Source organism: Pseudomonas sp. GW823-FHT02F05 (genome assembly GCF_058797315.1).
The window spans coordinates 1-57052 of sequence record NZ_JBXAJM010000030.1; the positions used below are offsets into that span (position 1 = coordinate 1).

A 57052-nucleotide genomic window follows, 5' to 3' on the forward strand; every position below is an offset into this window, starting at 1 on the left:
CCTTCCATACCTCCCCTCCCCCCCTCCCCCCCCCCCCCCCCCCCCCCCCCCCCCAGCTCCCACATTGGATTCTGACGCGGCTGTATGCATTCCAGCGAACGGTCCACCATCACGTTGGCCATTTCCCTGCACTTGCCAAACCCCTCCGATTCTGGGAAAACCCCAGCCTTTGACCCTTCAATGAGAACCCCATGAGCAACGACGAACTGCAGGTCACCGACATCCGCCTGGGCGACGGCAAAGCCGTGGTCAAGGGCGCGCTGATCACCACCCAATACACCGGCACCCTGGAAGATGGCACGGTGTTCGATTCCTCCTGGGAGCGGGGCAAACCGTTCCAGTGCGTGATCGGCACTGGCCGCGTGATCAAGGGGTGGGACCAGGGCTTGATGGGCATGCAGGTTGGCGGTGTACGCTCGTTGTATGTACCGGCGCACCTGGCCTATGGCGAGCGCTCGATGGGCGCGCATATCAAACCCAACAGTAATCTGCGCTTCGAAATTGAATTGCTGGAAGTGCTGACACGGGATGATTGAAGAGGTTGAACATGGACGTTGATCCACAGGTGTTGCCTGGCAGTTTCCTCGAAGGCATTCGGGTGGTTGAGCTGCTTGGCTGCGATGAAGCTGAGCTGCAGCAGTTTTTTGAACAGGCGCCGGCTTACTTCATCGCGGTGAATGGCGAACCGGCTACCCCGTCCGAAGCACGGGAAGAATTACGCGGCCAATTACCCGCCGGCTGGCATTGCAGCCGCCTGTACTGGCTGGGTTACCGAGATGCGCAGGGCCACCTGGTCGCCGTGGTGAATATCGCCGCGGATTTGCTCGCCACCGGGGTGTGGCACATCGGGTTGCTGCTGGTGCATGCGCGCTGGCACGGCAGCGGGCTGGCGCAGCGCTTGCACGCGGACCTTGAGGCCTGGGCGGTGGCGAAGGGCGCCCAGTGGCTGCGGCTGACGGTAGTGGTGGGCAATACCAGGGCCGAGCGTTTTTGGCCCAGACTTGGCTATGTACAGGTGCGTACCCGCGAGGGCATCACGATGGGTCGGCAGGTGAATAAGGTGTCTATCCAGGTAAAGGGTGTTGCCAGCGTGAGCATTGAAGACTACGTGGCGTTGGTTGAAAGGGATCGACCTGATACGCCATAGCCAGGGATGTACATCAATCCCAGGTAGACGCTGATCGAGCTGACGCACCGCGATCCAAATGTGGGAGCTGGCTTGCCTGCGAAGACGGCCTGACAGTCAACACAGTTGGACCGTGTACATATCCATTCCTGCGGTAACGGCTACTCAGGGTTCCGCTTTTATAGCGGCTCACTTTTGAAAAGCCGGACTGCCGGCCCAGACAAAAGTAAGCAAAACGCTCTTTCCTGAACCCATCCTGAAGAATCTTCTTATTCACCAAGCTGGCACTTTCCTACGGTTTACTCCGCCAACATCGGGGCGTAAGCTTCGCGCGTTTTCATCAATAGCGGAGACCCTCAGTGGGTACTTGTTCGAGTGACAGTCGTCGGCCGGTTTCGGTAACCGGCCTCTACTTGGCAAGGTAACGCGCATTTTCCAGATGCCGTTGTCTCGCCTCATAAAGCGAGAAGCGGCATCCCGGCGGTGGCCACTCCTGGCAACTGCCTGATTCCCTCTCATCGACGCTGACCAGCACCTGGGTAACGCCTGGATGCTACGGACGCGCCTGCCTGTTACGGCGGGCGGGCCAGGTTCGGCTGTGCCTGTGTGACGGGCGCGGTGTGGACGGGCAGTACCTGCACGACGGTTTTTCCTCGCGCAGGAGTTACACCATGAACCTCACTTTGCTCAAAGAGTTCTTCGCCGGTTTCCTGCGGACCCGGCATATCGCCCGGCATTTTCGCCGCCTGGCGATGCTGGAAACCGTGACCGATGCCAGCGTCAGCCGCGAAGTACCGCCCAGCCTGGCGCAGACACTGGTGGCCTCTGCCAACCGCAGCACTGTGCAATTGCTGGGCGTGCTGGGCAGCCACGCCGAGGGCTTGAGCACTCAGGAAGCCGACGCCCTGCGCGTGCAATACGGCCTTAACGAAGTCGAGCACGAACAGCCGCTGCCGTGGTGGGTGCACCTGTGGCATTGCTACAAGAATCCGTTCAACCTGCTGCTGACCCTGTTGGCGGTGATCTCTTGGCTGACCGAAGACATGAAGGCCGCCACGGTGATTTTCTCCATGGTGGTGCTCTCGACCCTGTTGCGCTTCTGGCAGGAGGCCAAGTCTAACAAGGCCGCCGACGCCTTGAAGGCCATGGTGAGCAATACCGCGACGGTGCTGCGCCGCGAGTCTGCCAAGCGCATTGAACTGCCGATCAAGCAACTGGTGCCAGGCGATCTGATTGTATTGTCGGCCGGCGACATGATCCCCGCGGACTGCCGCGTGCTCAGCGCCAAGGACTTGTTCGTCAGCCAGGCGGCGATGACCGGCGAATCCATGCCGGTGGAAAAGTTCGCCCACCAGCAGGACGCCCACACGCGCAACCCGCTGGAGCTGGAGAACATTCTGTTTATGGGCACCAACGTCGTGTCCGGCGCCGCCACGACGGTCATCCTCGCCACCGGCAACAGCACGTATTTTGGTGCCTTGGCGCAACGCGTCACGGCGACGGACCGTGCGACCACCTCGTTCCAGCAGGGGGTCAACAAGGTCAGTTGGTTGCTGATTCGCTTTATGTTCGTGATGGCGCCGCTGGTGCTGTTCATCAACGGCTTCACCAAGGGCGACTGGACCGAGGCGTTGCTGTTCGCGCTGTCGATTGCGGTAGGCTTGACCCCGGAAATGCTGCCCATGATAGTCACCTCGACCTTGGCCAAGGGCGCGGTGTTTCTGTCGCGCAAGAAGGTCATCGTCAAGCGCCTGGACGCGATCCAGAACTTCGGCGCCATGGACGTGCTGTGCACCGACAAGACCGGCACGCTCACTCAGGACAAGATTTTCCTGGCGCGCCATGTGGACGTGTGGGGCCAGGAGTCGGACGACGTGCTGGAAATGGCCTATCTCAACAGCTACTACCAGACCGGCCTGAAAAACCTGTTGGATGTGGCCGTGCTCGAGCATGTGGACATCCATCGTGAGCTGAAAGTCGGTACCGCGTTCCACAAGGTCGACGAGATCCCATTCGACTTCAACCGCCGCCGCATGTCGGTGGTGGTGGCCGAGGAGCACCAACCGCACCTGTTGATCTGCAAAGGGGCGGTGGAGGAAATTTTGTCGGTATGCAATCGCGTGCGTCATGGTGACGTCGATGAGGCACTGACCGACGAACTGCTGGCGCGCATTCGCCAGGTGACCGCGGCCTTTAACGAAGAAGGGCTGCGGGTGGTGGCGGTAGCGGCGCAGCCGATGCCGGCAGGACGTGACACCTACACCCTGGCCGATGAAAACAACCTGACGCTGATCGGCTACGTGGCGTTTCTCGACCCGCCCAAGGAAAGCACCGCGCCCGCCCTCAAGGCCCTGAAGGCCCACGGCGTGGCGGTGAAAGTGTTGACCGGCGACAACGAACTGGTCACGGCGAAGATCTGCCGCGAAGTGGGCCTGGAGCAACAAGGCTTGCTGATGGGCAACGACATCGAGTCGATGAGCGACGCCGAACTGGCCCTGGCCGTGGAAACCACCAATGTGTTTGCCAAGCTCACGCCCAGCCACAAGGAACGCATCGTGCGGCTGCTCAAGGCCAACGGACATGTGGTCGGCTTTATGGGCGATGGCATCAACGATGCTCCGGCGCTGCGCACGGCGGATATCGGGATTTCGGTGGACAGTGCGGTGGACATCGCCAAGGAAGCGGCTGACATCATCCTGCTGGAGAAGAGCCTGATGATCCTGGAGGAGGGCGTGCTGGAAGGCCGGCGCACCTTCGCCAACATGCTCAAATACATCAAGATGACCGCCAGTTCGAACTTCGGCAACGTGTTCTCGGTGTTGGTGGCCAGTGCCTTTATCCCGTTTTTGCCGATGCTGCCGATGCACCTGCTGGTGCAAAACCTGCTGTATGACATCTCGCAGATTGCGATTCCGTTCGACAACGTCGATGACGAGATGCTTGCCACGCCGCAACGCTGGCAGCCGGGGGAAGTGGGGCGCTTCATGTTGTTTTTCGGGCCGATCAGTTCGATCTTCGACATCACCACGTTCGCACTCATGTGGTATGTGTTTGATGCCAACACTCCAGACCACCAAACGCTATTTCAATCCGGCTGGTTTGTGGTGGGGCTGCTGACCCAGACCCTGATCGTGCACATGATCCGCACGCCAAAAATCCCATTCCTGCAAAGCCGCGCAGCGCTGCCGTTGATGTTGATGACCGGCGTGATCATGGCCGTGGGGATATTCCTGCCGATGGGGCCTTTGGCGCACTACTTCAAATTGCAGGCGCTGCCGTCGCTGTACTTCGTGTTCCTGCCGGTGATTTTGCTGGCTTACATGGCGCTGACTCAGGCAGTGAAGGGCTACTACATTCGCAGGTTTGGCTGGCAGTAACAGGTTCCATGCAACATCGCAAATCCTGTGGGAGCCGGGCTTGCCCGCGATGACGGTGTATCAGTCGCCAGATTCATTGGTGGTGTACCGCTATCGCAGGCAAGCCAGCTCCTACAGGGGCCTGCGAGTTACCAATGTGCCGCTGCATTCATGGAGATTTCTTATGCAGGCAATCAACAACATCAACCTCAACTCCCTGGTCGACACCGTGGTCAGCCTCAGCGCTGCGTTTATTCTCGGCGGCCTCATCGGGTTCGAGCGCCAGTACCGCCAGCGCACCGCCGGCTTACGTACCAATGTGCTGGTGGCGGTGGGCGCGGCGATCTTTGTGGACATGGCCAACCGACTGGGCGGTGCGGAAGGCGCGGTGCGCGTGGTCGCTTACGTGGTGTCGGGCATCGGCTTCCTGGGGGCGGGTGTGATCATGCGGGAGGAGGGCAATGTGCGCGGGCTCAATACGGCCGCCACCCTCTGGGCTTCGGCCGCGGTGGGTGCCTGCGCTGGCGCCGACCTGATCCTCGAGGCGTTGCTGGGCACGCTGTTTGTGCTGGCGGCCAACACCTTGCTGCGGCCGATCGTCAACAACATCAATCGTCAGCCCTTGGACGTGGTGTCGGCAGAGGTCACCAATATCCTCTATGTCATTGCGCGCCGCAGTCAGCAACAGGCCGTGATGGTGTTACTGGAAGCCGAGTTGGCACGCTGCAACTACCCTGCCAGCGACGTCGACGTGCGACCGTTCGGCAGTGACGAAGTGGAAATCGAGGCCATCCTGGCCGCCACGTCGGTGGATGGCGACGAACTGGACGCGCTGGTGGCGCGCCTCTCAACGTCAACCCTGGTGGTGCAGGCCTTCTGGAGTCCGAGCACCACCGACTGATCCTTATGGGCTGGCCAGGATTGGCTAAGCTTGCATGTGGAAAAATCCTACATGTTGTCCGGATTATCCCTTCGGTTGAAACATCATTGCATTGCTAAAGTTGGGTACTTGCGGCTGTTGCGCCGTTGAGGCCCGGCGTCCGTCGCTCTGTTGAGTTAATTGAAGAGGCCAGACACTGCTTGGTTACCGCTCCAAGGAAGCAGTGCCGCTTGTCGGAACTGTCATTTCTCACAGGTACCCAGGTCCGGCGTGATGTGTAAGGGTATTTTGTCCACATAAGGAAGTTTTATGAGCAAAGCATTAATTGTGGATGACCATCCGTTTATCCGGGCAACGGTCAAACACCTCCTGCAATTGGAGGGGTTTGATGAGATTTTTCAGGCGGGGGATGGCGCTGACGCCATGCAGTTGGCGAGGGAGCAACGTCCCGAGCTGATTATCCTCGACCTGGCGATGCCTAAATTAGGCGGGTTGGAGGTTATCAGCCGCATCAAGGCGTTGGGCTTGCCGTGCAAGATTCTGGTACTGACCTCCTACCTGGCGGTATTTTTTTCTACCCGTTGCATGCGTTCCGGCGCGATGGGGTTCGTCGCCAAGACCGGTGAGCTGGATGAGCTGCAAAAGGCTATCAAAGCGATCATGTCGGGCTACAGCTGCTTCCCCAGTTTGCCGACCAGTTCGGTGCGCCGCGATGATCTGCAAGAAACGGAACGGCAGATGATCGAGTGCTTATCGGACCGTGAGTTAACCGTATTGCAAATGTTGGCCCTGGGGCTGGGCAACAAGGAAATTGCCGAACAGATGCTGCTGAGCCACAAGACCATCAGCACTTACAAGACTCGACTCAAGGAGAAGTTACGCATGTCTTCGGTAGTGCACTTATCCAAGTTTGCCCAGCGCAACCATCTGATCTGAATTGAGATGATCACCACCGCGTTTATAAGGTTCGCCATGATCTTCTGGATGAGCCTGTTACCTCAGATCGCGGTGGCCCTGGATGAGCCCCATGCTTTGCGGCTGTTGGGGCACTCACGTATTGACACCCCGCAGGTAGCACTGGACGAGTCTGATTGGCGCTGGCTGCGCGAGCGGCGCACATTGTTGATGGGGGTTTCTGCTCCCGATTACGCGCCTTTTGACTTGACCAATAACAACGACGAGCTCGAAGGTATCACCGCCGATTTTGCCGCACTGGTGGGTCAGGCCCTGCATATCTCCATAGAGGTACGGCGTTACGATACCCGCGATGAAGTGATCGAAGCCTTGAAGCAGGGGGGCGTGGATTTTCTCGGTTCCGCCAATGGCTACGAAGCGGCCGACCCGCAACTGCTTTTGTCTCGCTCCTACGCCAACGATCAACCGATCCTGGTGACCCGCAGCGGTGACAGCCAGGTATTGAAAGACGACTTGGCGGGCAAGCGCGTAGCGATGCTGTATCACTATATGCAGCCCGACGCCGTTCGGGCGTTTTATCCCCAGGCCCAATTGGAGTTGTTTGCCTCGACTTTCGAAGCCATTGGTGCCGTAGCGTTTGGTCGCGCCGACGTCTATCTGGGGGATGCTATCAGCAGCAACTACCTGATCAATCGCAATCACCTCAACAATGTACGTATGGCGGATTTTTCCGGCTTGGAAGTCAACCCGTTTGCGTTTGCCGTCGCCCGCGAAAATACACGTTTACTGCCCATTCTCAATGCCGCGCTGGAGGCGATTCCCGCCAGCGAGCAGATGGAAATCCTGCGCCGCTGGAGCGGAGGTAACCTGGGGATAATCGGCGTTGACCGGTTGCATTTGAGTGCCAGCGAACAACGCTGGGTGCAAAAGAATCCAAGGGTCAGAGTCGCGGTACTCAATGACTTTCTACCGTTATCTTTTATTGGTGATCAAGGCCAGTTCGAAGGGTTGAGTGCCGAGGTACTATCGCGTATCAGCTTGCGTACCGGCTTGAAGTTCGATGTGGTCCCGGGCGGCTCATTGCCGCGCCAGATCAATATCGTCAGTGCGGGTACGGCGGACATGCTGGCGGTCGTCACGCCTAGCGCGGAGCGTGCTGAAAAAGTGCGCTTTACCCGGCCCTACCTGACCAATCCCTTTGTGCTGGTAACCCGTAACGGTCCCCACAGCCCGCTCACGCTGGAGGACATGGTCGGCAAACGCCTGGCCATGGTGGTCGGCAATGGCCTGCATGAGGACATAGCGAAAAATTTTCCAGGTGTGATGTTTGTCGACGTGGAGAACCCCCAGCAAGCCATGGCGCTGGTGGCCAATGGTGACGCCGACGGCGCGGTCAACTCGTTGATCAGCGCACGTTATCTGATCACCCGGTATTACCGCGACCGCTTGCGTGTCAGCAGCACGGTTGGCATTGAGCCTGCACGCGTGACCTTTGGGGTAAATCGCAGTCAGTTGGAGCTGTATTCGATCCTCGACAAGGCGCTGCTGAGCATCACCCCTCAGGAAATGGACGAACTGATTGGCCAGTGGCGTAGCGAGGTCATCATCGAGGACAGCTATTGGTTGCGTTATCGTAATGTGATTCTTCAGGGCTTTGGGTTGGCGGCGTTGTTGTTGGCCATCACGCTGGGCTGGGCGATTTACCTGCGCAGCCTGATTCGCAAGCGCCTGCAGGCCGAGCGAGCGCTGAGCGATCAGATGCGGTTCATGAGCGTATTGATCGACGGCACGCCGCACCCGATTTACGTGCGTGATCGCCAAGGGCGATTGATGGCCTGCAATAACGCCTACCTCGACGTGTTTGGCTACAAACTTGAAGACGTGATCGGCAGGACCGTAGTGGAAACCGACATCGAAAACCCGCCACAGGCCCGGTCGTTTCATGACGATTACCTGCGCTTGATGGCCGGCGGCGAGCCGCAGATTCATGATCGAATCCTCAAGGTGCCCAACGGCGATGTGCTGACCATTTACCAGTGGATGCTGCCGTATCGCGACGGCGACGAGAAGGTGGTGGGCATGATTGCCGGTTGGGTAGACGTAAGCGAACGGCACCGGCTGCTCGGCCAGCTACAGGAAGCCAAGGACGATGCCGACGCCGCCAATCGCGCCAAGACGACCTTCCTGGCGACCATGAGCCACGAGATCCGCACGCCGATGAACGCCGTGATCGGCATGATCGAACTGGCCTTGAAAAATGCCGAGCAGGGACGGGTCGACCGCGATGCTCTGGAGGTGGCCTCGGTGGCTTCGCGGGGTATGTTGGAGCTGATCGGCGATATTCTCGATATAGCGCGGATCGAGTCCGGGCATTTGTCACTGACCCTGGAGCCCGCCAACCTGCATGAGTTGTTGGCGTCGGTCGCACGCGTATTCGAGGGGCTGGCCCGAGCCAAGGGGTTGGCACTGCAGGTTGAGCTGGACCCGTTGATTGACCAGGCGGTGCTGGTCGACCCGCTGCGATTCAAGCAGGTGGTCTCGAATCTGCTGAGCAATGCCATCAAGTTCACTCCCCATGGGCAGGTCAGTTTGGTCGCGCAGGCGGTGGTCGAGGGCGATCGCTTGGCCGTGCAGTTATGGGTGCAAGATACCGGCATCGGAATCAGCGTCACCGACCAGCAGCGGTTGTTCAGTGTGTTCATCCAGGGCAGCAATAACCAGCAATCGGCACGCAGCGGGTCTGGGCTGGGGTTGGTGATCAGCCGCAGCCTGTGCGAAATGATGGGCGGCCAATTGCACTTGAGTAGTGTGTTGGGGCACGGCACTCGGGTGGACGTGACGTTGACCCTGGTCATGACCGCCACGCTGCCAGCCCCGATTGAGCCTGTGCAAGAGGCTGCGCCTGAAGGGCGCGCGCTGAGCATTCTGGTGGTGGACGACTACCCGGCCAACCGCTTGCTGCTGGCCCGACAGTTGAGCTTTCTGGGCCACCGTATCATCACGGCCGAAGACGGTGTCCAAGGGCTTGAACAGTGGCGAACGGGGCAGTTCGACGGCGTCATTACCGATTGCAACATGCCATTCAAGAACGGCTATCAGTTGGCCCAGGAGATTCGCGCACAGGAGCGTGAGCGGGGTCTGGGGCCCTGCCTGTTACTCGGGTTCACCGCCAACGCCCAGCCGGAGGAGGCCGAGCGCTGTCGGCAGGCTGGCATGGATGGCTGCCTGTTCAAGCCAACCGGGCTTGACGACTTGCGGGCGGCATTGGCGTCGCGTTCAGTTGGCACGAGCCCGCGACCCTTGGTTACCTTCAACTTGAGCACCCTGGTTGCGCTGACCGGGGATGATCATGCCGCGCTGGTCGAATTGCTGGCGCCGTTACTCGAAAGCCTGGAGGCGGATCGTGCCTTGCTGCCACGGCTGGCAAGCCAGGCAGACTTTGCCAAGTTGCACGACCTGGCTCATCGTGCCAAGGGAGGCGCGCGGATGGTCAAGGCCAACCCATTGATCAGTGTATGTGAGGCATTGGAGGCGGCGTGTGAACAGCGGGACCGTCAGGCATTGGGACCAGCGGTTGAAAGCGTGGGTGAGGCGATCGATGTTTTGCATCATGGCTTAAGCGCTTATTGCAATCAGCCCTGACTGTGGTTGATCGCCTTTCGGAGGATTTGGGAAAGTTCTTACATGAACGGGGAATAAGCCTGATTTTTTCGTCGGCATATGTCTGGAAAATGGGCGACGCTCACTGTCGAGCACTGCCTGCCCAGGGGTTTGCCATGCCGAACAAAGCATTGACCATCCTGATTGCCGATGAACAGCATCTGCAACGCCTGTACATCGAGAAAATGCTCAACCAGTTGGGCTATTACCGGATCGTGCCGGTGCAAACGTTCGAGGAGTTACGGATTCTCACCGCTATTCCTGCCGACCCATTCGATGTGCTGATTATCAATGCGGCGCTGATGGCCCAGGCTTACGAAGCTCAGCCTCAGGTGCGTCATGTGCTGGTCTACGATCACCTGGATCTGGGTGCGCCTTGCGGTGTAACGCCGGTAATACGGGTGCGCCTGCCGGGCGTGCCGGACAACGTCAATCTTGAACATTTCATGGGCATCGTCGACCCCTCGGAGGTCTTCCACGGCCTGCGAGTGTTGCCGTGGCTGCGGGAGTTATCCCGCATGCCGGTGGCCAGGGCCTAGCCGCGTCCCTTAGGGAGCTTGCCCCCGCTGGGGCGCGAAGCGGACCCGCTTTTTGTCTAAAATGACGGGGCCTGCACCCCGTCCAGCGAGAGCAAGCTCCCTCCCGGATTTTAGTTTTCACCGATCAGTCGGCTTTGCGGTGTTCCCGCAACCGCTCGGCGGCACTGCGTAACAACTGCTCGGTCCCGTTCCAACCCAGGCAACCATCGGTCACCGAAACGCCGTATTTCATCGACGCGCTCAGCGGCTGGCAGCCTTCGAACAGGTGACTTTCAAGCATCATGCCGACCAGCGAGGTATCACCTTGCAGGCGCTGCTCCAGCACGTCATTGAATACCGCCGGTTGGCGCAGCGGGTTCTTGCCGCTGTTGGCATGGCTGCAATCGACCATGATCCGTGCCGCCACCTTGGACTTGGCCAGGTCATGCTTTACGTCGGCCACGCTTTGCGCATCGTAGTTGGGCCCACGGTGGCCGCCGCGCAGCACCAGGTGGGTGTCGGGGTTGCCGGGAGTCTGGATGATCGCCGGGTGGCCCTGGCTGTCAACGCCGAAATGGCGATGCGGGTGAGAGGCTGAGCGCATCGCATCGCAGGCAATGGCGACGCCACCATCGGTGCCGTTCTTGAAGCCCACGGGCATGCTCAGGCCGCTGGCCATTTCGCGGTGAATCTGCGACTCGGTAGTGCGTGCGCCAATGGCGACCCAAGTGAGCAGGTCATCGAAGTAGCCGGCGGCCATGGGTTGCAGCAACTCGGTGGCCACCGGCAGGCCCAGGCGCAGCATTTCACGCATCAGTTCGCGGGACAGGGTCAGGCCGGCGGCCATGTCATCGCTGCCGTCCAAGTGTGGATCGTAGGCCAAGCCTTTCCAGCCCACAGTGGTGCGCGGTTTCTCGACGTAGGCACGGATCACCAGCAGCATCTGGTCGCTGACTTCAAGCGCGAGCTTCTTCAGATTGCGCGCGTATTCCATGGCCGATTCCGGGTCGTGGATAGAGCACGGGCCGACAATCACCAGCAAGCGTGAGTCTTCGCCATTGAGGATGGCGCGCACGGCTTGGCGATGGCCGTGGACTTGTTCGTTGAGGAACGGGCTGAGCGGGAGTTGGTGCTTGAGTTCAAGAGCGCTGGGCAAACGCTGGGTCAGGGCTTCATTGGCGCTGTTGAGGGCAGAGACGGGCAAAGCGGCGACGGAGGAGTTCATATTCAAGGCTTCCTGGGCAAGCGGCGGGCGATTCCCGCACGCTTGGCCTACTGGGGTGTTCGACAATTGGCCGTATCGGCTACGTGTGTTGGCTTGCCACCACGGGGTGACCGGTCGGAGGCGGCAGGCTGTCCCGAACGGAGCTGGCTAAATCGCCATGCAGTGCAAGTGTCGTAGCGGTAATAAGTGGCGTAGTTCATGGTGTGATTCCTTTAAGTGAGCGTGATAAACAAATTGTCAGGCGCTGAAAAAACAAAACCCCCGGTCGGGGAGCCGACCGGGGGTTTAGATTTCTCTGGTAGGCGACCCCTTGAGTAGTGGGCGCCGATTTCAGGTATCAGGCGCGCCAGTGGCTAAACCAATACCCAAAATAAAAGCCGGCCAGTGCGCTCGAACCGTTCACACGGATAGCCGACACCGAGCGCAAGGCGCTGGCAGCAGGGCAAACCTGAGTGTGGGTGAGTGGCAACATGGGGCTCTCCAAATGATGGGGGGAGCTTACTAGAGGCGTGCGGGTGGATTCAATCAGTAATTTCTATTGCGTGGTAGTACTTACCGCTATGGGGTAAGTGTGGATATGCTGATAACTCTCAACCAGTGATTGCCAGGACGCGACCATGACTGCCTTGACCCTTGCTGCGGCGCAAACCGTTTCCATCCCGGGCGATATCGCTGCCAATATCCAGCGGCACCTGGCGTTGATGCGGGCCGCGGCTGAACAGGGCGTGCAATGCCTGGTGTTTCCAGAACTGTCACTGACGGGCTACGAGCCGTTCCTGGCGGCCGACTTGGCCATCGACCCGCAAGACGCCGTGTTGACGCCTTTGCGTGAGTTGGCGCGGGAGCTGCGGTTGACGGCTGTGGTGGGCATGCCGGTGCGTCTGGCGCCACAAACAGGTGTGCTGATCGGCGCGCTGGTGCTTGGGGCGGACGGTTCAGTAGGCGTCTACACCAAGCAGCATCTGCACCCCGGCGAAGAGCTGGCATTTGCCGCGGGGCAGGGCGGTGAAGCCCTGGAATTGGCCGAGGAGCGTATCGCATTGGCGGTGTGTGCGGACTTTTCCCAGGCCAGCCATCCACGTCAAGCGGCGGCAGCGAGCGCCACGGTGTATGCCGCCGGCGTACTGATCAGCGAGGGAGGCTACGCGGCGGACAGTGCTTTGCTTGAAGGCTATGCGGCCGAGCATGGCCTGTTGGTACTGATGGCTAACCACGGTGGCCCGTCCGGAGGCTGGGCTTGTGCGGGCCGCAGTGCGATCTGGACCGCCGATGGCAACTTGCTTGTTGCCGCCCCCGGTGTCGGCGACGCGTTGGTGATCGCCCGTCGCGACGGCGGGCAGTGGACCGGCCAAGTGGTCGCCCTCTGAATGAGGTTTCATTTGCGCCGGGCCATCGAGCAGGACCTGCCGTTTGCCCGCACCCTGACCCAGCAGGCCATGAGCCATTACTACCGTCAGAACGGCTTGTTGTGGTCCAACGACGGCTTCGACGTGGCCTGGGCGGGCCGCGAGAACTGGCTGATCTGCAACGATGACGTCGTCATGGGCTTTATCAGCCTGAGCCGCGACGGCAAGGCCTTGTATATCCGCGAGTTGCACCTGCTGGAATGCTGCCGCAAGCAGGGCGCGGGCACATGGGTGCTGGAGCAAATGGCGCTCAAGGCACGCGTCGAGGGCCTGGGCTTTCTACGTTTGACGGTGTTCAAGACCAACCCGGCAAGAAGGCTGTATCAGCGCCTGGGGTTGAGCATTGTCGGTGAAGAGGATGGCTTCTGGCGGATGGAGCGTGAGTGTCGCGCACTCACATCGGACTAAAACATGCACGTCCTACAAATAAGCGCATACTGCTGTCAGCTAGTGCTTTGTTCGTCGTGGGGTTGAGCTCTTGGCTCATCCACGATAACGCCCTCTTTCATGCCCAGAAGTACCGCCACTTTATGGGCTTCTCCACGCCGTCCCTTTTTGCGTCCGGAGAGCACTTGATACGTGGTTGCCGGGTCTACGCCATGCTCCCGGGCGAACGCTTGAACTGACTTTCCTTGATGTTCCAGCCAGGCCTTGGCTTGTGCAGCAGTACGGATTCCGGGCATAGTTCAAAACCGTTCAAGTTTGTTTAACGAAGTGATGGTGTGACACCTCTTGGGGTGTGCCAATTTAGGATCATACATCCAAATGAGTGGAATCGGTTCGCGCTTAAGGCAAGAAAGAGAGCGACTTGGCCTGTCGCAGAAAGTTTTTGGAGAAATTGGAGGCGTTGAAGCGAACGCCCAAGGCAAATATGAAAGCGGTGGTCGTGCACCCAAGGCCGACTATTTGTCTCGCGTCGCCGAAAAAGGTGTGGATATCCTGTACGTGTTGACCGGCAGCCCAACGCCGATCCAGCTGGATAACCTGAGCAAGATCGAAGAAAAAGTGCTGGGCAATTACCGAGCGATGTTCAAGGAAGACCAGGACGCAATCCGTCGCTTGACCAGTACCTTGGCTGAGCATTCATCCGTGGTGAACGGAAAAGCCAAGTCGCCCCCCCAGGAATCCTGACCTTTAGCCCAGGAAACAGGGCTGTTCGCCAGCCGGCGAACAGCCGCAGCACGTTTAATCTCTATATATATGACACTTGCAACTAGGTCTGCGCCTTGGTTTTTTGCTAAGGTGTTCAGCAACCTATAAGACCATATCGCGAGGTGTCTGCTTGATTAGGGTGCTAGTAGTCGATGACCATGATCTCGTTCGTACAGGCATTACACGAATGCTGGCTGACATCGACGGCCTGCAAGTAGTCGGCCAGGCGGAGTCGGGGGAGGAATCCCTGATCAAGGCCCGGGAGTTGAAGCCCGATGTGGTACTGATGGACGTCAAGATGCCTGGGATTGGCGGTCTTGGTGCCACGACCAAGCTATTGCGCAGCCACCCGGACATCAAGGTCGTGGTGGTCACGGTGTGCGAGGAAGACCCGTTCCCCACCCGTTTGCTGCAAGCCGGTGCCGCCGGCTACCTCACCAAGGGCGCAGGCCTGGCCGAGATGGTGCAAGCCATTCGCCTGGTATTTGCCGGCCAGCGTTACATCAGCCCGCAGATTGCCCAGCAATTGGCGATCAAGTCGTTCCAGCCCACCAGCGATTCGCCATTTGATGCGCTGTCGGAGCGGGAAATCCAGATCGCCCTGATGATCGTCGGTTGCCAGAAGGTGCAGACCATCTCTGACAAGCTGTGCCTGTCGCCCAAGACCGTCAATACCTACCGTTATCGTATCTTCGAGAAGCTTGCCATCAGCAGTGATGTTGAATTGACCCTGCTCGCAGTGCGCCACGGCATGGTGGACGCTAGCGCCTGACATGACCACACCGTTTGATCCGAGTGCCTTTCTCTCCACCTGCAGTGGCCGCCCCGGCGTGTACCGCATGTTCGACAGCGAGGCGCGTCTACTTTACGTGGGCAAAGCCAAGAACCTGAAGAACCGTCTGGCGAGCTACTTTCGCAAGACCGGCCTTGCGCCGAAAACCGCCGCCCTGGTGGCGCGTATCGCCCAGGTCGAAACCACCATCACCGCCAATGAAACCGAGGCGCTGCTGCTTGAGCAGACGCTGATCAAGGAATGGCGGCCGCCTTACAACATCCTGCTGCGTGATGATAAATCCTACCCTTACGTGTTTTTATCGGATGGCAACTTTCCGCGCCTGAGCATTCACCGCGGGGCAAAAAAGCAGAAGGGCAAGTACTTCGGGCCTTATCCCAGCGCCGGGGCGATTCGTGAAAGCCTGAGCCTGCTGCAAAAAACCTTTTTTGTGCGTCAATGCGAAGACAGCTTCTACAAGAACCGCACCCGGCCGTGCCTGCAATATCAGATCAAGCGCTGCAAGGCGCCCTGCGTGGGCCTGGTGGAACCTTCGGAGTACGCCGAGGATGTGCGCCATTCGGTGATGTTCCTCGAAGGGCGCAGCAACGCACTCACCGATGAGCTGTCCGGGGCCATGGAGCAGGCCGCCAGCACCCTCGATTTCGAAAAGGCTGCCGAACTGCGCGACCAGATCTCCCTGCTGCGCCGTGTCCAGGACCAGCAAAGCATGGAAGGCGGCACCGGTGACGTCGACGTGATCGCCGCGTTCGTCAACCCGGGCGGCGCCTGTGTGCACCTGATCAGCGTACGAGGCGGGCGGGTATTAGGCAGCAAGAACTTCTTCCCGCAGACCGGTATCGACGAAGACGTGGCAGAGGTCATGGCCGCGTTCCTTGGCCAGTACTACGTCAGCAGCCCTGAGCGCGACCTGCCGTCTGAACTGATCGTCAACGTGGTGCACGAAGACTTCCCCACCTTGATCGAGGCCATCCACGAGCTGCGCGGCCGCGAGCTGGACATCAGCCACCGCGTACGCGGCACCCGTGCTCGCTGGCAGCAACTGGCCGTCACCAACGCTGAACAGGCCCTGGGTGCACGCCTGGCCAATCGACAGCACGTTGCCGCACGCTTCGACGCCCTGGCCGAGGTCCTAAACCTGGATGAGCCGCCCCAGCGCCTGGAGTGCTACGACATCAGCCACTCCAGCGGTGAGGCCACGGTGGCCTCCTGCGTGGTATTCGGACCGGAAGGGCCGATCAAGGCCGACTACCGGCGCTACAACATCGAAGGCGTTACCGCAGGCGATGACTACGCCGCCATGCACCAGGCGCTCACGCGGCGATTCAGCAAGTTGAAGGACGGGGAGGGCAAGTTGCCCGATATCCTGCTGGTAGACGGGGGCAAGGGCCAGTTATCCATGGCCCGTGACGTGCTCAACGAACTGGCGGTGCCCGACCTGATCCTGCTCGGTGTGGCCAAGGGCACCACGCGCAAGGCCGGTTTCGAGACGTTGTACTTGAATGATGCCGCCCATGAGTTCACGTTGAAGGGCGACTCACCCGCACTGCACCTGATTCAACAAATTCGCGACGAAGCGCACCGTTTCGCCATTACCGGCCACCGCGCCCGCCGTGGCAAAACCCGGCGAACCTCAACCCTGGAAGGGGTTGCGGGGGTTGGCCCGACGCGGCGTCGCGACTTGCTTAAACATTTTGGTGGCTTGCAGGAGCTCTCCCGTGCCAGCATTGACGAAATAGCCAAAGCACCCGGTATCAGTAAAAAGCTCGCTGAATTGATTTATGCCAATCTGCATAGCGAATAGAATGCCTTCTCACCTCGTAGCCAGTTGTGCCGATGAATATCCCTAATCTGATCACCGTTCTACGCGTCCTGCTTATCCCGATTTTCATATTGTTGTTCTATTTGCCGTATGAATGGAGCTACGTCGCCTCCAGTTCGGTATTCGCCTTCGCAGCCGCCACCGACTGGCTCGACGGCTACCTGGCGCGTCGCCTGGAACAGAGCACGCCCTTCGGCGCGTTCCTCGACCCCGTGGCCGACAAACTCATGGTCGCCGTCGCCCTGGTGCTGCTAGTGCAGGAACACGGCAACCTGTGGCTGACCCTCCCGGCCGCCGTCATCATCGGCCGCGAAATCGTCGTCTCGGCACTGCGCGAATGGATGGCCGAAATCGGCGCGCGCGCCCACGTCGCCGTTTCCAACATGGGCAAATGGAAGACGGCCGCGCAGATGCTCGCGCTGGTGATCCTGCTGGCCAACCCGTCGGACTTCTCGTTCTGGGTGCTCACGGGCTACGCCTTGCTGCTGGTCGCGGCCGGCCTGACCCTGTGGTCCATGCTGCAATATCTGCGTGCGGCCTGGCCCCATCTGCGAACCACCGTTGAAAAGAAATAAAACTTTTTTGAATCAAGGGGTTGACGGGTGCTGAGGATTCTATAGAATGCGCATCACCAAGCGGGAATAGCTCAGTTGGTAGAGCACGACCTTGCCAAGGTCGGGGTCGCGAGTTCGAGTCTCGTTTCCCGCTCCAAGCATTAATGAAAAAGCCACTCTAACGAGTGGCTTTTTTTTGCTTGTGATTTACGGAATAGACGCTTAGGCGTCTTTTTTGTTTGTGCGCACAACCGTAGGGGACGCGCTCAAGTTCGTATGTTACCAGATCCGCTCAGTTCGCCTGGGTCGCCAGGCCAACTACTGTTCGCTCAACTTCCCGATGCGCCTCGACGCCTTGGGAGGGTGTCACTTCTGGCACCGATAATCCTGAGTAACGGTGGTTTCCAGGCAGTGGAATTGCCCCATCGTGTGGCACACGGATTTTTGCGCGCCTGCGCGCTCAGCGCGCGCGTAGTTCCAAAACTGGCAGCGCCCCGTGGCAATCGCCAACCCTTGGGACTCCCGGATCTGCGCGTACTCAAACGGCGTCCGTACGTAGAAGAGTTGCACAAGGCCGTCGGACGGGTTGCCGCCGGTGGCCTCCCAATATTTCGGCGTTGCGCAGCCTGCAAAGAGCGGTAGGGCGATGGCGACGATGATGGATTTCATTGTCGAGGACGATCCTTCATGGAAATGACATTTGTCAGGTGTTTTTTTGTTAGCCAGCCTTAGCGTAGGTCGCCTTAAGGCGGCCCAAATTTGACCGACTGGCAGCCACTGGACAGCAGCAACTCGCCTTCATCGGCTTCAAACCCGACAATCTTTCTGTCCTGATCGACGATGATGGAAAGGATGCAGCGATTCGGGTTATTGACGGTTGCCCAATAGTTGGTGTGCACCATCACGTTGCCCTGCCTTTCCGCGCTTTGTGCCACCACCTCATTGCTGTTGTAGGACGTGTCGCGGTACCACTGCATCACCACATGCTGGTCGTCAGCGGTGCGATCCATTTTTTGGGGTGGACCAAAGAAATTGAGGGCGTCCTGCGCCGGGCGGCCTTTCCATTGGCTGCGCGCGTACATTTCCGGGACGGTGTCAAAACTGACGCAGCCGGTCTGCAGCAGTACGAGGGCCAAGGCCAATGCGCCTGTGTATTTCATGTTGATCACTCATTATTCAAGCGTGCCGGTTGGCGCCGGAGGTCATTTTTTCTCAGGTGCGCCCAAGAGGAAATTGAGGTCGCGCATCACGTCCTCGGTGCTGCTCTTCTTGGACTCAATGCGGATCGGCTGATTACCCGGCAACTGATTGAATAGGCCTTGCTGCGTGATCGCTACCAGTTGTGCGTTGTCGATGGAGCCAACGCCCATTGGCATCATGGCGTTGGACTTGCGTTTGCCTGGTGCGCAGGCGAAGTCATAGCCATGCTCCAGCCAGCTCTTGGGCACCGGCACCCAGCGTTTAGGCGCCGGCAGCACCGTGGTGGCCCCGGCGCGCAGGTAGGCGGTGGCCGAGTTCACCCTGAGCTGTCGTTGCGCGCATTGCAGCTCCAGCGTGTAGCTCACGTAGTTGGGGCTGTTGGGACTTTCGAACACCTGCACGACCGTCAGCTGTGTGTTTTGCGGGTCTTGTTGTGTGGCTTTTACCGACTGTGTATCGGCGAAGAACAGGTCTCTGTTAGGCGTGTCGCCGGTGCCAAAGATCATCCACCAATCGGTGGCCAGCGCGGGGGCTGCGCTTAGCGATAAGAGGGCGAAGGTCGAACCTGCGAGCAGGCGCTTTCGCAAACCGAGGGTGATGTTGTTGTACATGGTCAATCGACTCCTGTCGTGGACGCTGGGAGGGCCAAGGCTCAATCAAATGAGCGAGTGGGCACATCCTAGGCAGTGTCATCCGTGGGCTTCAATAACGTGGGCGCAATCAGGACGCGTCCTGCGAACCCATGCGCTGGGTCTGTAGGAGGTGTCTTTCAATGGCGTTGTGGGGGCGGTATCACGGTAGTGAAAACGCTCCAGAAATTGGAGGGTGGCACGCCGACGTCCATCCACATAGCCGGTGCGTGCGATGCCCGCACCGGTTGTCAGGGTTACTTCGTGCAGGTCAGGCGCGAGTACTTCGGCGGCTCAAGCAGGATGCCTGGAGTCATGACCGTCGAGCAGTTGAACACACGGCCCTTGGCGGTCGTGGCTTTGAAGTTCAGTTCAGCGCCGCCCAGGAAGTCCTCCTTGCTCTTGGTGACCGGGCCCATGGTCAGCTCATCCGTAGAGGCCAAGCCAATCGCCTCTGCTGTGACTTTGTGTATCTGCAATACGTTGGGATTGGTGGTGCAGCCGGCCAGCAGGCTGGTCAGTGCGAGCAGGAGGAGGGCGGTTGAGGTCTTGGTCATGGGTGTGGCTCCTTGCGAGTGGCGGCGACCAGAAATTGTGCGCCGTGCCGCCTGTGGGAATAATGAGGGGACAGAGATTTTCCCTACGGCGGCGGAGTCTAGGAGTGCGTAGTGGGACCCACAATCACCTGGAGGAAATCGAGACGGAAGCTACGGTGGAGCATGTTGGGGCTGACGGAAATCGGCTACAACAACCCAAGCGGTTATCCGGCTCTGCCACGCCGCATGACGCGCCCAATGCTCACCCGAATGAACTATGCGCCATGGGAACTGGAACCGGTGAACGCGGCGTTTATACTCAGTGAACCCGCAGTGTGAAAGAGGCAAAAAAACACATGGAGCTACACAAGGAGCAAGGAATGGGCTACGGGCAGGGGAAAGAAGCGCGCACAGGGCGACGATCAACGACGCTTCGCGCTGCCAGCGCGGAATGTTCCGGCGTGCGTCTGCGGGTAGTGCTGTCGGAGTGCAAGATCGCGCCAATGGATTTCGCGCTATTTCTGAAGATCAGCCCCCAGCGGCTGACCAATTGGTTTTCTCGTGGTATCCCGCACTCGCAGCTCGATAAGTTAGCCAGGCTGTTGAGCGTTAATGCACAGTGGCTGGAAACAGGGGCTGGCGAGAAATTCCCGGCGACAAGCGAGTAGCGAAGCCCTGCGCGAGCACATGGCAGAGAGCCCTCGACAGGCTGGGGCTCAAGGTCTGGTGGTTGATTGAGTTACGACGCGACGGTTCGCAATATCAGGTGGGTCGCCGTAGCGGCGATGCTCTGCGCGCACATCGCCCCAATCACCGCAGATGTGCCGGCGCACATAGGGCAGCGGGTCGAGCAGATCCTGCCGGATCAGGGCGTCCACACAGCGGGAAATGGTCAGGCCACCGAAGGGGAATCGAGGCTGGAGGGTGACGAAGGCGGGCATGGGGAGATGCAGATCCTCCACGGCGATGGGGCTTCAGCAGGCATGCTCTAGCTGGGTAGAAAAGTCCATCGCGAGGGTGTTAGTGACTGGCTGCCGGCTAGATGTCCAACCCGCAGGTACTTCCATCGTTCGCTGACCCATGACGGCATCACTTTTTATGGGTGAGGGTGTTCGCCTCGCTGGTTTCCCTGACCGCAAACATCAGGCAGCGCACTGCTTCACGATCCTGTTCCGACAAGCAACGGTAGTAGTGGACCAGGCGCTCTTCCTCTCGGTTGAGCTGTCGGGGCCGCAGGGCTGTACCGATGGCGGTACGTAATGAGGGAAAAAATGAGGTATTTAGCATGATCCAAGTTCTTCATGAGGTGAATGGAGACGCGGGCTTCTTGCCCAGAACAACTGAATACATAACGTTTATTGTAGAAAAGGGCTCGTCATTTTTCGTGACTGCTGAGTTTTTCAGAAGGGGCTGTCGGAAGGGCTTGGCAACGATGTAGGAGTGATCTTTCAAACCCGGTTGAATGAAGGTGCGATTGAGCGGAGAGCCCGCCAAACTGGCCTCCATGGTCAGATTGGCGGTGGGGAGGTGCGAATCTGTCAGAAACGGGACACCTCCTTGAAGGCGCAGGTCAAATAGCGCATCGCCACCCGGTCGGTTTCCGACAGCGTGCGGAAGTGTTCAATCAAACGTGCTTCTTCATCCGTGAGGATGCGCAGCCGGCGTCTTTGCCAGAATACAAAAAACAGATGTGAAACCCCTTTACTTGACAGCATGAACTTCGTCCTATGTTGCGAAAAGCCAGCTGATTATGTCGGGTAGCTCGACCCTGCCTGGGTAGTCTGATCAAATAAATGACGGGGCATTTGAGGTGAGTGTAGAAACCTGTTTTGAACTGTGTGAAATATTTTTCTATAGGTGGTTTTGCTGTCAAAAGTCGGGTGTGACTCCGACCTAGACGCGTTCTGTTGACTACGCTTGATGGCCCTAGTCGTTACTGCACAAGAGGAAATGAAGAGAGCCCCGGAAACGGGGCTCGAAGAGGACAGCGATCAGGTATCGAGCAGCGGTAAACTCTCCAGCGGCTCGGCACCGGGATCAAAAATAAGAGTCGGTGTGAACTCAAGTATGCGATGAGTACGACAAACCCGATCGGCGATCTGGGGGGCACTAACGTCTTCGCAACATACTGCGTGTTCGGCTTGTTATGTGCATCACCTCTGCATGCAGCACTTGGCCGTGTTCGCCTATAACACGACGATCTTAGCTACTGCCCATTCCATCAAGAGAAAGCGCCCGATGGGCCACGCTCAACGCCCCATCGTGTTACCTAGCTGCTGGAAAGCACCGCCGACGGATGGAACATTGCCCGACGGAGCCTTGGCCGGGTCACGGCAATCCTGCGGTCTGCTCCCGGCCACGCTGAAGACCGAACGATAGCGTAGATACCCGACGGTCTTGAATTTAGGGATGTTCAACTCGGTCCTGGTATACAGGTAGAAACCGGCGAGCGAGTCATGTACATACTTGTCGAACAGCACGGTACTGGCTTCAGGCACTGGCGTTCGGTTCAGCACTAGCTCCGCCAGGTTGCGAGTTTCGGTAGGTAGGCGAGCGTAATTGTTCGCCGCCATTGATGGATGGGGGGTGGGCTCAAGTATCAACTGTCCGGTCCTGCGCGCCACCTCAATGCGCTTCAGCGTTGCCTGGTGCGCAAGCCATTCTTTACGATCCTGCGCAAGCTTGGCTACCAACTGGCTGAAGTCGCGGTGGGCGTTATTTAGATCATAGAGATCCTCGGCGTCGCACTGCTTATAGAATGGCTGCTGTTTCAGGTTCTCAGGTCCCTTCCAGAAACGTTTACCCTTCCAGGCCACGTACTGTTGGGAATGCTTGCGGATCTGCTGCGCATGTGGGCCAGCTTCGATAGTATGATCTTTCAACCACGTATTGTAGTCGCGGATCAACTGAGGATGACAACCGAAGTGCTTAGCCTCTATCGGATCTTGTCTGATCTCTTCGATGGTCATGAGCAGTACACCTGCCTTAATCGCCTCGTGGTGCATGTCGATCAACGGGATCTGCGACAGCTTAGCCGTACCATCCGCCTTGCTATCCACAAAGTCCTTTCCCTGTCCTCCCGGCGAGTAGCCTCCGCCCACATCCGAATGCATCCCAGGATATAGTCTCTCCTCGCCGCTTGTGGCGAGGTCCAGCGGGAAATTGATGCGCTGCTCGTGCAGGGCCGCAAAATGCACGGATTGTTTTGCCTCCGGGTGAACACTCATCAATGCGCCCGATGCCCAGTTCCACTTGCCATCCGACACCCTGCTCATTGATGCCAAGCCAACTGAGGCGACGGTGTCGAAGATGCCGAGGAAGTTAACGTACAGGGGAACTCCCGCGATATTGTGTCCGCAGCCGCTGCCCCATGCGTCGGTGAATGCATACAGACGGTGTAAAAAGGCGCGCGCCTGCGCCGCGCCGCGCGAAAATCCAAATACGGATACGTGGACTGATTTTATGTGCTTCGGTCCACCCTTCACCACTTCTTCCAATTGGGCGGCCCGTCTTTCAAACTTGACCTTGCGGATCACGCTCTCAACTGGCGCAAAAATAAACATTTCTTTAACGGCGGTCTCCATCTGATCGCGGTGAATCAGTTGATCATCAGCGACGTATTGGTGAATCGAGTTAAAGACTTGGAGGATAGCCCAGTTGATTCGTTCTGCGCCGTACCTGGCGGCTGCGCCGCCAAGCATGTCGCCTTCTTCGCTAGAGTCACCAATGTCTGAAAATGGAGTTCCAACTCCCGGGATATAGTAATTGAACGTGCCACTTGACTCTTCCTGTAACCTTACATCGTATAATCGTGCGACGTTGCTATGTCCGTTCCGCTCACGCTGTGTCTTTTTACTGCGACGTTTCCCGTGTACATAGGTGCCAGCCCAATCCTTGTTGTTGCCAGTGCCGTCAAAAAAAATATTGACATGTACTTGTCCTTGACATTCTGAACCTTTCTCACGTCGGCAGGCCAACGCCTTGGCCCTCCGCTGGGCCTGTGGTCCTGTGAGCGATCGAAAACCACTTGCCGGCATTGATTGCGCACCGGTAGCTGTACGAGCGTTCATGATTTTCTCCCCTGATTTCGCCACTCATCTCTGATCGGATCCTCACCTTCGTTCAAACCTGCTTCAGGGCCTGTTAAAGGGTAATCCGGATGCCCAAGAGAAAGTGATGTCACAAAGATTTTCACGTCTCCGTTGCGCAAAAAGTGGACTGCCATCCGTGAAGCCCTCGCGTCGTATTCTGGAACGGCCACTACCTTTTGCTTAAAATTTTCCAAATCGGTGGTCCATTCAATCGCGACCTCATAGCCAGGGTGCCACCTGTCGGGTATTGACGTACAGCAACTGGTACTGCCACCGCCCCGGTGAGCGCGAATGAAACTTTCTCCTCCACCCCCATCCAGAACAAACTGAACGATCGTGGTATCCGTATGGTTATAGCCGACCACACCCACAGAACTCATTTTTGAACCTGGCCTGCAAGCCACTGCCGTCAGGCTCAGGAGAAACAAAAGACCAAGCAGCCAGAGCCAGATTGGTTTCAGACGCATTCCCACTTCTCCATTTTTGTTGTGATAGCTCTGCACGAGTGCACCAGCCTTTCATGATGTGCAATCTTGGCCTCGTTATGCTGGCAGCATGAGCGCCTGCACCTCGTAATGTCTTCTCGATTAGGTTCTAGCTGTGGCGCTTTGGGCAATTTGTGCAAGCCATCTTCCGGCAGGCACCCAGAATGGCGCGTTAAGACTCTTTGCATTGCATGTCCTGTAGGTCATTAACGCCGTCGGGCGCCTTTGCCGAAGAGGTCTCCCACAAAGGTGTACCACTCAGCCAAACATCCTCTGACAGGCTCAATGCCCAGTCGGAGAACGACAGATCACAGTCATCACTTTTGCCGGCAAGACGCTCCCGCACCGCCGGGTGGTTCCGGCATCCGCCCGAGGTGTACAGCGCCAGCAAAAGGTACTGCACATGGTCATCGACCTGATCTACGCCATGCGCGACGGTGTCCTGCATGTGAAGGGCTACGAACGGGTGCAGCACGTGATATGGAAGCCTGCGCATCTCATCAGGAATCACTCGTCGTAGTTGCGCGATTGCCACGTCGGGCTCGCAGGCATCGAGCAACCGGGCGTACTGCGTTTCATCCAATTGAAGCGGTGGCAGAGCAGGGAGACCTTCCAGAGGTACGTCCATGAGCAACCATTCCTGTCGCTCACCGAAGCGGTCGTAGTAATGGAGCTGTTGCACGTGATCCAGAAATACGGCCCGTTGCGCTGGCGTCATCAATGACAGCAGCTCGGGAAGAACACGGGTGTCGTACCAGCGCAGCAGCATTTCGCGGCCACCTTTCTCCGGTACCTTGACGAGATGGAATACGTGGAAATGCTGTGCAAGCGTCTCTAGGTCCAGGGCGCTCCACCAAAAACTAACGGCCGGCTTAGTACTTCCTAAGGCTTCTATTTCCGCCACCAGCTTCGGCAGCGGCGTAGTCTCGGGATACTCGACGAGCAGCGGCGCGATATCCTTCAGGCTGGCCTCCGCATGCCCTTCGAACAGCGAGCGGTAAGGCACGCCCAGCCTGGCCAGCCGCTCATGGAAACGGGGTCGTTGTGCGCTGTCGATGATGGCATAACGTCGTATCACACCAATACCCCCGGAGTACCTTGGCGCATGGCATCCAGAATACAGCTCTTGCAACTGCTGCGCGGGAACTGAGGAAATGCGAAAAACTGTTGTGTTGGGCCGGTGAACGATTTCTTGCTGGCATACACCTTGATCGTCCCCGGACAGGCAAACGTAATGTTGCCGCCTTCCATCGTCAGGCTGGCGCCCCCATCCACCGCTAGATGGAGTGTTGTCCCCGCCGCCATTTCCGCCTCCGCATCGATCGAGATGATCTTCAACTCGTCTTGAGCGCTAAGGTTGATATCACCTCGCTGCGCCTGCACATCCACAGGCCCGGCGCTGGCGATCATTGCCAACCCAATACCCTCGGCCTTTTGCGCGCCGGCAAGGTAGCCGATGGCCTGGCCGCTATGCATGCGCAAACTGCCTCCTGTCGCCATGTGGGTGTCGTAACCGCTACCGAGGGTGAGGGTCTCTCCGGCAGTCCATTGCAGTGACTGACCCGCAATTTTGGCGATACTGTCACGAGCACTCAGGGTCAGTAGCGCATCACCGCTGTGGGGAATCGCGTGATGGGGATTACGTTGCGCAGCTTCGTCGATGGCCTGGGCGAGTTGCTCGCTGGTTACCGTGGTATTCAGGCTGGTGTGTAGGGCCTGGAGCGGCGACTGGTCGTCGATCAGCAGGCTTTGATTGGCTTTCTGCACCCCGCGATGCGCGGCCAGCGGCACGGTTTGATGGATCTGCGCGGCCAGGTCAAAACGTTCGGCCAGGTCACGTTGCTGTTGCAGTAACGCCTGTGCGGCGACGGCATCGCCGGCCGGGGTTTGCGGGTCGATGGCATAGGTGCTGACGAGCAAGCCGTTGGCCGCGCGAATCGAGCCGTAGGCGTCGGTACGCAGTTCAAACCCCAGGCCGCGAAAGCTACCTCGGTAGTTGCCCGCCTGATGAATCAGGTGGCCCAGGTTGAGCTGGGTATGCGCTTGGGTGGTTGCCATCTGCACACGGCCTTGCTGGTCACTGTCGTCGAACACCAATTGGTTATGACCCTGGCCATCAAATCCTTGGGTTTTGAACCCGGACAACGCCGCCGCATTGCGGTGCAACGTTTCGCCTGCACCACCGCCGTGCCAGGCAGGGCTATTGCCGCCGGCCAGATTGGCTTCGGCGCTGGGATGCTCATCGGTGGCCTTTGCATAGACCGACAGATTGCTTTCGCCTGGGGCGCCGCCCGGGGTGGGCGCAACGCCGCCTTCACCGCGACCGTTATACAGCGCCTTGGAGATGATCGGCCGGTCGATGTCGCCATTGACGAAATGCACCAGCACTTCCTGACCAATGCGTGGAAGGAACTGCGCACCGAAGCCCTTGCCAGCGAACGCTTGACCGACCCGAACCCAGCAAGCGCCGCGGTCGTTTTCGGCCTGCCAATGAAAGCGCACCCGGACGCGACCCAGTGCATCACAGTGCAGTGGCCCATCGCTGCCGGGCGTGGTTTCACCCTCGGGGCCAACGACCAGCGCGGTCTGTGGGCCGTGGGCGGTCGGACGTGGATTCAGGCGTTGGCCTGTACCGTCTTCGAGGGTAGGGCGCCAACGTTGGGTGTGCAGCACTGCACGAAATTGCTGTGCGAAGCCACTGCGGTTTGCTTCACGGAGCACTTCGGCGTCGAGCGCTTCCAACTGCAGCAATGCCGCCGGATCAGCATCCAGTTCAGGAACTCCAAACTCCAGATTGTTGATGCCGTAGCTGCGTACCTCGGTGAAGAGAAAGTCTTGCATGTCACGCATCGGTTCGGCGTCGGGCCAGGGCGTCTCACCGAGATGAAACCGCGTGCCCGCCCGCGCGCTGCGTACGGTGCCGCGGCCTTGCCAAAAGGCGTGCTCCGTTTGCATCGCCTCGATGTGCAACCCGGTGTAATGTTCGGCTTCGCTGAGAGTGGCAAAGGCGTAGTCGCCCACTGGGTCGTAGCTTTCCAGGCCTTCGCGTTCTTGACCGATAGGGCGTGATGCACTGATGGCCTGACGACTTTTATAGTCGCAGCTCATTAGCGTGACGCGGTGGCTACCCAACTGATGGACGCGCCCCATACCCTGAATGGTGTCCTGCACTTGCGTCGCATCGGCGCGATGAAAGCGCAAACCAGTCGCGCTGGAGGAGGTGGGATCCTCAGGCAGTGTGGGGCTGTCGCCGAAGATAATCAGGCGTTGTCCGCTAGGGCTTCGTTCATCTTCAACGAAGCAATAGCCCAAGCCTTCTTCGGCCAGTAGTCGCTGCACAAAAGTGAAGTCACTCTCGCGGTACTGCACGCAGTAGCTACGCGGCCGCACTGCGCTGAGCAGTTGCACCGCGTCCTGGGTGAAGTGCCAGCTCGCGTAGTCCGGATAACCCGTGAGTACCTGGTTGATGATGCCCTGCACGGTGCTGTCCTGAAACACCCTTGAACGGAAACTCTGGGTCAGGATCCACAGCCAGGGCACCAACTGCACATGGTAGCGGGTCAGCGTACCGTCACTGCCGATGCGTCGGGCCATATTGACCAGCCCACTGCGACGGCACCGGCTGCCATCCGCGAGGGTGGTCAATAGGGTGAATTTTTGCCCGAGGAATGCATCGAGAGGCAACGTGTGGTTGCCACTCAAGGCCAGTACATCCCAGCGGTAAAGATTGGACAGGACCTCATGCCCGGACCAGCGCTCTACATGAAGTTGGTCTAGTGTTGACTCAAGTGTGTACAGGCGCGTTTCACTGATGATGTTCGCGGCAGTTGTGCTCATCGGCTTTGATATCCATTTCGTACGCTTTCCCCTGCGGCTCAACAAAGTTTTTGACACAGGCTTGTCTAGCGAAAAAAACACAGTGATGATTGTCTAGCGTAGTTTCTGACGGGGTGTAGTGTAATCACTTACATCAAAATATTGCATCGTTGGCAGGAAAATTTAGTGTCTGATCTTGAAGTTTTATTGAGTCCGATAAATGGCCTACAGGCAACAGGAAAAGATCTTACATACTCATCTGAGTTTGATGGCATACAAAAACTTCGAGAGTTTGACGATCCAACTTTGGAGCAAGGTGAATGGGTTGCCGATCTTAAGGTCGCCAATTGGCCGGAAGTAGTTAAACGATGTTCGAAACTGTTGCGAGAGAACAGTAAAGATCTTCGCGTTGCGGGGTGGCTGACAGAGGGTTGGGTATACACCCAGGGTTTTTCAGGCATGGCCCAAGGTTTCAGCCTGATTGCAGGCTTGTTTGAGCGGTACTGGGACGACCTGTATCCCTCCATCGACGAGGGCGATGTTGAGCAGCGTGTCGGTTGCTTGGCGTGGTTGCTCAAGCAGGGCCTGCGCTGGGTATCGTCGATCCCTGTGGTGGACGATGACGGGTTGTCCTACACACTCTCTGACTATGCAGTAGCGCATCAGCGATCCGGAACGGTTCGCCTTGGGGATTCCGAGCACCTGACGTTGGAGCAGTTGGATCGTGCCAGGTCCGCAACGCCGGTGGGATTCTATCGGCAGCTGTGGCTTGCGGTTCAGGCCGCAGGGGTTGCACTGAGCAGTCTGGAGCACCAGGCCGAAGCTCGTTTAGGTGATCAGACTCCGAGATTTGCGTCGATTCGAGACGCGTTGGACACGGCCTCCAGTAGCATTCAACGGTTTGCGAAAGAGGCTGGCGTGGATGTGCAGGGAAGGGGTGAGCCTAAGGTGCCAGGGCCTCAGCAGCATTCCAGTCAGTTGCTGTCTCCTGTCTCCGTACCTTCAGTCGCCGATACCCAGAGTGCAGTGCTGGGTATCACTTCGCGTCATGACGCGTTGAGTCGGTTGCGCGAGGTGGCAAATTATTTCAGTCAGGCGGAGCCGCATAGTCCGGTGGCTTACATGGCCAATCAAGCGGCTGAGTGGGGGGAGATGCCCTTGCATGAATGGCTCAAAGTTGTGCTGAAAGACGACGCTGCACTGGTTCGCCTGGAGCAGGTGTTGGGTGTGGCCAAGGTTGCCGACAGTGGCGGCTGAGCGCTTGGCATTCCCTCGAGTTCACTTGGAGGGGCACAAACTCGGCGAGCCCGGAAGGTCAGCGCAAATACGTTGGCGACAGTCAATGCCCGCTTCGGTATTGGCTGCTGGGCAAGCCCTGATGCGGTCTTTCAGCGCTTCGCGCGCTGGCAGTGGAAGATCGTTATCCGGGCTTTCGATATAGCGCATCAGCGCAATCAACACATCTACATCGCTTGAACGAGGTGTGGGAGTAATGCTGTTCGCCGGGCGTGTGGCAGCGGCTCTGGGCTGAGGTTTGGCGGGTTGGATGTGATGTGCTTTTTCTACGGACGGCGGGTTGGCGGCAGTCGTGGGGATGGGATCTGTGTGCTGCTGGGCAGGCGCCTCGTTAAAGATCTGAGCGGATTCGCTAAGCATTTCCGACTCCGTTTGCTGAGCTGTAGTGGTGGGGTAGTGAGTGGTTTCAGGGGGTACGGTCGCGATGCTGACAGCCTGGCTGGGCGTGGGAGTGCCAGTGGCTTCGGGTGACGAATCGAATATCCAGGCCATCCCCGTTATGAGGGTCAGTGCGCTGACGCCCGACCAGATTAGCAGTGTCTTATTTGAGCGTATGTTGGATGGGGTCGCGGTGTTGGTTGAGCGGATATCGGGAGTGCTGCTGTCTTGAGTGTCCGCTAACAAGCTAGGTGCTTTTGAGTGTGCATTACTTGTTGTCACAGCATCCGATTCCAGAGTTTGGCGTTTGTTTCGCCAGTGAGATGGCCTGCACTTATTTGCTGGGTGGCAAGTTGAAATGGCGCAAAATATTGCTAAGAATTTAGGCGCAGCTATATAAAATTTTCAATGCTGTCATTTTGATAGTGTGCTGGGCGCGGCGCAAGAAGCTATCGTTCGGTGCTAATTCCATATTCTTCTCCGGTGGATTGTATATTTGATGCTATTGCTCGTGGTTTTTTGCTTGGCTGCAAGTGCGATTACTTACTTTTGGTGGTTGTTGTTTCCTGAACGTGCAGAGGTGTTTTCGAAATCAATAGTTCGCTTCTTTAAAGCTTGTAGGAAGATTCCCTTTGTCTGGTTGGAAAGTTCTATTTTTGTGAGCGATAGTTTTGTTCGCTTTGGGATTGGTTATAAGCGTTGGCTGTCACCGCTCGCTCAATATCAGGGCCTTGTGTGGTTGATGCTTCTTCTGTTGCTGGTGCCTCCTGCGTTGGTTTTCAGTTTGCGCGGAACGGTGGAGCTTGAAGGGTATGGCAGCGATGTCCACCGTGGGAAACCCACAAGCCTGATTGCAGAGCTGTTGCGTGGTGAGCGGCTGGTACCGCCCCGCGCGCTGCCGCCGGAGGTGTTCACCTCCCGGGAGGTGGAGCGGATTCGTCCTCGCACCGGAGCGGCCGATCGTTCATGGGACAAGATGGATGCTGACTTCGTCCAGCGCTTGCTGGTGGTTTACAAGGTGATGCTGGAACGCCATGGGTACGAAATGGTGCTGCTTGAGGGCTACCGCAGCCCTGAGCGTCAAGACGATCTGGGGCTCTTGCCTGGGACGACCAATGCCAAGGCCTGGCAGAGCTACCACCAGTACGGTTTGGCGGCGGACAGTGCTTTTTTGCGCGAGGGGAAGTTGGTGATCACCGAGAGAGACCCCTGGGCGATGCGCGGCTATGAGTTGTACGGCCAAGTGGCCGAAGAGCTGGGCTTGACCTGGGGTGGACGCTGGAAATTGATGGATTTCGGGCATGTGGAACTGCGTACTGCCGGCCGAGGGCCGTCGGCCAGATCCAGGCCTTAACCCCTGAGCAGGCGCTGTGCAGTGCTGAGCTTAGGCAAACATGGAGAAAGAAGATGACACGACCTTTGATTGTAAAAGGGGACGCGACCACCCACGGCGGAATGGTCATGGAGGCCAGTGAGGATTCGACGATCAACGACAAGGGCATCGCCCGCGTTGGAGATCTGGTGGCTTGTCCGGTCCATGGTCCTACGGTGATCACGACTGGGGACGAGGACTATGAGGTGGACGACAAGGCGGCTGCTCGAGACGGCGATGCCACCTCGTGCGGCGCCGTGTTGATCGCTGGCCAGGCCACAACTTACAGACCGTGAGCGTAGGGTAAGCAGGAATGGAATCTGATGTTTAAACGAGTCCTTGGCTACAAAACGCTGTGGGTGGCGTTGGTCTTTATCGGTACGTGGGGCGTGACATTATGGGCCTGGCGTAACCATTACCGTCTGCCGACGGCACAAGACATCATTACCCATTTCCTGGTGATCCCGTCGACCTTGTGCCTGGGGTATTGGGGGCTGTACCAGACCTTTGAATGGCTGAAGCGCCACCGACAGTCGGGGGCTACAAAGGATCTAGCCGGTGTTGAACCCGTGCCGGACGCTGAACGGGTCATGCCGATTCGGATACTGGATTGGAGCCTGTCCCTGCCCCCCGGCGATGAACCCGTTACTGTTATCGAGGCGTTGATAGCCCGTGAACGACCGGCCCTTCACCCCACACTGAAAAACGCAGACGGGTTCGCGCGCCGTATCGCCTGGATTGACGGAGTGAGTACAGAGGACTTCATTGATTCAGAGCGGGGCGCCCCGTTACCTCTTGATGTCCAGCGCGCCTTGCTGTTGGCCACACAGGCGCTGGAACCTTTACTGGTGCGCCATTTTGAGCGCGAATGTGTCGATACAGACGAGCGCCTTAACCCCCTGCCGATCCACTTCCTACTCCCCACTCGCTGGCCGATTGAGACCCAAACAACGGCACGCCAGTGGTTGCTATCAGCTCTTGGTCGGTTTTCCGAGGCTGGACTGACATGTCCCGTGTCTGTTCACGCTGCGGCTGACACCCGCGGCGTACTGAGTTTTCTTGAGCAGTTGCGCGCTGTCGATGGTGTGGAACCTGAATTCCGTCTGCAGGTCGTGCTTGCCAGTGATTCGTTCATTCAAGATGATGCGTTATGGCAGACGCTGCCGGAGGTCTCCGGCGAGGGGGCGTGCGCACTACTACTCGCGCAGGGCGTCCCAGCAGCCACAGAGCCGGTAGCGGCGGCTATTCACCCGTTTAGCAGCGTCCAGCGTACGCAATCTGCCGACTTGCCGGGCAAGGTGCGCGCCGCGTCTCTGCAACAACTGCTAGAGCAATACAGCACAGCCCCTTCACCGATCAGCGCGGTAATAGCTGATGCGGACCACCAAACCTCTCGTCAAACCGAACTTCTGGTCGCTCTGCACGCAACGCTTCCAGAACTCGACCCAATCCATGAGTGCCTGAGCTTGCCGCTGTGTTGTGGCGAGATGGGCGCCGTGACAGCGCTGGCTTCATTGGCCTTGGCTGCCTCAAACAGTTTGGAGACGCAGCAGGACACCTTGCTGGTGTCGGTGCAAGACCCTTTATGGCGAGCGATCTGTCGTATCCAACCATCGCCGCTACCGGCTCAAGCGCCTCTTCAGGACCTCGCATGAATTTGTGCATCACGTTAGCCCCGGGAATTGTTTGTCATGATTAGCCGCTTCTCCGCCTTTTTTTCCAACTCTCGTGTGTTGGCTGTTATCGGATTATTGCTTGCCGCAGCCTTGCTCCTTCTCAATGCGGCCACCGTAAAAAAAGTGCTTCTTGCACTCCTGGTGGTGACACTTGTCGCAGTGGCCGCCACTTGGTTGTGGCGGCGCATTGTCGCCAGGAAATCGGCGGCGGCGCTGCATCATATGGTGGCTGGTGCAGAGGGGGATGCTCCAGAGTTGCGCCAACGACTGGAAGAGGCGCTTCTCGCGATCAAATCCTCACGACTTGGACGACGCCGAGGAACAGAGGCGCTATACGAGTTGCCGTGGTTAATGGTGATCGGTAATCCCGCAGCGGGGAAAAGTACAGCGGTCCTGAACTCTGGATTGACCTTTCCCTTCAACGATCAAAAAGGCGCTGCGCTGCAGGGGATTGGTGGCACACGTAATTGCGACTGGTACTTCACCACCGAAGGTATTTTGCTGGATACCGCCGGACGCTACTCGGTGCAGGACGCAGATCGTGGGGAGTGGTTGTCTTTCCTCGGGCTGTTGCGCAAACATCGCCCACGCGCACCGATTAACGGAATTGTGATTGCCGCCAGTGTTGCCGAGTTGACCGGGAATTCACCGGAGTTTGCGATCGATTTGGCCAAAAAGCTGCGGCAACGTATTCAAGAGCTGACCGAGCGCCTTGAGGTGATTGCTCCCGTGTATGTGGTGTTCACCAAGGTCGATTTGATCAACGGCTTTAATGACTTTTTCCAGGCGCTAGAGCCACAGGAGCGAGAAAAAGTGTGGGGCGCGACTTTTGCCTTCAACCCCCAAACGGGCCCAGACGCGGTCAGTCAGTTCGATGAGCACTTCGATGAGTTGTGTGAAGGTCTGAAAGAGATGAGTTTGGCGCAGATGGCATTGAACCGTGGGGGCGTCCAAGCCCCAGGGCTGTTGACCTTGCCGCTAGAATTCAAAGGTATCAAGCCCCACTTGAGCACGTTTTTAACGGCATTGTTTGAGGAAAATCCTTTTCAATACAAGCCGGTATTCCGAGGTTTCTACTTCACCAGTGCTGTTCAGGAAATGGCCAGTGTGTGCGGCATGTCCAACGAAATTACTCAACGCTTTGGGCTGAAATCGGCAGACGCAGTCAATGGTCAGAATAAAGAGCGACAGTTGTCTCGCCACAGTTATTTCCTTCTGGATCTGTTCCGCAAGGTGGTGTTCGCTGATCGGCAATTGGTGCGCCAGTATTCCAGCCGTTCACGGACGAGAAAACGCACTGTAGCGTTCCTTGGGACCGCGTTGTTACTCGGTGGAAGCTTGGCGGGCTGGACGTGGTCCTATACCAACAATCAACAGTTGGTGAGCAATGTCCAGGCCGATTTGCGTAAAGCCCAGGACATCCAGAAGGATCGCATCGATCTGCAGTCGCGCCTTGAGGCGTTGCAGGTGATTCAGGACCGGCTGGCTCAGTTACAGAAATACCGTGGTGATCATCCACTGATGCTGGGACTGGGGCTCTATCAAGGTGCCGCACTGGAAGCGAAATTGCGCCATGAGTACTTCCAGGGAATGCGGCAGGTGATGCTGACCCCGGTAGCAGAACAACTGGAATCCTACTTGCGTGAAGTCAGTGCTAATTCTACTGCGCTACAACCTGCGAAATCGGCAGCGCCCGTCAGCACAACTAACGTTGGCGTTTATCAGCCCCCATCGCCGAGCAATGTCCAGGATGCCTACAACGCCTTGAAAGCGTACTTGATGCTGGGCACGGTCGAACGCGTGGAGCCCGCACACCTGAGTGACCAGCTCACGCGTTTTTGGCGCCTTTGGTTGGAAGACAATCGCGGCAGTATGGACCGGGAAGACATGGCGCGCCGTGCCGAGCGGTTGATGAGCTTCTATATTCGCCAATCGAATGCGTCTGAGTGGCCAGTACCGGACACCAAGGTCACGTTGATCGATGACTGCCGTCGGGTATTGAGCGCAGTGATGCAAGGGCTGCCAGCGCGTGACAGGGTCTATGCGGAACTCAAAGCCAGGGCTGCCACACGCTACCCGAGCGTGACAGTTGCAGGCTTGCTGGGGGAGGGGGACAAGATCTTTGCCGGAAGTTATGCCATCTCGGGTACTTTTTCTCGAGAGGCCTGGGAGGGCTATGTAAAACAAGCCATTCGTGATGCTTCGCACAAGGAACTCACCACCACGGACTGGGTGCTGCAGAACGCCCGGGCGGATGATCTGACGTTGTCGGGCAGTCCGGAGCATATCCAGAAAGAGCTGGAGCAGTTGTATACCCAGGAGTACATCGCAGAATGGAAGAAATTCTTGGAAGGCATCACCGTGGCCAGCTTTTCCAGTTTCAGTGAAGCCAATGCGGCGATGAATCAGTTGGGAGACCCACAAAATTCGCCGATGCGCAAATTGATGGAGGCGATCTACCGACAAACATCGTGGGACAATCCCTCGTTGATCAATGAGGGACTCCAGGCGGCTAAGGGTGGGTTTTTAAGCTGGTTCTCCGAGGCCCCTGCTGAAGGCCAGGCATTGGCGCAAAGCAGCGCCGGAGACATTCCGGTTGGGCCTGTAGGTCTTGAATTTTCTGGAATTGCTCGACTGATGGTGGCCCGCGACAGCTCGCCATCGCTGCTGCAAAGCTATCTGGAAAACCTGTCCGGCATCCGTACTCGTTTGAATGCCATCCAGACCCAGGGTGATCCCGGTCCGGGTGCTCGAGAGTTGATGGTGCAGACCCTGGACGCGAGCACCTCTTCTGAGTTGTCGGCTGGACTGCGGCTGGTCGATGAGCAACTGCTGTCGAGTATGGAAGATGGCCAGCGTCGCACCTTACGGCCGCTGTTGATATGGCCGATGATTCAAACCTTCGGTGCGCTGATTCCGCCGACTCACAACGAAATCAACAAAGTCTGGAAGGCCCAGGTTCACGAGCCTTTCCAACAATCTCTAGCGGGCAAATACCCGTTCGCGCCGGCAGGGCAAATTGAAGCGGGAACGGCCGAGATTGCCGAGGTTTTTGGTCCGCAAGGGGCTATTGCACAGTTTGTTACCGAGAGCCTCGGGCCCCTGGTGATTCGTCGTGGCAACAGCTTGGTCAGCAAGCAGTGGGCAGACGTCGGACTGAGCCTGTCGCCTTCTTTGATGACCCACTTCGCGCAATGGGTTGCCCCATTGGGTCAAACGGCTGAAGGCGGGGCGCTGGTCACGTTCCAGATCTTGCCAGGCTCCGCTGCGGGATTCAGTGAATACAGTGTGCTCATAGGGGATCAGCAACTGCGTTATCGCAATACCCCCGCACAGTGGAACAATTTTGTCTGGGACAGCGGCAAGTCGAACCAAACCGCCAAAGTCAGTGTGGTGACTTACGACGGCCGGACAATCGATCTTCAGAGCTTCGTCGGTCAAAACGCTTTAGGCCAGTTGATTCAAAGTGCTCAAAGTCGACAGAACGCTGATGGTTCTTACGAGTTGCAATGGCGTCAGGACGACTGGGTGGTGCCGGTCACCATGAAGGTCATCAGTAACCCACGTGCGAATGCCGATGGTAGCCAACGCAAAGGCTTGGATGGTACGCAACTGCCGCTGACTGTGGTGGGCCTGGATGCGTCCCTGGAGAAGCGGCCATGAGCTTGGACATGTTGACGTTACCCATCAGTTACTTTGGCAAGTTGCCCGCGCATGGTGATTTTGTCAGGGCTGCGGACAATCATCGGCCCTTGATAGCCATCCTTGATCGCTGGGCAACCGAAGGGTTGGATTTGCTGGCGCAGGACGTTGCCTGGAAGTCTTTGTATGACAGCGCCCCCGGTTTTCATTTTGCCTTTATGGGGTCGCGTCATCGTTCCGTGATCGGTGGGCACCTGTTGCCGAGTGTCGACGCCAGCGGGCGGCGATTTCCGTTTATGGCTGGCGTGACGTTCGAAGTGGCAAAACCCTTGGAGTTTCTTGCACGCAGCCCATTAGCGTTCACCCGAATATGGTCGCGTCTGGGGCGCGAGCTGCCTTTGGCGAAACAGGCCGTTGAGCCCGCTCACATCTTGAGTGAGTTGAGGGAGCATAAGGCCGATCTTACGGTCTGCCCTGACACGTTGCACCGTACCTTCGGCGACTTTCTGCAAGTGCAGACCATCGGCTCGCTGCAGCAGATGCTCAACACGGCCGGGCACCAGGTGAATGTTCGACGCATTTTGCTGGCTCTCGGTTTGCTGCTGCGGCCGGTCATGAGCAGTGGCGCGCCCAAAATGGGCAAGGGCTTACGGTTACCGCTACCCGCCGATCCGCTCCACCGCCATCTGGTTTCAGCTTTTTGGCTCGATTTGATCGCTGACTTTTTGGGGCGGGCAGATTTTGAATTAATGCTGCTGCAACGTGGTGAACATCAACCGACGATGACGCTGGGGTTTGGTGGCGCCTCAGCCCGCGGGCTGTACGGCGTCATCGATCCGAGCATTGAAGAGCACGACACCATCTGGCTTGCGGATCCTGACTGGGTTGAGCAGGAGGTGGGCACGAGCTATGCGTTAAAAAAATTGTCCACCTATACCAATCAACCGGGGCTTTCCTTGAGTACCGCCAGGGCCACCTTTCGCGAAATTTTTTTGGGGTTATGACATGCGTATTGCCTTAGGTTTTTTACTCTCGTGGGTGTGCCTGGCCGAGGTCGCACAAGCTGCCCAGGACAAGGTAGTGGTCAGTGGTACCGTCCCCTCCGAGGCGACAAGGGCGCAGGTGCTATCGCGTTTGCGTGACCTCTACGGTGCCGAGCGTGTGACCGACCAAATTGAGGTGGGTAATGTCGTAGCACCTGCCAACTGGGATCAGTATGTCTTGAAGATGCTTAACCCAAATCTCCGGAATATTTCTGCCGGAAAGGTCCAGGTGGAAGGCAATCAGATCCGTATCAGCGGTAATGTGAAGAACGAGGCTTTGCGCCAGGAGGTCACCAGTACATTGGCCAGTTCCTTCAACCAAACCTATCAGGTGCATAACACTCTGCAGGTCAGTTCAGGGCAGCAGGCGCTGGATGAAACGCTGGGCCAGCGTACCATTGAGTTTGAAAGCGGGAGCGCGATTCTCACAGCCAAAGGCCGCATCGTGCTGGATGAGATGGCAAAAGTGATACGCGAGTTGAACAATGCTCGGATTGCGATCATTGGCCACACGGACAACGTTGGGTTGCGTGAAAGCAATATCGAGCTCAGCTTGGCGCGTGCGGCCGCGGTGCGTCAGTACCTGATCGGTAAGCAGATCGAATCCAGCAGTATGTCGGTGACAGGCAGCGGCCCGGATGCACCGATCGCCGACAACAGCACGGTTGAGGGGCGCAGTAAAAACCGGCGAATCGACTTCAAGATATTGAATTGATCAACACTTAACGGTGAGCGTTATCCGTTTGGTGCGCCAAATAGTAATGCAGGGCGAGGAATCGCTTGCGTGTTTCATACTCAAATACGCGGATAGCCAGTCCGTTCGCTAGTCTGGCAAGCGAAGCTGGCCGGAGCTGCAACTTGAACACATAAGTCAACTCCGAAGTGCCGTCGCCCAAGTCGCGGTGGCGCATTGTCGCAGCCCACCACGCGAATGGACCGCTGGGCTCCACCAGCACGGCTGACGCCAGCTCCGAGGTGCGGTAATTTACGAATCGCGTGCGCATGGATAGACACCGTTTCAAGCCCCGTCCTTGGTTGTAGCTGATAGCGCCGATGTAGGGATGGCTGCCGCCACCTTCGATCTCGGCGCGAGACAACAAGGTGTCCCATTTCAGGCGTACTTGATGGTTATGAAAAGCCTCAAACGTAGCCTCCCCGGTGGCGGGCATGGTAAGTACGATGCGTCCTCGCATATTCATTTATCCCGAGTCAGGCTGACTTGTCTGTTGGCGTGCGTTGTGGAGGGATCCTGCTTGGATCGACTGAACGCCTCGATACCCAGCCGTCGCCTACGTTTAAGGACCGCTCCGCTGGTCACTCCGGCCAATCGGGCTATCACGCTGTCGGATTGAGTACCCAGCAACGCATCCAAGCCTTCCAAGCGCGATGGCTGTCGACTGCGTTGGGATTTGATTCCAAGTTTAGTGCGCCGAAACGTTACAGCCGACTTCGTGACGCCAGCGATATGAGCCACGAGCTGGTCGGACAACACGCCTAACAAGCAATCGTATTTGGTGATACGACTCGGCGTTCTACTGTTATACGAGGCGATACCCAAGTTGCGCCGGCGCTTGTTGACTGCCCCCTGAGTAACCTGTGCCAGCTTGGCGATTCTCGCGTCTGGTTGGGTTCCCAAAAGCGTGTCGAATTTGTACAGTTCGCTCCTGTTTTTCATCGGCATTCACCATCACATTCACTGGTGGATGGCGGCTTGTAGCCAGGGCCATTTACAGAATAACGGTGGGTAGGCGGGCGGCAGGCAATCCTCCAGGACTTTTGCCAGAATCACCAACAACAGCAGTGCGATACCCGAAACTGTCAGGTAGTGGAGCGGGAGCAGGCGTTCGTTGGAGGGCTTTTTGCGGTTGAAGTGGATGGGAGTGTTCATTTGCAAATCTCTTATTGTCTAGTGACTGCTTCATGCGTTGGGCGCCTACAATTTCGGCGCGGATTGATCCGGGCTCCATTGCCAGAAGGTGGTGCCGTAGTTGCTGTCCTCGATTGCCGGAAAGGGGGCACCTTGCTGGATGTAGCGTCTAGAGTTAGTTTTGGCTGGCGTGAACCACCAACCGGATGTCGGGCAGAGTTCGCCGGCGGTTTTGCGTAAGGCGGGCTCGGGAGGGGCAGGTTGTGCTTTTTCTAACGTGGCGGCTTTTGCCACGCTGTCCATGCTCGGCACAGGGACGCCGCTGACCATGGAGGGATTTTGGTAACTGTCCAGGATTGGCAAGCCAATGGCTCGTGCCTGCTCTTCGAGTTCAAAACGGTAAAGCAAGGAGTCCATCAAGGAAGCAGCATATTTGATTCTGGTTGCTTCGTTAGGATGGCTGGCGCCGCTAAGACTGGCGGAGGTTCTAATGATTATCTGCACACTGTCAAATATGGGTGTTTCAGATCCTTCTTCTCGGCTTCCTGGGCTATAACGAAGTTTCAATAGCATGCCGTCCGCATGCCACTGCCATGTGAACCCCCCTTGGAGGTTTTGCCAGTCTTCCCACGTCAGGCGATAATCAGGGTCGGCCAAAAAAGTGGAGGTTAGTTTTAGGTCTGCAATATTTGGTTTTTTTAAATGACCATCCTTAAAATAATAGGTTGCGCGGCCGATCAGGCGGGGATCACTAGGCATGATGAATCGTTGCCAGCCTGCTGTCAGAATGCTGTCCTGAATGCCGTTTATCAATGCATAGACTTGGCTGTCATAAGCTTCAATCTCTGGGGTATGTGGGCCTTTAAATAGGGGGCCATCTGGCAAGTCGATACGCATGTTGACTTCATCTACACCGTGATCGTCGCTAGCATTGTCATAGAAAAGCACGGTATAGGCGGGAGGGAAAAGCAATCCTAGTTTGGTGTGTTTAAGTTGGTATCGAACATTGCTGGTGCGATAGAAGAGCACACTGCTTACGCCAGAGCTTGAAATGGGGAATTCAGCGCGATTAATAATGTCATTGCCTTTTTCTCCCAAAGCGAACTCCAATATCGGCGTTTTCATTAAAGATTTCCTGTCAGCTGTAGGGGCGGAGTTCGAAGGTATGTAAACGATAAAAAGGCGTGCGAGTATTGTCAGTATTAGCAGTAGGCCTATTCCAGATGTCCAAAAAATAGTGCTGCGGAGCATTATTAGGCTTCCTTCCATGCTGCAATCACGTTCATTTGCTTCATCATGTACAGTCGGAACTGGCCATCAAAATCACGACCCTGCGTCATTAATTTATGATATTGGTCGAGTATTTCTTGAACGTATTTCATGCGTTCCTTTGCGCTGTAAAGCTTGCCGTCTTTAAGTTCCATAGTGATAGTGGTGTCGTTTCCGGTGAGGCCGAATTTTTCTAGCTCTCGTACTTCAATCTCCCGGGTAATCATCGGTGCTGCGTTGAATACCAGTGAAGGATCCTTGGCGCCGAGCAAGTTAAATAGCTGTCGCCCTAAATCGTTGTTGTCGATAGCGAATTTGAATTCGGCATGATCATAAACGACCGCTTGTAAGTGATGGTTTTGTTCGTGTGCCAGGAAAAATTCGGCACTACTAAAGGCTAGATCTTCTTTGAGTGCTGAGTCGTGAGTCGTTTCATACGCTCTGATCTGGCGGAATCCATTTTTCAGGTCCTCCGTCGCTTTACACTGCTTCATTTCAATCAGCGCACCTTTACCGTCAGTCAGATTCATCTCCCAATTCAGCTTTCTTATATCGAATACATACATATTCTTTTCAAGATTCCTGCGCAAGGAGGTGTTCTCCCCTAAAGCCCAGGGCATCAATCGCATCTTCTCGGCGATCACCGGGTCATACGTGGCAATATTGCGGCAATCCACGTCGCGGAAAAACACGTCACGCCCAAGTTTCCGCCAATAAAGCATCCACGGCGTGACTTCTAAAAACACCCAAAAATTACCCTTAAGCAAATAGTAGTAAGTAATACGCGACATGAGGCGGGCTTGTCCGACCACGGAATCGAATTTACTTTCGGCAAACTCAATGCCGTCCACCACTTGCTTGGCGGCAAATGCGGCTAGCCCGGCCCAATAAAAGCGTCCTTGGAATTCAGTGCCTTCATCGTTTAGAAAAAGTTGCGCGTAATTCCCGGCGGTTCGTTTGGCACGCCTTAAGGCCTTGGGTATCAGGACATTGTTTTCTGCGAGCAATTTAATGCTGTCCGCTTGGACGCTGGACCATAAATCGCAGCAGGTCACTACGGCATCTTCGGTCGCACCGGGCTCCGCGCGGGTATGCGCCTGTTTCAGGGACCGACCTTTGACGTAGCTAACGCCTTCTTGCGTGTCGACAATCCGGGATGCGGTCATCGCCTATCTCCGTGCTTGTTGCTCAAAAGGAATCGTCTTCGACCTTAATTTGCGGGTAGCTCATATGCACCTGGGCGGGCTCTGGCTGCGCGGCAAAGTGTCGACGGGTTTGAGCCGTGGCATCGCTGATCGCTCGACTGCGAAGGTCCCCCGCGCGGATATCAAGGATTTGATCGATTTCGGGTAAGGGGGCGCCGGCAGCATCTTTCAGAATGAAGGCAAGTTCGGTGGCGCCTTCGCTCTGTGACATGACGTCGAGGTTGAGGGTGTGTTTGGCGCCGCCCAGCAACGGATGCTCACTACCCTTGACACTGAACTGTCCCGGACAGGCAAAGGTGATATCGCCACCTTGCAACGTAATACTCGCCGACCCGGCTTGCAGGACGATTCGGGTCTTGGCGATCAGGTCGATCCTGCCTGCGCTGGCGGTGAAGGTTGCCGCTTGATCGGCCAACACCTCCATCCGGTCAGTGTGCGCCTGCAGGCTGATCGCACCTGTTTGCGCCACGACCTTAGCGCCACCTTTAGCGGTGTACCACTGCAGGTTGCCACCACTGACGCCGGTGACGGAGTGAGCGGCGCTCAGGTGCAGCTCCTGTTGGCTGGTCACCTGTATCTGTTGCCCTGCGTACACGGCACTACTGGCGGGTGTGGCGCTCGTCAAATGATCCGGGGTTTCCAGCACCATATGCGGCGCGCTGAAGCGCTCCACGGATTGTCCGTTGTCGCGCTGAGTGGTGCTTTGGCCATTGACCTGGGCGGGATACTGCGCGCCTTTGCGCGGGTTCAACTCATCGGCTAAGGCTTGTGGCCCGGCGTGGGTTGCCATGATGCCTGGCTGAGCTTGCTGCGCGGCCTGGCTCAACCGTTCGGCGGTGTTCACGGCGCCGTAGAGTTGGTCGAGCGCATCGCTCATCTGCATCTGAGTGGCCTTTGCGCCAGTCTGAAGGCTGGCGGACAGGAGCAGGCCTTCAGCCGCTCGAACCTGCCCCCATCCTTGGGTGGTCTGATGGAAGCCCAGCCCCTGATAAATACTGCGCTTGCTGCCTTCACTGGCAATGGCGTACCCCAGGGTGAGCGAGCTGCGTGCGGTTTCATTCCCTAGCTGCTGACGCAGTTGGCCTTGGGCGTCATCCAGTTGCCAATGGCTGGCGGGCTGGCCATCCAAGGCGACGGTCTCTACTCCACTGATGGTGCCGGGGTGGTTGGCGGCGGCGTCGATTCCGGCGCTGAAGGGGGCCGTGGCGTCGCCGTTGTACACCTGTGCAATGACCACCGGTTGGTCAATATCGGCATGCGTATAGCTGATCAGCACTTCACTGCCGATACGCGGTGTGAAGTGCTGACCAAAGTTCGCCCCGGCCAGGGCTTCGGCGACACGGACCCAAGTCCCCGATGTTTCATTACCGGGCGCATGTGCGTTGTCTTGCAGGCCGCCGGGCAGGGGGCTTTCACCGCGTTGCCAAAAAAACTGTACCCGCACCTGGTGATCACGGTTGCTGGTGAGGGTGTGTTTTGGTACGCCGACGACGGTGGCTGTTTGTACACCGGGGGCCTGGGGACGCGGGAGTCGGTCTGGCACGATCGGGACAGTGGGTGCAGCCGCGAGGAAGTGGTTGTTGTAGAGACCTTGTTCCAGTTCCGGTTGCCCCGCTCGGTGCGCAAGCGGCAGGCCGAGGTTATTGGTTGCGACGTGTCGGATCTGCCGGCAAACCAAGGGCAGGGCACCCAACTGCGGATGATGGTCCAAGGTGTAGCGAACACCCAGTTGCAGCGGCCGTGTTGCGCTGTCTCCTTCGTAGCCGTGGCAGCTTAGACGGCGCGCACTTAACAGATGGGTAGCGGCCAGGTGTGCCTCGTTCTGCGCATGAAAAATGGCGCAGGCAATTGCCTCATACACCTCCAGTTCAGGCACCACGGGCCCTTCGCTGATGGCGTCGTCCGCGGACCCGCTCAACCCCAGCAGTTGTTCCGGGTTCCAGGCGCAGGTGGTCGCGGTATCACTGGAGATCTGACGCTGCTCGCTCAGCCGACGAATACCGTCATCCGCTTGCGGCGTGTCTTCGCGGGAAAAGCTCAAGGTTCCCCCGTCCGGCCATGGGTAGTCGCGGTCGATAATCACCAGCCTGGCGCTCTTCTTCGCGTTGGCTGCGTGTTCAAAGTAGAAACTCAAACCTTCTTCGGACAATAGCCGGCAGACAAACTCATAGTCCGTCTCACGGTATTGCGTGCATAACGCACGTCTTGGCAGCAGTTGCGTCACGCGCGCCTCCCACTGCGCTTGTGGGTAGTCGGCAAAAATGCGCGTCACGATCTCCAGGGCATCCAGGTCCTGGAAGATCCGTGTGTTGCGGCGCGGCTTGAGTAGGCTCAGCCAAGTCCCGATGTGCAGTCGATAGTGTGCGATACCACCGTCGCTGTCGTGTTGCTCTGCACTGATCACGGTGCCTTGCCAACTGCGCGGCTGACCATCGAGCTGCGCGAGTTGCAGACACAATACCGTGCCCGGTAACCGCGCTAGGTCCAGCACGGCGCAGGGGCTGATACAGTCGAGGGTGAAGGCAAGTTCTTCGTTTATGGCTTCGAGGCCTTCCCAGCGCTCCACCACCAAGGCATCGGGCAGAACCGTTTGCACCTGCAGAAGCCGGTTATGCTGCGAGAGCAATGAAGACCAGTCGGTGGCATCCATGTCAGCCGGTGAGCGCATGTGTAGCTCCTTCAGGGTAGGGTGATGGTCAGGCTGGCCGTGCGTGTGGGGAGCTGGATCACGTTGTCGAGCAAGGCCATGTGTTGCTGCGTTTCGGTTGAAAGCGTCATGCTGAAGGCGGTAAAGCTGATTGCCCCAACAGCCCCCAATACTAAGGCGGGTGTCCACAACGGAACCTGTCGACGCAGGAGGTGCACGACACGATCAGGCGAGGCCCAGCGGGGAGCGAAGGCGGTACGTTTGCCTTTGAGAAACGCCAATTCGTCACCCAACCGTGCCGTTAGATAGCTCAGCTGTTCCGATCCTTCCAGGCGATATTTGCCTTGGAAGCCCAGCAGCAGGCACAAGTGATAGACCTCCAGTGACTGCAAGCGAACCGCACCCTTACTGCGCAGGTCCTCCAGGTAGTTGAAGAATTTGTCTCCCGCTAACTGGTCACCGAACATCGAAAGCTGCATCGGGTTGAGCTCCCACTGGTCACGGAACGGGCAGTCGGAAGCGGAGAGAATCAGCTCGTCAATCGTTGCGCAGAACGCGTATTTGGCCGCGTGGATGTCTTCGTTTGCGATACTTGCTGCCGTCGCAGCACTCTCCATTCGGGTAAAGAAGTGCTTGATTGCTGCGCTGAACGCTTGCTGGTGTTCAGGCACTTGACGGCGTTGAATCAACAGCAGCAGATAGAAGCCGTCGGACATCAGGTCGATCAGGCGCTGGGGCGAGTTGCTTGCGTAGCTACTAGAGGGTTCTGTCGGGGCAAGCATGTGAGGTGCGTTGGTATAGGTCATGGCAGCAGGGCTAGCAGTTCAAGTTTCAATTCGCTGAGGCCGTTGGGGATGTACACCGTGACGGTCTGGCTTTTCAGCATGTGTTCGTACAGAGCCCCACGGGGCTCAAGGGCGAAATACAGCATGCCCGGCCGCACAGGGATCGCCGACGGAGGCACGGGGGTGTAGGTCAAGGTCACACCGGGCATGGAGGAGGTGACGAGCTTTTCAACCGTATCCGGCGAGCCAATTTTTACCGTGCGCGGCACGATTTCAGCGAGTTCTACGCCAGCCTTTTCAGCGCTGACGCCTAGGTAGAGAGTGCTGTTGCCGTCAATTCGCTCGTTGTCCAGGCGGCCTTGGTGATACGCCGGTTTCACTTGGGTGAGCGCAATGCTGAAGTAACGCGCGGAAATCACGGTGTCCACCAAGCTGTGAATCACGGCGAACAGGGTGTTGAAGCCGGGTGCCGGGTGACTATGGTCGTAAGGCGGTAAATCAGCCAGGCGATAGGTTTTAGAAAATGTCAGCAGGGCGCCGGCCAGGCGCAGCAGTTCCTGATGCACGCGTTCGGGATGCAGGCCAGGGTGCTTGAACAGGTGAGAAAGGCTGGCGCATGCCGTATTGCTGGTGTGCAGCAACCAGAATGAGGCGATATCTCCCGCGCGAAATTCAACGATATTCTGCGAGGGCTCGCGGTGGGTTTCCTGCATGACCTGGGCCTTGGCATCAAGGGCTTCAAGCAACTGTCGTAACTTGATCTGCAAGCCGGGCATGGCGGCCAAATTGACGGAGGGGGGCATGTACTGGTCGTCCACCTCAAACCCGCCATTACTGCTGCGTTTCACGCGGACCATAGGAATAACTTCAAACGCGTCCTGTGCCTGGTCTTCCGTCAGCAAGCGAACGGCGGGAGCAAGGAAAGCGATTTCGCTTTCTTCCGAATCAGTGAACAGATCCGGAGTCTGCTCGTTGTTCTGGGCATAACGACCAGCGCTTGTGGCCAGGTCGCTGACGGCAAGGTTGCGTCCGTAGGGGTTCAGGCGGGGCAAGGCCAGGTAAACGATGATCTCAGACACTCCCAGGGGTAAGTCCTGAAGCGTGAGCGCCGTTGGCAGTGTGGCGCCTTCCGGCGCGCAATACAGTTCGCCCCCTGGGAACACGGCGGACACTTCCAGCACGCGCAAAGTGCCTTGCGCCAGGCTCCCCTTGTCGAGTGTCAGCTGTTGAATCCCCCAGGCATAAGGCTGCAACAACTGACTCATCTGGCTCAACCTTGCCTCGTGATAGCGATCTTGTTGCTGAAAGAGCTGCGGGCGCAGGAATAGTCCTTCGCCCCACAGGATTTTGGCGTTATGACTCAATGGAGGAGCTCCTTGCAGGGCGCTGCGGATGGGGGTCTCACGCTCATTGGTGACTCGGGCATCTGACGGTGGCCAGGGTTTCGGTGGCGCCCGTGGTGTTGATCAGCGCTCCTTGCGTGGAGGTCAGCGCGCAGGCATGAACGCCCACGGTGATGCCGGTGGGTGCCGAAGCGTTGGCGTCGTACGCAAAGCGCCAACGCCGCTCGGCGGGCTCGCGGAAAAACGCCACGATGCCGATGTAGGCGGCACCGTTTTCCAACTTCTCGTTGAGTTCGTAATGCTGCTCGGGCTGTAACAACATTTCTCGCGAGTTGACGAGGTCTGAACCCAGGGCTCTGAGCTCCTGAGTGTCGTCCAGGAAGCTGTCGAAGGGCGTCTGTTCAAAGCGCTCTGTGGCACGCAAGTGATAGATCTTGATGACTTGGGCCAGCGGTTTTTTATGAGTGCCTTGATTGAGATTAGCGGCCGCATGAATGCGCAGAGGGACCAAGGGCGTCTGCTCTACTTGTTGTTCGTTACTTGAGCATCCCGTTAATAGAAGGGCCCCTATTAGGCATAGGATGTCGGCGATCCTCCTAACTTTTGTGCGAGAGACGCTGAAGCGGATTTTACATTTTCTTAGAGTTTTCATTAGTTAAGTGGCTCTTGAAACTAAGAAAGTTGGGGCGGCGGTACGGTGTAACTAGTTGGTTGGGATGTCGCCGTTCATAAAAGCTTCCCTGTATGCGCACGTAGCAGATGGGTCATTCGCATTGCACAGGAAAATTCCTATTTAAGTCTTGGTTGCAGTCGAGTTAAGCGCAATTTGAGAGTTTTGCCCGTTTTGGTCAAGCATTACGGGTGGTTTTGTCTGTTTTAACTTCTTTCAAGTGGGCGTTTACGATTCATTTTGTAAGATGTTTTTTCTTACTTTGTGGGAAATTTCACTTTATAAAGGTTCCGTAAAAAATCGTACGAATTTGTTTGCAAGCGCTTTTTTGTTGTTATACGGTTTGAGCTCTTACGGGCGCCGGTTAATGATTCGTCCGGCGGCAAGAGAATAAATGAAGTGATAAGCATAGGACTAAGAAGTTCATCCTGGAGGGATAGCTGTGCGTGCGATTCTTATTGTGGCAGTTTTTTTATTGTTGGCAGGCTGTGCAATGCAATCTGCACAAGACTCCGTACCGACATTTGAACACTTGATGTTTAAAGCGGATGAGCGCATTCAAGCGCGAAACTTTGAGGCGGGTAGGAAGTTGCTGTCGGAGGCGGCCGCCATGGAGCCTACGCGCAAAGAGCCTTGGTTGCGCCAGGCTGAGCTGGAGTTTGAGGCTGAAAATTATGGCGCTGCGATTCTGGCCTCACAGGAGGTTCTGCAGCGCGATGCGGCGAACGCACGAGCAGACGCCATCCTGACTGTGTCGGGCTTGCGCGTAGCGGTGCAGTCGTTGGGAAGGCTGCGTGATGAGAAAGACGTAAACGGCCCTGTGCACCAAGAGGCACAAAAGCTCGCGACGAGGTTGCGCGAAACCTTGGGCGCCAAGGCATTGCTGCCCAAAGCCAAGGCTGCGGCACGCAAGTCGGCGGCGGCACCCGCGAAGGCTGCGCCAGCGCCGTCGAACTCCAATCCGTTCTCCAGCCTGCCGGGCATGAATTGAACGTGACTCCTTAAGTAAGTATTTGATTGAGGCAGTGCCTGCTATGGCTAAAAAGGAAAGCGTGCAAAAGCGCCTGCAAAAAGTGCGGGCGCCAAGGATCCAACTGACCTACGACGTTGAGATCGGCGATGCCATCGAGCAAAAGGAGTTGCCCTTTGTGGTCGGTGTGCTCGGGGATTTTTCCGGCAGTCCGGAAACACCTCTGGCCCGTCCCAAGGATCGCAAGTTTGTTTCGCTTGATCGGGATAATTTTGACGAGGTCATGGCGGCGATGGCACCGCGGGCGACCTATCGGGTGGCCAATGCGCTGACGGGGGAAGGTGAGTTTGGTGTGACTTTGAACTTTCAGTCACTGGAAGACTTCGGACCAGAGGCTCTTATTCTCCAGGTGCCCGCCCTGCATAAGTTGCATGAGGCGCGCAGCAAGCTGGCGGATATGCGCAACAAAATCTCGACCAACGAGACCCTTGAGGATGTGCTCGGCGATGTACTGAAAAACACCGAGCAAATGGCCACGATTCGTCGTGAATCCCAGGGGGACGCATGAACAGCGCAAAAGCGTCCAGTGATGTGAGTGCCCCACTGCTGAATGAAGGGGCGAGCCTGCTTGATCAGGTCGTTGAGCAAAGCAAGATCGCCAAGTCCGAATCGGAGCACCTCCGTGCACGTGACCTGATCGCCGAGTTGGTAGCTGAGGTCATGCAGGGGACTGTTGTAGTGTCGGAGAACCTTGCCCGTAGCCTCGATGCCCGTATTGCCGAGCTGGATCGGATGCTCTCGGAACAGCTTTCGCTGGTCATGCATGCCGCAGAATTTCAGAAGCTCGAATCCAGCTGGCGCGGCTTGCACCATTTGGTGACTGAGTCGACTACCGGGGCCATGATCAAAATCAAGGTCTTCAACGCATCGAAAAAAGAGCTGATGCGCGACTTCAAAGCTGCATTGGAGTTCGACCAAAGCTCACTGTTCAAGAAGATCTACGAGGAAGAGTTTGGCACCTTTGGTGGTGCACCGTTTGGTGCATTGATTGGTGACTATGCGATCACCCGTCAGCCAGAAGACCTGTACTTCCTTGAGCAAATGTCCCATGTCGCGGCTGCCGCCCACGCGCCATTCATAACGGCGCCTGCGCCTGAACTGCTTGGCCTGGAGAGCTTTGCCGACCTGGGCCGCCCGCGCGATATGGCCAAGGTGTTTGATACGGTTGAATACGCCAAGTGGAAATCCTTGCGCGACTCTGAAGATGCGCGCTATGTGGGCTTGGCGTTGCCGCGCTTCCTGGGGCGCCTACCGTACAACCCTATTGATGGTATCACCATTGACAGCTTCCCGTTCGTTGAGGATGTAGACGGTCGCGACCACTCCCGATACCTATGGTGTAACGCTGCTTATACCCATGGGGTGCGTCTTACGCAAGCGTTTGAGAACTTCGGATGGTGTGCCGCTATTCGAGGTGTTGAGGGTGGTGGTCTGGTGGAAGGGCTGCCGACTCATACCTTCAACACCGATGATGGTGAAGTGGCGCTCAAGTGCCCGACTGAAGTGGCCATCACTGACCGTCGTGAAAAAGAACTCAGCGATCTGGGCTTTATTTCCCTGGTGCATTGCAAGAACACCGATTACGCGGCTTTTTTTGGCGCGCAGTCATTGCAAAAGCCGCGTAAGTACAACACAGACGCGGCAAACGCCAACGCGCTGCTGTCCTCGCAACTGCAGTACATCTTCGCCGTGTCGCGGATTGCTCACTACCTCAAGTCGATGATGCGCGACAAGATTGGTAGCTTTGCATCGGTGTCCAGCGTTTCAACCTTTCTGAACACCTGGATCAGCCAATACGTGCTGCTCAATGACAACGCGAGCCAAGAGGCCAAAGCCCAATATCCCTTGCGTGAAGCGTCTATTCAGGTCTCCGAAGTGCCCGGTCGTCCTGGCGTATTCCGCGCCGTGGCGTTCCTGCGTCCCCATTACCAACTTGACGAACTGTCGGTGTCTCTGCGCCTGGTCGCTGAGCTGCCCGCGGGCGTTAAGGCATAGAGTGATTGCTACACCAACCCTCCCTAAAAAAGGACGAAGTAAATGAAAGACATCTACCTCAAAATTGGACAGCCGGATGTGAAGGGTGAGTCCCTGGATAAGGACCACGCGGATTGGTTGGAAATCGATTCCTGGGTGCATGAAATCCGCCAGCCAAAATCGTCAACGGCGTCTGCAACCGGTGGCAACACCGCCGAACGTTGCGAACACGATGCAATGGAGTTCACCAAGACGATGGATGTCACCAGTCCGCAGCTGTATGAGGCAGCGTCGAGTGGTACCACCTTCAAAGAAATCACCATTGAGTTCTTTAAGCGCGACGGTGAAGGTCAACGAGTGAAGTACTTGGCGATCGATCTGAAAAACGCCGTGGTAGCCAGCATCGCGCCCAAAGTTGTGGCGGGCCAGGAGCCTATGGAAACCTTCAAGTTGAAGTACGCCGCCGTGCAATGGCGTTACACCCAGAAAGCCAGTGGTGGCGGCCAGCAGGGCAACACTCAAGGCGCTTGGAGTTTGACCAAGAACGACAAGTCGTTCGCGGTCTGATTGATGCGTTAAGTCGGGCCATGACGTGGTCATGGCCTCGAACTATTTTTCTGAACATTTTCTGTATGGCTTTGGGTGAATATTTCCCGAGTCAAAGGACGACTTCTGCGTGAAAGGATACGAACTTAGCCTGCTGGAAAAGCTCTTCGATGAGGCGCCGCATAGCGTTGCCCAGGGCAAATTTACCCGGCACACGCTGGAGCAGTTCAAGGAGTCCGTTGCGCTGGATGTCGAGGCCTTGCTCAACAGTCGCCTGGTCATTGAGGAGGACGTTTTAAAGGCGTTCCCACATTGCCAGATGTCACTGATGACCTATGGCTTGCGTGATGTCTCAAGCCGCAGTTTGGCCAGTTCCGTGGACCGTGCCTTTATCTGCACGGCGTTGGAAAAAACCATCTCTCTGCATGAGACGCGCTTGAAGGACATTCGGGTATCGCTGGATCAACACCGACGTTCGGCAGGCGGCTTACGCTTCTCGATCAGTGCCATGCTCATTGTTCATCCCGCACGCGAACCAGTCAGCTTCGATGCATTGCTGCAGCCCAGTACGTTGCAGTATCGCGTCAGTAAAACCCGACGCCTGGCGGTGAGTGAATAAATGTCCATGGACGACCTTCTGCCGTTTTACGAGCGCGAACTTGCTTTTTTGCGCAGTTACTCTCGCCAATTTTCTGAGCGCTATCCGAAAATCGCCGGGCGGTTGCTGCTGGCCGGAGATGTCAGTGAAGATCCCCATGTTGAGCGCATGATTCAGTCGTTCGCACTGATGGGCGCACGCATCTCGAAAAAGATCGAGGACGATTACCCAGAATTTACCGAAGCATTGTTGCAAGTGCTGTACCCCCACTACTTACGCCCGTTCCCGGCTTGCTCGATTACCGAGTTCGACCTGGGGAGTGGTGCAGGGACATTGTCCGAATGCGTGACATTGCCGCGCGGCACTGAGCTGCTTTCCCGCCCTGTACGCGGGGTCGAGTGCCGGTTTCGCACGGTCTACAACGTGATTTTGGCCCCCTTGCGGATCGCTTCGGCGCGCTTCAGTCCCTTGGTTCAGGCGCCCCGTGCTGTGCAGTTGCCGCTCCAGGCCAGCGCTCAGCTCTCGATAACCTTCGAACTTCTGTCTTCGCATGCCTGCATCCAAGCACTGGGGCTGGACCATGTTCGTTTGTTTATCGACGGTGAGCCTTCGTTTTGCGCGGTGTTGCGGGATGTGCTGGCGCTGAATGTCGTGAAGGCCTATCTGGAATCGGGTGATAGCGGGCAATGGCAGGCACTCCCCGCGTCACCGATGAAGAGTGTCGGTTTTGCCGAGCACGAGGCGCTGATTGACTGGCCGGCGCGTGCGCATCCGGCCTATCGGTTGCTCACGGAGTTTTTCGCATTTCCAGAGAAATTTGGCTTCTTTGATTGTGATTTGAACGGCGCCCAAGGCCGGCGCTTCACGTTGCATTTATTGCTCGGCGACGTGCTCCCAGGTTCGACCGCTTCGCGCTTGCTGGAGGGGCTGTCGGCAGCCAACATACGCTTGCACTGCACGCCAGTGGTAAACCTGTTTCGACAGCGCGCGCGACCAATATTGGTGTCGCACCAGGCCGTTTCATACAACGTAGTTGGCGATCAGCAAGCGGCCTCTGCGTTTGAGGTGCATGCCATCGAATCGGTGACGCGTGCCACCGAAACAGCGGGTGGTAATTCAGTTAGCGAAATTCGGCCCTTTTATTCCTTGCACCATGGCGAATGTCTGGAGCGCAATGCCCTCTATTGGGTAGCGCACCGTGATGAAGATCTCGCGCGTAAAAGCCCTGGCCATGAACTGCAATTGACCATCGTCGATCCCGACATGGACCCCATCTCACCAGGCAGTTCGTCGTTAAGCCTGGAGCTCACGTGCAGTAACCGTAACCTCCCTGAGCAACTTGCTTACGGCGTGCCGAGTGGCGATCTACGAATGCCCGGTGGATCCCTAGCGCAGCGTATTTCGTTGTTGCGAAAGCCAACAGCGGCGGTGCGTTTTGCTTGTGATCGCGGAGCGCAATGGCGCTTGATTTCCCATCTGTCGCTCAATCACTTGTCGCTGGTTGAGGGCGGAGCCGCCGCCTTGCGCGAGATGCTCAAACTGTACGACTTGCAACGCTCAGCCACGACGGCCCGGCAAATCGAAGGTATTCACGAGTTGAGCCATCGCCCGGCTACCGCCTGGTTGCCAGGCAAATACTTCGCCAGCGTGGCGCGGGGCACTGAAATACGCCTGGTGATTGATGAGGAGAGCTTTGTCGGTATCGGCCTGCATATCTTTGCCCAGGTGGTAGATCACTTCTTTGGGCTTTACGTCCACGCCAATAGCTTCACGCAGTTGGTGCTGATATCCAAACACAGCGGTGAGGAGGTCCTTCGATGCCAACCCCGAAGCGGCGACTCGATACTGGTGTGATTGCGCAGATGGTCGAACACCCTTACCGCTATGAGTTTTTCCAGGCGGTTCGGGTGTTGGAACATCTGTTTATTGGCCAGGGTGAGCGCCCCGGCGAGGTAGTGGGTAAGCGTCTGCAATTTCATAACACCCTGACCTTGGGGTTTCCCGCCAGTGAAATTGAACGGATGGAGATGTTGGCGGATCTCCCCGAGCAGGGGCTGGAACGGGTGGAGCGTTGGCAGGCGTATTTTCAGGGTCATCTGGATTCGGTGTCACTCACGCCGGCGTTCTTTGGCTTGTTGGGCGGGCAGGGGGCTTTACCGTTGTCCTACACCGAACGCCTGGGGGAGCGGGAGGCCGTCCATCGTGATCGGGCAGCGCGAGCGTTTCTGGACATCTTCAGCAATCGCGCCACGGCGTTGTTCTACGGCGCCTGGAAGAAGTATCGGCTCGCCTTGCAATACGAATTGGACCGTCAGGGGCGTTTTTTGCCGCTGACCCAAGCGCTGTCCGGGTTGACTCAACGCTCCCTTTCCAATGATCCGGCGTCGGGCGGTGTCTGCGACCAGGCGTTCGGGTTCTACAGCGGTGCCATAGGTCATCGTCCGTTGTCGGCGGCTTATTTACAGCGCGTGCTCAGCGAATATTTTCAGGTGCCTGTACTAATCGAACAGTTTGTCGGCGGCTGGCATTCGGTGCCGGTGAGTCAGCGTTCCCACCTCGGCGCCCCTGGCTTGACGTTGGGGCGTAATGCGTTGGTCGGTGGCCGGGTCTGGCAGCGTGATTTACGCGTGCGCTTATGGATCGGGCCGCTGCTGCGCGAAACGTTTGATGACTTTTTGCCCGGTGCGAACGGCGCGAAGGCGCTGGCAACATGGCTGACGTTGATGGCGGGCAGCAGCCTGGAGTTTGAGGTTCGCCTGATATTGCAGGCTGACCAGGTGGGTGGGGTAGCCCTGTCGCCATCGGGCAGCAGGCGACTGGGCTGGGATGCTTTTCTGGTTACCGAGCACCAATCCATGAATCGGACCGACGTCCGTTACCGCATCACCACATTGCATTAACCCCTGGATCAACGCTGGCGGTTTGACCACGACTTTTCTCAAGGACGCAGGATGAGCACTTCACTGAAAACACTGATCTCCAAACTGAACTCCACGTGCCGTCAAGCCGCCGAACAGGCCGTCAGCCGTTGCCGGGCGCGTGGGCATTTTGAGGTGGAGGTTGAACACCTGCTGTTGGCCTTGCTGGAGCAGCGCCACAGTGACGTCTCAGTCATCATGAAGCGCAGTGGCTTGAGCCAGGAGACACTGGAATCGGAACTCAGCAAGGAGTTGGACACGTTACGCGACGGCAGTACGCGCACCCCAGTGTTCTCGACACAACTGCCGGTATGGCTGGAGAGTGCATGGCTGATTGCTTCTCTTGAGGCACAGGACGGCGCTATTCGCAGCGGTCATCTGCTGTTGGCATTGCTGACCCAACCGGCCTTGGCGCAAAGGGCGACCCGCAGCTCTACCATTCTGGCGAAGTTGTCGCCAGAGGACCTCAAGGCTCATTTTGACCGCTTCACAGAAGGCTCTCAGGAGTTGGATCACGTCAGCGATGTGGCCTGCATACCCGGTGCCGATGAAGGTGTCACTGTACAGGTAAAAACACCCGCTCTGGATCAGTTCACTACCAGCCTGACGCAGCGCGCCCGTGACGGCCATCTGGATCCGGTGATCGGGCGCGAGATGGAAATTCGCCAGGTGATCGACATCCTCATGCGCCGCCGGCAAAACAACCCGATCCTCACCGGTGAAGCTGGCGTCGGCAAAACGGCGGTTGCCGAAGGATTGGCGCACGCCATCGTCTCCGAGGATGTGCCCAGCGCATTGGTGGGTGTTGAGTTGTTGGCCTTGGACATGGGCTTGTTACAGGCTGGCGCCAGCGTGAAAGGCGAGTTTGAGCTGCGCCTGAAGAACGTGATTGAGGAAGTAAAAAAGCACCCGATCCCCATCATTCTGTTTATCGATGAAGCCCACACGCTGATCGGCGCCGGCGGCACCGCCGGGCAGAACGATGCCGCCAACTTGCTCAAGCCGGCCCTGGCGCGAGGTGAGCTGCGTACCTTGGCGGCTACCACGTGGTCTGAGTACAAAAAATACTTTGAAAAAGACGCCGCTCTGACCCGTCGTTTCCAGATGGTCAAGGTCGATGAGCCGTCCGAGTCGGTAGCAGCGGCTATGTTACGGGCGTTGGTGCCCCTGATGGAGCAACACTTCAACGTCCGCGTGCTGGATGAGGCGGTCACTGAGGCAGTGCGCTTGTCGCACCGCTATATCAGCGCCCGGCAACTGCCGGACAAGGCCGTCAGCGTGTTGGACACGGCCTGTTCACGAGTTGCCTTGAGCCAAGGTGTTCGGCCCGCAATGATTGCTGACCTTCAAAAACAGCTAGAGCAACTGGAGGTCCAGCGGCAGGCATTGAGCCGAGAACTCGCCAGTGGCGGTCAGCACGAAAAACACTTGAACGAACTGCAAGCCCACTCCGCGACACTGACTCAACAGTTAGATGAGGCCACTACGCTGTGGCAGCAAGAGTCAGTGTTGGTCCAACGTATTGCGCAACTGCGTGGCGAGTTGGAGGAGGGAATGCCGTCGGCCAATGCGTTGACGGCAGCGCGTAAAAAAGCTCCCATGCCACCGCAGCGCTTGGAATTAGCCCGAGCGATGGACGCCTTGGCCAAGGTGCAAGGGGATACCCCCTTACTGCCGTTGCAAGTTGACGCCAATGTCATTGCCCAAGTGGTGTCCGCGTGGACTGGCATACCCTTGGGAAAAATGGTCAAAGATGAAATTCGTACGGTTCGCACCTTGGGTGATGTGCTGCAGGCCCGGGTCATCGGTCAGCCCCATGCCTTGGCCTCTATCGCACAGCGAGTGCGCACTGCCCGCGCTTATCTTGAGGACCCGGACAAGCCCAAGGGCGTATTTCTGTTCGTCGGACCTTCCGGCGTTGGCAAGACGGAAACCGCCCTGGCTCTGGCCGATGCGTTGTACGGCGGTGAGCGCAAGCTGATCACCTTCAACATGAGCGAATACCAGGAAGCCCACAGCGTCTCAGGCCTCAAAGGCTCGCCCCCTGGCTATGTCGGTTACGGCGAAGGCGGGCAATTGACTGAAGCCGTGCGGCGCGCGCCCTACAGCGTGGTGCTGCTGGATGAAGTGGAAAAGGCCCATCCGGATGTGTTGGAGCTGTTCTACCAAGTGTTTGATAAAGGTGTGCTGGACGACGCCGAAGGGCGTGAAATCGACTTTCGTAACACATTGATCATCCTTACCAGCAATACCGCCTCGTCGTTGATCATGCAGGCGTGCCTCAACAAAACGCCCGATGAACTGCCGGGTGTCAAACAGTTGTCGGAGCTGATCCGCCCCACGCTATACAAGACCTTCAAGCCGGCCTTTCTCGGCCGCATGGACGTTGTGCCTTACTACCCGATCAATGATGACTCGCTGGCCGCGATTATCCGTTTGAAGCTGGACCGCGTTGGTCGCCGTGTCGAAGCCAATCACCAGGCCGAGTTTCATTACGACGATGCGCTGGTGGAGTCACTGCTGGTGCGTTGCACTGAAGTCGACATCGGCGCCCGTGCCGTTGACCAGATCATCAATGGCAGCCTGCTGCCTGAAATCGCCGACGCCGTCCTGGCACGAATGGCCGATA

At 57.5% G+C, this 57052-nt stretch carries 52 protein-coding genes and 1 tRNA gene (1 of these 53 cut by a window edge); 31 read left to right on the forward strand and 22 right to left on the reverse strand.

The window, feature by feature from the left end; genetic code table 11:
* Positions 1-191 precede the first annotated feature (191 nt).
* The 7 genes from AC1RAC_RS26205 to AC1RAC_RS26235 all read left to right on the forward strand — a co-directional run bounded on the left by AC1RAC_RS26205 (position 192) and on the right by AC1RAC_RS26235 (position 10476).
* The gene (locus tag AC1RAC_RS26205; protein ID WP_034127076.1) at positions 192-536 is read left to right on the forward strand and encodes an FKBP-type peptidyl-prolyl cis-trans isomerase; all 345 of its coding nucleotides are present in this window, start codon (positions 192-194) and stop codon (positions 534-536) included.
* A gap of 11 nt (positions 537-547) precedes the next feature.
* Entirely contained in the window at positions 548-1147 is a 600-nt protein-coding gene (locus AC1RAC_RS26210; protein WP_089042766.1) for a GNAT family N-acetyltransferase, read from the forward strand.
* Between the two features lie 650 nt (positions 1148-1797).
* The gene (mgtA, locus tag AC1RAC_RS26215; RefSeq protein WP_492617113.1) at positions 1798-4503 is read left to right on the forward strand and encodes a magnesium-translocating P-type ATPase; all 2706 of its coding nucleotides are present in this window, start codon (positions 1798-1800) and stop codon (positions 4501-4503) included.
* Between the two features lie 163 nt (positions 4504-4666).
* The gene (locus AC1RAC_RS26220) at positions 4667-5383 is read left to right on the forward strand and encodes an MgtC/SapB family protein (RefSeq protein WP_003190369.1); all 717 of its coding nucleotides are present in this window, start codon (positions 4667-4669) and stop codon (positions 5381-5383) included.
* 288 nt (positions 5384-5671) lie between these two features.
* Positions 5672-6298 carry a response regulator transcription factor gene (locus AC1RAC_RS26225; RefSeq protein ID WP_034127079.1) on the forward strand — a complete coding sequence of 209 codons (627 nt, stop codon included), beginning with the start codon at positions 5672-5674 and terminating at the stop codon, positions 6296-6298.
* 6 nt (positions 6299-6304) lie between these two features.
* Positions 6305-9919: a transporter substrate-binding domain-containing protein gene (locus AC1RAC_RS26230; protein ID WP_492617114.1), complete on the forward strand. Its 3615-nt coding sequence runs from the start codon at positions 6305-6307 to the stop codon at positions 9917-9919.
* Positions 9920-10053: 134 nt separating this feature from the next.
* Positions 10054-10476, forward strand: a complete 423-nt coding sequence (locus AC1RAC_RS26235; protein ID WP_057978362.1) for a hypothetical protein — start codon at positions 10054-10056, stop codon at positions 10474-10476.
* A gap of 124 nt (positions 10477-10600) precedes the next feature.
* Here AC1RAC_RS26235 and AC1RAC_RS26240 read toward each other — a convergent pair whose 3' ends face one another.
* Entirely contained in the window at positions 10601-11680 is a 1080-nt protein-coding gene (locus AC1RAC_RS26240) for a 3-deoxy-7-phosphoheptulonate synthase (RefSeq protein ID WP_492617115.1), read from the reverse strand.
* Positions 11681-12017: 337 nt separating this feature from the next.
* On the reverse strand, positions 12018-12152 hold the full coding sequence (locus tag AC1RAC_RS26245) for a hypothetical protein (RefSeq protein ID WP_258178530.1): 135 nt from the start codon (positions 12150-12152) through the stop codon (positions 12018-12020).
* A gap of 145 nt (positions 12153-12297) precedes the next feature.
* Here AC1RAC_RS26245 and AC1RAC_RS26250 point away from each other — a divergent pair, with 145 nt between their 5' ends.
* Complete coding sequence (locus tag AC1RAC_RS26250) at positions 12298-13047, forward strand: carbon-nitrogen hydrolase family protein (RefSeq protein ID WP_236453184.1); 750 nt, start codon at positions 12298-12300, stop codon at positions 13045-13047.
* A complete protein-coding gene (locus AC1RAC_RS26255; protein ID WP_058410179.1) occupies positions 13048-13494 on the forward strand; it encodes a GNAT family N-acetyltransferase in 447 nt (148 codons plus the stop codon).
* A gap of 35 nt (positions 13495-13529) precedes the next feature.
* Here the strand turns inward: AC1RAC_RS26255 and AC1RAC_RS26260 are convergent, their stop codons facing one another.
* A complete protein-coding gene (locus AC1RAC_RS26260) occupies positions 13530-13769 on the reverse strand; it encodes a DNA-binding protein (RefSeq protein ID WP_081095754.1) in 240 nt (79 codons plus the stop codon).
* Between the two features lie 82 nt (positions 13770-13851).
* Here AC1RAC_RS26260 and AC1RAC_RS26265 point away from each other — a divergent pair, with 82 nt between their 5' ends.
* The 5 genes from AC1RAC_RS26265 to AC1RAC_RS26285 all read left to right on the forward strand — a co-directional run bounded on the left by AC1RAC_RS26265 (position 13852) and on the right by AC1RAC_RS26285 (position 17564).
* A complete protein-coding gene (locus AC1RAC_RS26265; protein WP_003190384.1) occupies positions 13852-14217 on the forward strand; it encodes a helix-turn-helix domain-containing protein in 366 nt (121 codons plus the stop codon).
* Between the two features lie 151 nt (positions 14218-14368).
* Positions 14369-15010 carry a response regulator transcription factor GacA gene (gacA, locus tag AC1RAC_RS26270; RefSeq protein ID WP_003190387.1) on the forward strand — a complete coding sequence of 214 codons (642 nt, stop codon included), beginning with the start codon at positions 14369-14371 and terminating at the stop codon, positions 15008-15010.
* A gap of 1 nt (position 15011) precedes the next feature.
* Entirely contained in the window at positions 15012-16835 is a 1824-nt protein-coding gene (uvrC, locus tag AC1RAC_RS26275; RefSeq protein ID WP_019821446.1) for an excinuclease ABC subunit UvrC, read from the forward strand.
* Positions 16836-16867: 32 nt separating this feature from the next.
* Positions 16868-17428: a CDP-diacylglycerol--glycerol-3-phosphate 3-phosphatidyltransferase gene (pgsA, locus tag AC1RAC_RS26280; RefSeq protein ID WP_003190391.1), complete on the forward strand. Its 561-nt coding sequence runs from the start codon at positions 16868-16870 to the stop codon at positions 17426-17428.
* A 60-nt stretch (positions 17429-17488) separates the two neighbouring features.
* A tRNA-Gly gene (locus AC1RAC_RS26285) sits at positions 17489-17564 on the forward strand.
* 209 nt (positions 17565-17773) lie between these two features.
* Here AC1RAC_RS26285 and yecR read toward each other — a convergent pair.
* From yecR to AC1RAC_RS26305, 4 genes are all read right to left on the reverse strand, one after another.
* Positions 17774-18076, reverse strand: a complete 303-nt coding sequence (yecR, locus tag AC1RAC_RS26290) for a YecR family lipoprotein (protein ID WP_054922080.1) — start codon at positions 18074-18076, stop codon at positions 17774-17776.
* Positions 18077-18150: 74 nt separating this feature from the next.
* Complete coding sequence (locus tag AC1RAC_RS26295; RefSeq protein ID WP_057978349.1) at positions 18151-18567, reverse strand: hypothetical protein; 417 nt, start codon at positions 18565-18567, stop codon at positions 18151-18153.
* 42 nt (positions 18568-18609) lie between these two features.
* On the reverse strand, positions 18610-19218 hold the full coding sequence (locus AC1RAC_RS26300) for a hypothetical protein (protein WP_057978347.1): 609 nt from the start codon (positions 19216-19218) through the stop codon (positions 18610-18612).
* Positions 19219-19493: 275 nt separating this feature from the next.
* Positions 19494-19793, reverse strand: coding sequence for a hypothetical protein (locus AC1RAC_RS26305; protein WP_054922084.1), 300 nt, complete (start codon positions 19791-19793; stop codon positions 19494-19496).
* 162 nt (positions 19794-19955) lie between these two features.
* On the opposite strand from AC1RAC_RS26305, the gene AC1RAC_RS26310 reads away from it, so the two are divergent.
* Entirely contained in the window at positions 19956-20111 is a 156-nt protein-coding gene (locus AC1RAC_RS26310; protein WP_492617116.1) for a hypothetical protein, read from the forward strand.
* A gap of 41 nt (positions 20112-20152) precedes the next feature.
* Positions 20153-20440 carry a helix-turn-helix domain-containing protein gene (locus tag AC1RAC_RS26315; RefSeq protein ID WP_072448728.1) on the forward strand — a complete coding sequence of 96 codons (288 nt, stop codon included), beginning with the start codon at positions 20153-20155 and terminating at the stop codon, positions 20438-20440.
* 48 nt (positions 20441-20488) lie between these two features.
* On the opposite strand, the gene AC1RAC_RS26320 is transcribed toward AC1RAC_RS26315, so the two are convergent.
* From AC1RAC_RS26320 to AC1RAC_RS26345, 6 genes are all read right to left on the reverse strand, one after another.
* A complete protein-coding gene (locus AC1RAC_RS26320) occupies positions 20489-20713 on the reverse strand; it encodes a hypothetical protein (RefSeq protein ID WP_232241649.1) in 225 nt (74 codons plus the stop codon).
* A gap of 597 nt (positions 20714-21310) precedes the next feature.
* A complete protein-coding gene (locus AC1RAC_RS26325) occupies positions 21311-21487 on the reverse strand; it encodes a hypothetical protein (protein ID WP_172415513.1) in 177 nt (58 codons plus the stop codon).
* A gap of 534 nt (positions 21488-22021) precedes the next feature.
* Positions 22022-23842 carry a phospholipase effector Tle1 domain-containing protein gene (locus AC1RAC_RS26330; protein WP_197900595.1) on the reverse strand — a complete coding sequence of 607 codons (1821 nt, stop codon included), beginning with the start codon at positions 23840-23842 and terminating at the stop codon, positions 22022-22024.
* Entirely contained in the window at positions 23839-24330 is a 492-nt protein-coding gene (locus AC1RAC_RS26335; RefSeq protein ID WP_072448726.1) for a DUF3304 domain-containing protein, read from the reverse strand. The genes AC1RAC_RS26330 and AC1RAC_RS26335 overlap by 4 nt, the downstream gene beginning before the upstream one ends.
* A gap of 190 nt (positions 24331-24520) precedes the next feature.
* Complete coding sequence (locus tag AC1RAC_RS26340; RefSeq protein ID WP_202889068.1) at positions 24521-25426, reverse strand: DUF4123 domain-containing protein; 906 nt, start codon at positions 25424-25426, stop codon at positions 24521-24523.
* Complete coding sequence (locus tag AC1RAC_RS26345; RefSeq protein ID WP_492617117.1) at positions 25423-28185, reverse strand: type VI secretion system Vgr family protein; 2763 nt, start codon at positions 28183-28185, stop codon at positions 25423-25425. The genes AC1RAC_RS26340 and AC1RAC_RS26345 overlap by 4 nt, the downstream gene beginning before the upstream one ends.
* Before the next feature lie 165 nt (positions 28186-28350).
* Between AC1RAC_RS26345 and tssA the strand changes: the two genes are divergently transcribed.
* Complete coding sequence (gene tssA / locus AC1RAC_RS26350) at positions 28351-29421, forward strand: type VI secretion system protein TssA (protein WP_200582952.1); 1071 nt, start codon at positions 28351-28353, stop codon at positions 29419-29421.
* Positions 29422-29442: 21 nt separating this feature from the next.
* Here tssA and AC1RAC_RS26355 read toward each other — a convergent pair whose 3' ends face one another.
* Positions 29443-29820: a hypothetical protein gene (locus tag AC1RAC_RS26355; RefSeq protein ID WP_139271539.1), complete on the reverse strand. Its 378-nt coding sequence runs from the start codon at positions 29818-29820 to the stop codon at positions 29443-29445.
* Positions 29821-30337: 517 nt separating this feature from the next.
* On the opposite strand from AC1RAC_RS26355, the gene AC1RAC_RS26360 reads away from it, so the two are divergent.
* The 6 genes from AC1RAC_RS26360 to AC1RAC_RS26385 are packed head-to-tail and all read left to right on the forward strand — an operon-like array spanning position 30338 to position 38286.
* Positions 30338-31192: a M15 family metallopeptidase gene (locus AC1RAC_RS26360; RefSeq protein ID WP_082430485.1), complete on the forward strand. Its 855-nt coding sequence runs from the start codon at positions 30338-30340 to the stop codon at positions 31190-31192.
* 53 nt (positions 31193-31245) lie between these two features.
* A complete protein-coding gene (locus AC1RAC_RS26365; RefSeq protein WP_054921266.1) occupies positions 31246-31506 on the forward strand; it encodes a PAAR domain-containing protein in 261 nt (86 codons plus the stop codon).
* Positions 31507-31533: 27 nt separating this feature from the next.
* Positions 31534-32865: a hypothetical protein gene (locus AC1RAC_RS26370; protein WP_054921264.1), complete on the forward strand. Its 1332-nt coding sequence runs from the start codon at positions 31534-31536 to the stop codon at positions 32863-32865.
* A 36-nt stretch (positions 32866-32901) separates the two neighbouring features.
* The gene (gene tssM / locus AC1RAC_RS26375) at positions 32902-36549 is read left to right on the forward strand and encodes a type VI secretion system membrane subunit TssM (protein ID WP_492617118.1); all 3648 of its coding nucleotides are present in this window, start codon (positions 32902-32904) and stop codon (positions 36547-36549) included.
* On the forward strand, positions 36546-37532 hold the full coding sequence (gene tagF, locus AC1RAC_RS26380; RefSeq protein WP_054921259.1) for a type VI secretion system-associated protein TagF: 987 nt from the start codon (positions 36546-36548) through the stop codon (positions 37530-37532). Before tssM ends, tagF begins: the two co-directional genes overlap by 4 nt.
* A gap of 1 nt (position 37533) precedes the next feature.
* Positions 37534-38286 carry an OmpA family protein gene (locus AC1RAC_RS26385; RefSeq protein WP_054921256.1) on the forward strand — a complete coding sequence of 251 codons (753 nt, stop codon included), beginning with the start codon at positions 37534-37536 and terminating at the stop codon, positions 38284-38286.
* 7 nt (positions 38287-38293) lie between these two features.
* Here the strand turns inward: AC1RAC_RS26385 and AC1RAC_RS26390 are convergent, their stop codons facing one another.
* The 8 genes from AC1RAC_RS26390 to tssJ all read right to left on the reverse strand — a co-directional run bounded on the left by AC1RAC_RS26390 (position 38294) and on the right by tssJ (position 47339).
* Positions 38294-38764, reverse strand: a complete 471-nt coding sequence (locus tag AC1RAC_RS26390; RefSeq protein WP_371262634.1) for a hypothetical protein — start codon at positions 38762-38764, stop codon at positions 38294-38296.
* A 500-nt stretch (positions 38765-39264) separates the two neighbouring features.
* Positions 39265-39459: a hypothetical protein gene (locus tag AC1RAC_RS26395; RefSeq protein WP_054921249.1), complete on the reverse strand. Its 195-nt coding sequence runs from the start codon at positions 39457-39459 to the stop codon at positions 39265-39267.
* A gap of 45 nt (positions 39460-39504) precedes the next feature.
* Positions 39505-40563: a hypothetical protein gene (locus AC1RAC_RS26400; RefSeq protein ID WP_492617119.1), complete on the reverse strand. Its 1059-nt coding sequence runs from the start codon at positions 40561-40563 to the stop codon at positions 39505-39507.
* A gap of 128 nt (positions 40564-40691) precedes the next feature.
* Positions 40692-41873 (reverse strand): DUF2515 family protein, encoded by a 1182-nt coding sequence (locus AC1RAC_RS26405; RefSeq protein WP_072448485.1) that lies wholly within the window; start codon positions 41871-41873, stop codon positions 40692-40694.
* A gap of 22 nt (positions 41874-41895) precedes the next feature.
* The gene (locus tag AC1RAC_RS26410) at positions 41896-44580 is read right to left on the reverse strand and encodes a type VI secretion system Vgr family protein (protein WP_072448486.1); all 2685 of its coding nucleotides are present in this window, start codon (positions 44578-44580) and stop codon (positions 41896-41898) included.
* 11 nt (positions 44581-44591) lie between these two features.
* The gene (gene icmH / locus AC1RAC_RS26415; protein ID WP_054921239.1) at positions 44592-45365 is read right to left on the reverse strand and encodes a type IVB secretion system protein IcmH/DotU; all 774 of its coding nucleotides are present in this window, start codon (positions 45363-45365) and stop codon (positions 44592-44594) included.
* Positions 45362-46708 (reverse strand): type VI secretion system baseplate subunit TssK, encoded by a 1347-nt coding sequence (gene tssK, locus AC1RAC_RS26420; protein WP_054921237.1) that lies wholly within the window; start codon positions 46706-46708, stop codon positions 45362-45364. The genes icmH and tssK overlap by 4 nt, the downstream gene beginning before the upstream one ends.
* A 43-nt stretch (positions 46709-46751) precedes the next feature.
* Positions 46752-47339: a type VI secretion system lipoprotein TssJ gene (tssJ, locus tag AC1RAC_RS26425; protein WP_083544083.1), complete on the reverse strand. Its 588-nt coding sequence runs from the start codon at positions 47337-47339 to the stop codon at positions 46752-46754.
* 460 nt (positions 47340-47799) lie between these two features.
* Between tssJ and AC1RAC_RS26430 the strand changes: the two genes are divergently transcribed.
* The 8 genes from AC1RAC_RS26430 to tssH all read left to right on the forward strand — a co-directional run.
* Positions 47800-48348 (forward strand): outer membrane protein assembly factor BamD, encoded by a 549-nt coding sequence (locus tag AC1RAC_RS26430; RefSeq protein ID WP_139271541.1) that lies wholly within the window; start codon positions 47800-47802, stop codon positions 48346-48348.
* A gap of 43 nt (positions 48349-48391) precedes the next feature.
* Positions 48392-48895: a type VI secretion system contractile sheath small subunit gene (gene tssB / locus AC1RAC_RS26435; RefSeq protein WP_054921230.1), complete on the forward strand. Its 504-nt coding sequence runs from the start codon at positions 48392-48394 to the stop codon at positions 48893-48895.
* Entirely contained in the window at positions 48892-50382 is a 1491-nt protein-coding gene (gene tssC, locus AC1RAC_RS26440; protein WP_054921228.1) for a type VI secretion system contractile sheath large subunit, read from the forward strand. The genes tssB and tssC overlap by 4 nt, the downstream gene beginning before the upstream one ends.
* A gap of 42 nt (positions 50383-50424) precedes the next feature.
* Positions 50425-50928 (forward strand): Hcp family type VI secretion system effector, encoded by a 504-nt coding sequence (locus tag AC1RAC_RS26445; RefSeq protein WP_054921225.1) that lies wholly within the window; start codon positions 50425-50427, stop codon positions 50926-50928.
* Between the two features lie 109 nt (positions 50929-51037).
* Positions 51038-51526, forward strand: coding sequence for a type VI secretion system baseplate subunit TssE (gene tssE, locus AC1RAC_RS26450; protein WP_054921223.1), 489 nt, complete (start codon positions 51038-51040; stop codon positions 51524-51526).
* Positions 51527-51532: 6 nt separating this feature from the next.
* Positions 51533-53359 (forward strand): type VI secretion system baseplate subunit TssF, encoded by a 1827-nt coding sequence (gene tssF, locus AC1RAC_RS26455; protein WP_054921285.1) that lies wholly within the window; start codon positions 51533-51535, stop codon positions 53357-53359.
* Positions 53323-54405 (forward strand): type VI secretion system baseplate subunit TssG, encoded by a 1083-nt coding sequence (gene tssG, locus AC1RAC_RS26460; RefSeq protein ID WP_054921222.1) that lies wholly within the window; start codon positions 53323-53325, stop codon positions 54403-54405. Before tssF ends, tssG begins: the two co-directional genes overlap by 37 nt.
* 51 nt (positions 54406-54456) lie before the next feature.
* A protein-coding gene (tssH, locus tag AC1RAC_RS26465) for a type VI secretion system ATPase TssH (RefSeq protein WP_492617120.1) crosses the window boundary here: on the forward strand, positions 54457-57052 show its 5' portion. The gene runs 65 nt beyond the window's last position; 2596 of the gene's 2661 nt are visible here — the first part of the coding sequence; the start codon lies at positions 54457-54459; its stop codon lies off the right edge, out of view.

Bases quoted from the DNA above. Each gene is read 5' to 3' on its own strand.
- AC1RAC_RS26205 (WP_034127076.1), top strand. From the start codon at position 192: ATGAGCAACGACGAACTGCAGGTCACCGACATCCGCCTGGGCGACGGC.
- AC1RAC_RS26210 (WP_089042766.1), top strand. From the start codon at position 548: ATGGACGTTGATCCACAGGTGTTGCCTGGCAGTTTCCTCGAAGGCATT.
- mgtA (WP_492617113.1), top strand. From the start codon at position 1,798: ATGAACCTCACTTTGCTCAAAGAGTTCTTCGCCGGTTTCCTGCGGACC.
- AC1RAC_RS26220 (WP_003190369.1), top strand. From the start codon at position 4,667: ATGCAGGCAATCAACAACATCAACCTCAACTCCCTGGTCGACACCGTG.
- AC1RAC_RS26225 (WP_034127079.1), top strand. From the start codon at position 5,672: ATGAGCAAAGCATTAATTGTGGATGACCATCCGTTTATCCGGGCAACG.
- AC1RAC_RS26230 (WP_492617114.1), top strand. From the start codon at position 6,305: ATGATCACCACCGCGTTTATAAGGTTCGCCATGATCTTCTGGATGAGC.
- AC1RAC_RS26235 (WP_057978362.1), top strand. From the start codon at position 10,054: ATGCCGAACAAAGCATTGACCATCCTGATTGCCGATGAACAGCATCTG.
- AC1RAC_RS26240 (WP_492617115.1), bottom strand. From the start codon at position 11,680: ATGAACTCCTCCGTCGCCGCTTTGCCCGTCTCTGCCCTCAACAGCGCC.
- AC1RAC_RS26245 (WP_258178530.1), bottom strand. From the start codon at position 12,152: ATGTTGCCACTCACCCACACTCAGGTTTGCCCTGCTGCCAGCGCCTTG.
- AC1RAC_RS26250 (WP_236453184.1), top strand. From the start codon at position 12,298: ATGACTGCCTTGACCCTTGCTGCGGCGCAAACCGTTTCCATCCCGGGC.
- AC1RAC_RS26255 (WP_058410179.1), top strand. From the start codon at position 13,048: ATGAGGTTTCATTTGCGCCGGGCCATCGAGCAGGACCTGCCGTTTGCC.
- AC1RAC_RS26260 (WP_081095754.1), bottom strand. From the start codon at position 13,769: ATGCCCGGAATCCGTACTGCTGCACAAGCCAAGGCCTGGCTGGAACAT.
- AC1RAC_RS26265 (WP_003190384.1), top strand. From the start codon at position 13,852: ATGAGTGGAATCGGTTCGCGCTTAAGGCAAGAAAGAGAGCGACTTGGC.
- uvrC (WP_019821446.1), top strand. From the start codon at position 15,012: ATGACCACACCGTTTGATCCGAGTGCCTTTCTCTCCACCTGCAGTGGC.
- pgsA (WP_003190391.1), top strand. From the start codon at position 16,868: ATGAATATCCCTAATCTGATCACCGTTCTACGCGTCCTGCTTATCCCG.
- yecR (WP_054922080.1), bottom strand. From the start codon at position 18,076: ATGAAATCCATCATCGTCGCCATCGCCCTACCGCTCTTTGCAGGCTGC.
- AC1RAC_RS26295 (WP_057978349.1), bottom strand. From the start codon at position 18,567: ATGAAATACACAGGCGCATTGGCCTTGGCCCTCGTACTGCTGCAGACC.
- AC1RAC_RS26300 (WP_057978347.1), bottom strand. From the start codon at position 19,218: ATGTACAACAACATCACCCTCGGTTTGCGAAAGCGCCTGCTCGCAGGT.
- AC1RAC_RS26305 (WP_054922084.1), bottom strand. From the start codon at position 19,793: ATGACCAAGACCTCAACCGCCCTCCTCCTGCTCGCACTGACCAGCCTG.
- AC1RAC_RS26310 (WP_492617116.1), top strand. From the start codon at position 19,956: ATGTTGGGGCTGACGGAAATCGGCTACAACAACCCAAGCGGTTATCCG.
- AC1RAC_RS26315 (WP_072448728.1), top strand. From the start codon at position 20,153: ATGGGCTACGGGCAGGGGAAAGAAGCGCGCACAGGGCGACGATCAACG.
- AC1RAC_RS26320 (WP_232241649.1), bottom strand. From the start codon at position 20,713: ATGCCCGCCTTCGTCACCCTCCAGCCTCGATTCCCCTTCGGTGGCCTG.
- AC1RAC_RS26325 (WP_172415513.1), bottom strand. From the start codon at position 21,487: ATGCTGTCAAGTAAAGGGGTTTCACATCTGTTTTTTGTATTCTGGCAA.
- AC1RAC_RS26330 (WP_197900595.1), bottom strand. From the start codon at position 23,842: ATGAACGCTCGTACAGCTACCGGTGCGCAATCAATGCCGGCAAGTGGT.
- AC1RAC_RS26335 (WP_072448726.1), bottom strand. From the start codon at position 24,330: ATGCGTCTGAAACCAATCTGGCTCTGGCTGCTTGGTCTTTTGTTTCTC.
- AC1RAC_RS26345 (WP_492617117.1), bottom strand. From the start codon at position 28,185: ATGAGCACAACTGCCGCGAACATCATCAGTGAAACGCGCCTGTACACA.
- AC1RAC_RS26355 (WP_139271539.1), bottom strand. From the start codon at position 29,820: ATGCTTAGCGAATCCGCTCAGATCTTTAACGAGGCGCCTGCCCAGCAG.
- AC1RAC_RS26360 (WP_082430485.1), top strand. From the start codon at position 30,338: ATGCTATTGCTCGTGGTTTTTTGCTTGGCTGCAAGTGCGATTACTTAC.
- AC1RAC_RS26365 (WP_054921266.1), top strand. From the start codon at position 31,246: ATGACACGACCTTTGATTGTAAAAGGGGACGCGACCACCCACGGCGGA.
- AC1RAC_RS26370 (WP_054921264.1), top strand. From the start codon at position 31,534: ATGTTTAAACGAGTCCTTGGCTACAAAACGCTGTGGGTGGCGTTGGTC.
- tssM (WP_492617118.1), top strand. From the start codon at position 32,902: ATGATTAGCCGCTTCTCCGCCTTTTTTTCCAACTCTCGTGTGTTGGCT.
- tagF (WP_054921259.1), top strand. From the start codon at position 36,546: ATGAGCTTGGACATGTTGACGTTACCCATCAGTTACTTTGGCAAGTTG.
- AC1RAC_RS26385 (WP_054921256.1), top strand. From the start codon at position 37,534: ATGCGTATTGCCTTAGGTTTTTTACTCTCGTGGGTGTGCCTGGCCGAG.
- AC1RAC_RS26390 (WP_371262634.1), bottom strand. From the start codon at position 38,764: ATGCGAGGACGCATCGTACTTACCATGCCCGCCACCGGGGAGGCTACG.
- AC1RAC_RS26395 (WP_054921249.1), bottom strand. From the start codon at position 39,459: ATGAACACTCCCATCCACTTCAACCGCAAAAAGCCCTCCAACGAACGC.
- AC1RAC_RS26400 (WP_492617119.1), bottom strand. From the start codon at position 40,563: ATGAAAACGCCGATATTGGAGTTCGCTTTGGGAGAAAAAGGCAATGAC.
- AC1RAC_RS26405 (WP_072448485.1), bottom strand. From the start codon at position 41,873: ATGACCGCATCCCGGATTGTCGACACGCAAGAAGGCGTTAGCTACGTC.
- AC1RAC_RS26410 (WP_072448486.1), bottom strand. From the start codon at position 44,580: ATGCGCTCACCGGCTGACATGGATGCCACCGACTGGTCTTCATTGCTC.
- icmH (WP_054921239.1), bottom strand. From the start codon at position 45,365: ATGACCTATACCAACGCACCTCACATGCTTGCCCCGACAGAACCCTCT.
- tssJ (WP_083544083.1), bottom strand. From the start codon at position 47,339: ATGAAAACTCTAAGAAAATGTAAAATCCGCTTCAGCGTCTCTCGCACA.
- tssB (WP_054921230.1), top strand. From the start codon at position 48,392: ATGGCTAAAAAGGAAAGCGTGCAAAAGCGCCTGCAAAAAGTGCGGGCG.
- tssC (WP_054921228.1), top strand. From the start codon at position 48,892: ATGAACAGCGCAAAAGCGTCCAGTGATGTGAGTGCCCCACTGCTGAAT.
- AC1RAC_RS26445 (WP_054921225.1), top strand. From the start codon at position 50,425: ATGAAAGACATCTACCTCAAAATTGGACAGCCGGATGTGAAGGGTGAG.
- tssF (WP_054921285.1), top strand. From the start codon at position 51,533: ATGGACGACCTTCTGCCGTTTTACGAGCGCGAACTTGCTTTTTTGCGC.
- tssG (WP_054921222.1), top strand. From the start codon at position 53,323: ATGCCAACCCCGAAGCGGCGACTCGATACTGGTGTGATTGCGCAGATG.